This window comes from Flavobacterium artemisiae (assembly GCF_042678225.1).
Classification (GTDB): Bacteria; Bacteroidota; Bacteroidia; order Flavobacteriales; family Flavobacteriaceae; genus Flavobacterium; species Flavobacterium artemisiae.
On record NZ_JBHUDZ010000007.1, the window covers coordinates 632,671 to 690,341 of the forward strand.

At 34.1% G+C, this 57,671-nt stretch carries 43 protein-coding genes and 2 tRNA genes (2 of these 45 only partly in view); 23 read left to right on the forward strand and 22 right to left on the reverse strand.

The features are described from left to right. Positions 1-1,397, forward strand: partial view of a metallophosphoesterase gene (locus ACFSC2_RS08000; protein ID WP_379816876.1) — the 3' end only. Its footprint begins 2,335 nt before the window's first position; only the last 1,397 of its 3,732 coding nucleotides appear in the window; the start codon falls outside the window, past its left edge; it ends in the stop codon at positions 1,395-1,397. Between the two features lie 203 nt (positions 1,398-1,600). Here ACFSC2_RS08000 and ACFSC2_RS08005 read toward each other — a convergent pair whose 3' ends face one another. Beyond that, entirely contained in the window at positions 1,601-2,467 is an 867-nt protein-coding gene (locus tag ACFSC2_RS08005) for a hypothetical protein (RefSeq protein ID WP_379816877.1), read from the reverse strand. Positions 2,468-2,574: 107 nt separating this feature from the next. Beyond that, positions 2,575-3,627 (reverse strand): hypothetical protein, encoded by a 1,053-nt coding sequence (locus ACFSC2_RS08010; RefSeq protein ID WP_379816878.1) that lies wholly within the window; start codon positions 3,625-3,627, stop codon positions 2,575-2,577. Positions 3,628-3,733: 106 nt separating this feature from the next. On the opposite strand from ACFSC2_RS08010, the gene ACFSC2_RS08015 reads away from it, so the two are divergent. The 3 genes from ACFSC2_RS08015 (at position 3,734) to ACFSC2_RS08025 (ending at position 7,850) form a co-directional block, all read left to right on the forward strand. Then, positions 3,734-4,645 (forward strand): ABC transporter ATP-binding protein, encoded by a 912-nt coding sequence (locus tag ACFSC2_RS08015; protein WP_379816879.1) that lies wholly within the window; start codon positions 3,734-3,736, stop codon positions 4,643-4,645. Positions 4,646-4,648: 3 nt separating this feature from the next. Beyond that, complete coding sequence (locus tag ACFSC2_RS08020) at positions 4,649-5,485, forward strand: ABC transporter permease (protein WP_379816880.1); 837 nt, start codon at positions 4,649-4,651, stop codon at positions 5,483-5,485. Positions 5,486-5,552: 67 nt separating this feature from the next. Beyond that, on the forward strand, positions 5,553-7,850 hold the full coding sequence (locus tag ACFSC2_RS08025; RefSeq protein WP_379816881.1) for a T9SS type B sorting domain-containing protein: 2,298 nt from the start codon (positions 5,553-5,555) through the stop codon (positions 7,848-7,850). A gap of 130 nt (positions 7,851-7,980) precedes the next feature. Here the strand turns inward: ACFSC2_RS08025 and typA are convergent, their stop codons facing one another. Beyond that, complete coding sequence (typA, locus tag ACFSC2_RS08030) at positions 7,981-9,777, reverse strand: translational GTPase TypA (RefSeq protein WP_379816882.1); 1,797 nt, start codon at positions 9,775-9,777, stop codon at positions 7,981-7,983. A 167-nt stretch (positions 9,778-9,944) separates the two neighbouring features. Here typA and ACFSC2_RS08035 point away from each other — a divergent pair, with 167 nt between their 5' ends. Together ACFSC2_RS08035 and ACFSC2_RS08040 are read left to right on the forward strand one after the other, a co-directional pair. Further along, a complete protein-coding gene (locus ACFSC2_RS08035; RefSeq protein WP_379816883.1) occupies positions 9,945-11,654 on the forward strand; it encodes a PAS domain-containing sensor histidine kinase in 1,710 nt (569 codons plus the stop codon). A gap of 5 nt (positions 11,655-11,659) precedes the next feature. Continuing rightward, on the forward strand, positions 11,660-12,076 hold the full coding sequence (locus ACFSC2_RS08040) for a response regulator (RefSeq protein ID WP_379816884.1): 417 nt from the start codon (positions 11,660-11,662) through the stop codon (positions 12,074-12,076). 152 nt (positions 12,077-12,228) lie between these two features. Here ACFSC2_RS08040 and rpsT read toward each other — a convergent pair whose 3' ends face one another. The 4 genes from rpsT to proS form a co-directional block, all read right to left on the reverse strand. Next, positions 12,229-12,480, reverse strand: coding sequence for a 30S ribosomal protein S20 (gene rpsT, locus ACFSC2_RS08045; RefSeq protein ID WP_012026903.1), 252 nt, complete (start codon positions 12,478-12,480; stop codon positions 12,229-12,231). Positions 12,481-12,637: 157 nt separating this feature from the next. Beyond that, a tRNA-Glu gene (locus ACFSC2_RS08050) sits at positions 12,638-12,709 on the reverse strand. Between the two features lie 43 nt (positions 12,710-12,752). Further along, positions 12,753-12,824 (reverse strand) — tRNA-Glu (locus ACFSC2_RS08055). A gap of 78 nt (positions 12,825-12,902) precedes the next feature. Further along, positions 12,903-14,381, reverse strand: a complete 1,479-nt coding sequence (proS, locus tag ACFSC2_RS08060; RefSeq protein ID WP_379816885.1) for a proline--tRNA ligase — start codon at positions 14,379-14,381, stop codon at positions 12,903-12,905. A gap of 102 nt (positions 14,382-14,483) precedes the next feature. On the opposite strand from proS, the gene ACFSC2_RS08065 reads away from it, so the two are divergent. The 5 genes from ACFSC2_RS08065 to ACFSC2_RS08085 all read left to right on the forward strand — a co-directional run bounded on the left by ACFSC2_RS08065 (position 14,484) and on the right by ACFSC2_RS08085 (position 20,160). Next, positions 14,484-15,524: a hypothetical protein gene (locus ACFSC2_RS08065; RefSeq protein WP_379816886.1), complete on the forward strand. Its 1,041-nt coding sequence runs from the start codon at positions 14,484-14,486 to the stop codon at positions 15,522-15,524. A 46-nt stretch (positions 15,525-15,570) separates the two neighbouring features. Next, positions 15,571-17,103, forward strand: coding sequence for an OmpP1/FadL family transporter (locus tag ACFSC2_RS08070; protein ID WP_379816887.1), 1,533 nt, complete (start codon positions 15,571-15,573; stop codon positions 17,101-17,103). 201 nt (positions 17,104-17,304) lie between these two features. Then, positions 17,305-18,618 (forward strand): 30S ribosomal protein S12 methylthiotransferase RimO, encoded by a 1,314-nt coding sequence (gene rimO, locus ACFSC2_RS08075; protein ID WP_379816888.1) that lies wholly within the window; start codon positions 17,305-17,307, stop codon positions 18,616-18,618. Positions 18,619-18,656: 38 nt separating this feature from the next. Next, the gene (locus ACFSC2_RS08080) at positions 18,657-19,223 is read left to right on the forward strand and encodes a hypothetical protein (protein WP_379816889.1); all 567 of its coding nucleotides are present in this window, start codon (positions 18,657-18,659) and stop codon (positions 19,221-19,223) included. A gap of 31 nt (positions 19,224-19,254) precedes the next feature. After that, positions 19,255-20,160 carry an N-acetylmuramoyl-L-alanine amidase gene (locus ACFSC2_RS08085; RefSeq protein ID WP_379816890.1) on the forward strand — a complete coding sequence of 302 codons (906 nt, stop codon included), beginning with the start codon at positions 19,255-19,257 and terminating at the stop codon, positions 20,158-20,160. A gap of 328 nt (positions 20,161-20,488) precedes the next feature. Here ACFSC2_RS08085 and ACFSC2_RS08090 read toward each other — a convergent pair whose 3' ends face one another. From ACFSC2_RS08090 to ACFSC2_RS08125, 8 genes are all read right to left on the reverse strand, one after another. Beyond that, positions 20,489-21,559, reverse strand: a complete 1,071-nt coding sequence (locus ACFSC2_RS08090; protein WP_379816891.1) for an outer membrane beta-barrel protein — start codon at positions 21,557-21,559, stop codon at positions 20,489-20,491. A 607-nt stretch (positions 21,560-22,166) separates the two neighbouring features. Further along, positions 22,167-23,129 carry a glycoside hydrolase family 5 protein gene (locus ACFSC2_RS08095; protein WP_379816892.1) on the reverse strand — a complete coding sequence of 321 codons (963 nt, stop codon included), beginning with the start codon at positions 23,127-23,129 and terminating at the stop codon, positions 22,167-22,169. A gap of 9 nt (positions 23,130-23,138) precedes the next feature. Next, positions 23,139-24,374: a glycoside hydrolase family 27 protein gene (locus ACFSC2_RS08100; RefSeq protein ID WP_379816893.1), complete on the reverse strand. Its 1,236-nt coding sequence runs from the start codon at positions 24,372-24,374 to the stop codon at positions 23,139-23,141. A 147-nt stretch (positions 24,375-24,521) separates the two neighbouring features. After that, the gene (locus ACFSC2_RS08105; RefSeq protein WP_379816894.1) at positions 24,522-25,490 is read right to left on the reverse strand and encodes a T9SS type A sorting domain-containing protein; all 969 of its coding nucleotides are present in this window, start codon (positions 25,488-25,490) and stop codon (positions 24,522-24,524) included. A 189-nt stretch (positions 25,491-25,679) separates the two neighbouring features. Further along, a complete protein-coding gene (locus ACFSC2_RS08110; protein WP_379816895.1) occupies positions 25,680-26,768 on the reverse strand; it encodes a hypothetical protein in 1,089 nt (362 codons plus the stop codon). Between the two features lie 17 nt (positions 26,769-26,785). Further along, the gene (locus ACFSC2_RS08115; RefSeq protein ID WP_379816896.1) at positions 26,786-28,384 is read right to left on the reverse strand and encodes a RagB/SusD family nutrient uptake outer membrane protein; all 1,599 of its coding nucleotides are present in this window, start codon (positions 28,382-28,384) and stop codon (positions 26,786-26,788) included. 11 nt (positions 28,385-28,395) lie between these two features. Next, positions 28,396-31,593, reverse strand: coding sequence for a SusC/RagA family TonB-linked outer membrane protein (locus tag ACFSC2_RS08120; RefSeq protein ID WP_379816897.1), 3,198 nt, complete (start codon positions 31,591-31,593; stop codon positions 28,396-28,398). Between the two features lie 312 nt (positions 31,594-31,905). After that, entirely contained in the window at positions 31,906-32,784 is an 879-nt protein-coding gene (locus ACFSC2_RS08125; protein ID WP_379816898.1) for an AraC family transcriptional regulator, read from the reverse strand. A 304-nt stretch (positions 32,785-33,088) separates the two neighbouring features. Between ACFSC2_RS08125 and ACFSC2_RS08130 the strand changes: the two genes are divergently transcribed. The 8 genes from ACFSC2_RS08130 (at position 33,089) to ACFSC2_RS08165 (ending at position 43,740) form a co-directional block, all read left to right on the forward strand. After that, entirely contained in the window at positions 33,089-34,216 is a 1,128-nt protein-coding gene (locus ACFSC2_RS08130) for a glycoside hydrolase family 26 protein (RefSeq protein ID WP_379816899.1), read from the forward strand. A 317-nt stretch (positions 34,217-34,533) separates the two neighbouring features. Then, complete coding sequence (locus ACFSC2_RS08135; RefSeq protein WP_379816900.1) at positions 34,534-35,925, forward strand: MFS transporter; 1,392 nt, start codon at positions 34,534-34,536, stop codon at positions 35,923-35,925. A gap of 27 nt (positions 35,926-35,952) precedes the next feature. Then, on the forward strand, positions 35,953-37,143 hold the full coding sequence (locus ACFSC2_RS08140; protein ID WP_379816902.1) for a glycoside hydrolase family 130 protein: 1,191 nt from the start codon (positions 35,953-35,955) through the stop codon (positions 37,141-37,143). Positions 37,144-37,145: 2 nt separating this feature from the next. Beyond that, a complete protein-coding gene (locus ACFSC2_RS08145) occupies positions 37,146-38,336 on the forward strand; it encodes an AGE family epimerase/isomerase (protein ID WP_379816903.1) in 1,191 nt (396 codons plus the stop codon). 41 nt (positions 38,337-38,377) lie between these two features. Continuing rightward, complete coding sequence (locus ACFSC2_RS08150; RefSeq protein WP_379816904.1) at positions 38,378-38,926, forward strand: carbohydrate binding domain-containing protein; 549 nt, start codon at positions 38,378-38,380, stop codon at positions 38,924-38,926. An 8-nt stretch (positions 38,927-38,934) separates the two neighbouring features. Next, positions 38,935-40,179 (forward strand): glycoside hydrolase family 26 protein, encoded by a 1,245-nt coding sequence (locus ACFSC2_RS08155; RefSeq protein WP_379816905.1) that lies wholly within the window; start codon positions 38,935-38,937, stop codon positions 40,177-40,179. A 155-nt stretch (positions 40,180-40,334) separates the two neighbouring features. After that, the gene (locus ACFSC2_RS08160) at positions 40,335-41,621 is read left to right on the forward strand and encodes a glycoside hydrolase 5 family protein (RefSeq protein ID WP_379816906.1); all 1,287 of its coding nucleotides are present in this window, start codon (positions 40,335-40,337) and stop codon (positions 41,619-41,621) included. 127 nt (positions 41,622-41,748) lie between these two features. Beyond that, positions 41,749-43,740, forward strand: a complete 1,992-nt coding sequence (locus ACFSC2_RS08165) for a glycoside hydrolase family 97 protein (protein ID WP_379816907.1) — start codon at positions 41,749-41,751, stop codon at positions 43,738-43,740. Between the two features lie 65 nt (positions 43,741-43,805). Here ACFSC2_RS08165 and mgrA read toward each other — a convergent pair whose 3' ends face one another. The 4 genes from mgrA to ACFSC2_RS08185 all read right to left on the reverse strand — a co-directional run bounded on the left by mgrA (position 43,806) and on the right by ACFSC2_RS08185 (position 50,253). Next, positions 43,806-44,762: an L-glyceraldehyde 3-phosphate reductase gene (gene mgrA, locus ACFSC2_RS08170; protein ID WP_379816908.1), complete on the reverse strand. Its 957-nt coding sequence runs from the start codon at positions 44,760-44,762 to the stop codon at positions 43,806-43,808. A 398-nt stretch (positions 44,763-45,160) separates the two neighbouring features. Next, complete coding sequence (bglX, locus tag ACFSC2_RS08175) at positions 45,161-47,455, reverse strand: beta-glucosidase BglX (RefSeq protein WP_379816909.1); 2,295 nt, start codon at positions 47,453-47,455, stop codon at positions 45,161-45,163. A 325-nt stretch (positions 47,456-47,780) separates the two neighbouring features. Further along, positions 47,781-49,163, reverse strand: a complete 1,383-nt coding sequence (locus tag ACFSC2_RS08180; protein ID WP_379816910.1) for a sialate O-acetylesterase — start codon at positions 49,161-49,163, stop codon at positions 47,781-47,783. Next, positions 49,153-50,253 (reverse strand): SGNH/GDSL hydrolase family protein, encoded by a 1,101-nt coding sequence (locus ACFSC2_RS08185; RefSeq protein ID WP_379816911.1) that lies wholly within the window; start codon positions 50,251-50,253, stop codon positions 49,153-49,155. The genes ACFSC2_RS08180 and ACFSC2_RS08185 overlap by 11 nt, the downstream gene beginning before the upstream one ends. A 210-nt stretch (positions 50,254-50,463) precedes the next feature. Here ACFSC2_RS08185 and ACFSC2_RS08190 point away from each other — a divergent pair, with 210 nt between their 5' ends. Further along, positions 50,464-50,967 carry a C40 family peptidase gene (locus ACFSC2_RS08190; RefSeq protein WP_379816912.1) on the forward strand — a complete coding sequence of 168 codons (504 nt, stop codon included), beginning with the start codon at positions 50,464-50,466 and terminating at the stop codon, positions 50,965-50,967. A 303-nt stretch (positions 50,968-51,270) separates the two neighbouring features. Here the strand turns inward: ACFSC2_RS08190 and ACFSC2_RS08195 are convergent, their stop codons facing one another. Together ACFSC2_RS08195 and ACFSC2_RS08200 are read right to left on the reverse strand one after the other, a co-directional pair. Then, positions 51,271-52,851: a L,D-transpeptidase family protein gene (locus ACFSC2_RS08195; RefSeq protein WP_379816913.1), complete on the reverse strand. Its 1,581-nt coding sequence runs from the start codon at positions 52,849-52,851 to the stop codon at positions 51,271-51,273. A gap of 167 nt (positions 52,852-53,018) precedes the next feature. Continuing rightward, positions 53,019-53,432: a DUF1573 domain-containing protein gene (locus ACFSC2_RS08200; protein WP_379816914.1), complete on the reverse strand. Its 414-nt coding sequence runs from the start codon at positions 53,430-53,432 to the stop codon at positions 53,019-53,021. Positions 53,433-53,596: 164 nt separating this feature from the next. Between ACFSC2_RS08200 and ACFSC2_RS08205 the strand changes: the two genes are divergently transcribed. The 3 genes from ACFSC2_RS08205 (at position 53,597) to ACFSC2_RS08215 (ending at position 56,394) form a co-directional block, all read left to right on the forward strand. After that, positions 53,597-54,862, forward strand: coding sequence for a sensor histidine kinase (locus ACFSC2_RS08205; RefSeq protein WP_379816915.1), 1,266 nt, complete (start codon positions 53,597-53,599; stop codon positions 54,860-54,862). Further along, positions 54,859-55,545 carry a response regulator transcription factor gene (locus ACFSC2_RS08210; protein ID WP_379816917.1) on the forward strand — a complete coding sequence of 229 codons (687 nt, stop codon included), beginning with the start codon at positions 54,859-54,861 and terminating at the stop codon, positions 55,543-55,545. Before ACFSC2_RS08205 ends, ACFSC2_RS08210 begins: the two co-directional genes overlap by 4 nt. Positions 55,546-55,629: 84 nt before the next feature. Beyond that, positions 55,630-56,394: an MBL fold metallo-hydrolase gene (locus tag ACFSC2_RS08215; protein ID WP_379816918.1), complete on the forward strand. Its 765-nt coding sequence runs from the start codon at positions 55,630-55,632 to the stop codon at positions 56,392-56,394. On the opposite strand, the gene ACFSC2_RS08220 is transcribed toward ACFSC2_RS08215, so the two are convergent. Further along, positions 56,395-57,671, reverse strand: the 3' portion of a protein-coding gene (locus tag ACFSC2_RS08220; RefSeq protein ID WP_379816919.1) for a B12-binding domain-containing radical SAM protein. The gene runs 928 nt beyond the window's last position; only the last 1,277 of its 2,205 coding nucleotides appear in the window; the start codon falls outside the window, past its right edge; it ends in the stop codon at positions 56,395-56,397.

A 57,671-nucleotide genomic window follows, 5' to 3' on the forward strand; every position in this document is an offset into this window, starting at 1 on the left:
TAATTAATCATAATGCTAAAAAAAGCTTAGAAATTCAGGTTTTCAGAGTTAAAAAAGAAGGAGATGAATTGGTTTACACCAAAAACGTAACCGACGCCAAAACCAAAAACCTTTGGATTTACGGATTGGATGATAATGATATTTTTGAAGTGAATGGAAAGGAAAAATCGAAAATTAAAATTCGTTTAATCGGTGGTCAAAACAATGATACTTATAACATTGAAAACGGCAAAAAGGTTATTGTATACGATTTTAAATCAAAAGAAAACACCTATAATCTTGATTCTAAAACACAAACGCAGTTAACAGACGATTATGATGTTAATTTATACAATTACGAAAAACCAAAATACAATGTAATTTCTGGACTTCCGAATATTGGTTTTAATCCAGATGACGGTGTAAAAGTGGGAATTAATTTAAATTATACGGTAAATAATTTTAAACAAAATCCGTATACGCAACGACACATTTTTAACGCTTTCTACTATTTTGCAACTGGCGGTTTAGAGTTTAATTATGCGGCACATTTTCCTGGTTTATTGGGTAAATGGGTAATTGATGTGGAATCGCTTTATACGACTCCAAATTTTGCGATGAACTATTTTGGATACGGAAATGAAGCGCAATACGACGATGAAGTCAGCATGGATTACAATCGTGTGCGTATCAGAAAATTTAATGCTTCTGGAGCGATACGCCACGTTGGTCGATACGGAAGTGAATTTAGTATTTCACCTATCTTCCAAAGAATGACGGTTGAGCAAACTGAAAATCGTTTTATTGACATTCCAAATATTGTGAATCCGAATATATTTGACAGCCAAAATTTTGGAAGTTTAAAAGTAAAATATTTGTTTAAAAACTCTGACTTTGCTGCGAAACCAACTTTAGGAATCTACTTTATGGTTGCTGGAACTTGGACTACAAACTTAAACGAAACCAAACAAAATTTCCCAACATTAGAAAGTGTTTTAGGTTTTACTCATAAAATCGATCATAATGGTAAATTGATTTTTGCTACTTACTTTAAAGGGAAAGCAATTTTGAATAATAATTTCGAATTTTATCAAGGTGCTACTTTAGGCGGTGACACTGATTTACGTGGTTTTAGAAACGAGCGTTTCCTTGGTAATTCGTATTATTCGCAAAGTTCTGATCTGCGTTTAAGTCTTGGAAAAATCAGAAAAACTATTGCTCCATTCACATACGGAATTCTTGGTGGTTTTGACTATGGAAGAGTTTGGCTTGACGGCGAAGATTCTAAAAAATGGCACCACGATTATGGAGGCGGTCTTTGGCTGAATGCTATCAATATTCTAACAGCTAGAATTTCCTATTTTAAATCTCCAGACGAAATCGGAAGGGTTATTTTTGGAGCGGCATATAGCTTTTAGAAGATTCTAAGGCTCTGAGAAGCTAAGATTCTAAGTTTTTTTTGCTACGGAGACACTAAGGCACAAAGTTATTTTTAGAAATAAAGTTTTTTGTCACGAATTGCACAAATTTTCACTAATTTTTATTCTGAAAAAAATAAAATAGAATTCGTGAAAATTTGTGCAATTCGTGGCAAACTTTTTTTCCTTAGTATCTTAGAAACTTAGTTACTTAGAAGCTTAAATTCATATACATTCCCTCCTACTTTATTTGTTTTTTCGTCGGCGATGAGTAAGGTGTTATTGTCTTTGAAAACAACGGCTTCTTTTTGAGAAAAATGGTTTAGTTCAATTTGGGTTTGAGTGCCTTTGTGGAACAAATCTCCTTTGAAGTTTTTAAACAAAAGAATTTTATCGTGACTTAACAATGCTACTTTTTTTCCGTCTGGGCTTATTGTTGCACTTGTTAAAACGCAGTGATTGTAATTCCCGCAGGTTTTAAATTCACCTATTTTTTCGGCTTTTTGAGTTCCCTTTGCATTTTTAATTTTATAAATAAAAGCAGTTCCGTCAAAACCTTTACTTCTGTTTTTTGTAAAAAGATAAAAGTAACCTCCGTGCTCAAAGAAACCTTCTACATCGTAAAACATTTCTTTTTTCTTTGGCGGAAATTCGGTTTGCTCTGGATATGAAAACGAAACTTTATATTCGGCGGAAGCCAAATCTTTATTCAATTCAGATTTAGGCAATTTATAAATACATAAATCTCTTCGTTCGTTATCATTATTTCCAAAATCTCCAATATAGATATTTCCTTGTTTATCTTTCGTAATATCTTCCCAATCAACATTTTTGGCATTTCCAATTGTGATTGTTCTTTCTAATTTTCCTTTAGAATTTAAAGCATAAATAGCATTTTTATTGCCGCTGTCTTCCAAAGTATATAGTGTTTTTGTTTCAGGAAAATAGGCAATTCCAGAAACTTCTTTGAGCTTTTTCGGAAGCGAATAAAGTGTTTTTAAATCATTCTCAGATTGCTGCTGACAAGCTAATAAAGCGATTGAAATACCGAGTAAAAAAAACTTTTTCATATTTTGTGTTTTGTTTAAACCATATAAGTCGTATAAGAAAATTTAAGTAAGATTCTTTCTTAAAGATTTATTTAAATGAACTTATATTACTTATATGGTTCAAAAATTTATATCAAATTTGTGTTTTTAAAGTTACGCGTAATAAACTCAAATGCGGCATGCATAACGTGTCCCATTGATTTTGCGTTTTTAAATTTCATATCGTTTGTGTAACGGTACAATTCCATTTTTAACTGCAATAAATGTTCTTCGGTCGAAATGGTATCGTGGCACATTATATTGAGTAATTTTTTAATTCTGGTCTCGGCCGAATGAATACGTTTTGCCAAAATTGCCCTTTCTTCATCTTTATATTGAATGATCGAACGTTCTTCTAACTTTTCTTTAATCAATTGAATCATTGGAAAATTTTCTTTGAAAAACTGCGGGCGATAGACTTTAAAATTCCCTTCATAACATTGCTGGTCAAAATCGATCGGACGGATTTTATAGACAACCTGATCAAAATCGTGAATCGGAACAATTACATAATTGTACGCACGCATATCTCCCAAAAGCCGAATCATACAGCGTTCGTTAAACTTTACAAACTCTTTTGCAATTTGTGCTTTTTCCATTTCGGTACACGAATCGAGTAAAGTATCCATAAAAACATCACCGGGAATTCCGATAATATGTTCTTCGATCAAAGTGTCTTTATAAACCAAAAAGTTGATTTTATCCGGCGAAAGAATATCTTCTAATTCTAATCCGTAAATTCTCGAAGCATCGGCTTTTTTGATATAAAAATGAACGTAGTTGTCGTTGAGAATATTACGAACTTTTATTCTAAAAGGTTTCGAATTTCCGAACGTACAATAATCAATTGCATCGACATTTAGGTATTGTATAATTTCGCTGTTTCCGTCAGAATGCAGGAGTGAATAAATCTTTTTTAAGTTAAGATCAATTTCATTACGTTCAAATTCTCCATAATAAACGCGAATCCATAAAGTATCGGTATCATGTTTGTCATAAACATTAATAGAACCCGAAAACCGAAGCAAGTCATCATAAAACACAGAAACTTTAGAAATACGTTCGTATCGCTCCAAATAACTTAAAAGTGGCTGTATTAAAGGATAAGAAGGTTTTTTTAAAACCATTAAAGGCTCGCTCATTTTGAATATCTTTAATACAAATTTACGGGAATACGATTTAATGCAAGAACATTGAGTAACAAAATTCGAAATGATTCGTCATACTAAAAACTAAAACCAGAAAAATTTGGAAACCATTTTAACCATTGAAAATTTAAGCAAAAGATACGGCCGAATTCAGGCGCTTAAAAATGTATCTTTTGAAATACAAAAAGGCCGCGTTTACGGCATTCTTGGTCCTAACGGAAGCGGAAAATCGACCACTTTAGGAATTGTACTAAATGTTGTCAATAAATCGTCTGGAAACTATCGCTGGTTTGACGGCAATGTAGAAACACACGAAGCTTTAAAAAAAGTGGGCGCTATTATCGAAAGGCCTAACTTTTATCCTTATATGACTGCAGAACAAAACCTAAAGCTGGTCTGCAAAATCAAAAATATCAATTATTCTAAGGTTAATGAAAAGCTCGAACTAGTAGGTTTGAGTGAAAGAAAAGACAGCAAATTCAGTACTTTTTCTTTAGGTATGAAACAACGTCTGGCGATTGCATCGGCACTTTTGAATGATCCTGAAATTTTAATTCTAGATGAACCTACCAACGGATTGGATCCGCAGGGAATTCATCAAATTCGAGATATTATTAAAAAAATTGCTTCGCAGGGAACTACCATTTTATTGGCTTCGCATTTGTTAGATGAAGTTGAAAAAGTTTGCTCTGATGTAATTGTTTTACGCAAAGGCGAAATTTTATATTCAGGTTCTGTTGATGAAATGGCTTCAAACGAAGGCTTTTTTGAAGTTCAAGCAAATGACAATCAAACTCTAAAAACTGTTTTACAAGATCATGCAGCTATTGATAAAATTGTTGAAGAAGACGGAAAAGTTTTGGTTTACTTAAAATCAGAATTAGCTGCGGCTGAACTAAACTCTTATTTATTTTCCAAAAACATTGTTTTAAGTCATTTAGTAAAACGTAAAAACAGTTTAGAAGCACAATTTTTAGAATTAACCAAAAACGCCATCGCTCAAAAAAACTAAACCATGAAAAGACTTCTCTCTATAGAATTACAAAAAATCTGGCTGAACAAAGCCAGCAAAATATTGACACTGACTTATTTTATTCTACTTTCATTTATTGCTTTAATTGCTTCGATAAAATTTGATATCGGTCCTTTTAAATTTCACTTGGCCGAAATGGGAATTTTCAATTTTCCGTTTATCTGGCATTTTAATACTTATGTTGCTGCTTGGCTTAAATTCTTTTTGGCAATTGTGATTGTTTCTATGATGGCTAACGAATACAGTTACGGCACTTTAAAACAAAATTTAATTGATGGTTTAAGCAAAAAAGAATTCATATTATCTAAGTTTTTAACGGTAACATTATTTGCCTTATGCTCGACGGTTTTTGTTTTTATAATGAGTTTAATTTTAGGATTAATCTTTTCTTCCTACACAGAGCTTGACGTTATTGTAATGGATTTGGATTATTTACTGGCGTTTTTCATCAAATTGGCTGGTTTCTTTTCTTTCTGTTTGTTCTTGGGAATTTTAGTAAAACGTTCTGCTTTTGCGCTGGGTTTTTTATTGGTTTGGAGTATCATTGAAGCAATTATCAGAGGAACATTAGCTTTTCAAATTTTCCCAAACAGTGAAACTGACGAAAAAATAACGCAATTTCTCCCTCTTGAATCAATGTCTAATCTAATTGTAAATCCAGCACCGCGCCTTTCTGTTGTAAAAAGTATCGGCACACAAATAGGAATTGAAACTGACATGGATTATAGTGTAAGTTATTCTGCTGCTATTATTGTAGCAATCTGGACCTGCTTATTTATATATTTTTCGTACAAATTATTAAAAAATAGAGATTTGTAGTATATTTGCTAACATGAGCTGTTTTAGAGTTTTTTTTCTAACTTTTATCTTGTGTTCACTAACCACTATGATGAACGCTCAGAATATTAGTGTTGATCCTTCAAAAACTCCGACAGACTTAGTTCAAAACATCTTAATAAATAGTGCTTGTATTGATATTCAAAGTATCAATGCCTCTGGAGATCCGAGACCGGGTCAGACAAGTTATGGATCTTTTAACGCCTCTGGGACTAACTTTCCGTTTCCCAGTGGTGTTGTATTAACTACTTCGCCAAGCCTAAAAGCTCAAGGACCTTATGATGAAAGTACCTCCATTGGTGTTAAAGTCGTTACCTGGAATGGAGATCAAGACCTAAACAAAGCCATCGGAATAAATAACAGTACGCAAGCAACAGTATTGGAATTCGATTTTATTGCTTCAACTAACATGATTAGTTTTAATTATATTTTTGCATCCAATGAATATCAAAAGTTTTTTCCGTGTAACTTCAGCGACAGTTTTGCTTTTTTAATAAAAGAAGCAGGAAGTACAGAAGATTATAAAAATCTGGCGATTGTACCCAATACAACAATAGCAGTATCAGCAACAACTGTTCATCCAAAAATTAATCCATCTGTTATAGACGGAAATACACATAGCGGATGTGAAGCTGCAAACGAAAATTATTTTAACGGTTACAATACTGATTCAAGTCCGATTAATTATGCTGGTCAAACTAAAGTAATGACAGCACAAACCGAAGTTATCCCAGAAAGAAAATATCACCTAAAATTAGTCATAGCTGACGATGAAACCCGACAATACAATTCTGCAGTCTTTCTGGAAGCGGGCAGTTTTATTTCTAAAATAAACTTTGGCGAAGACAGAACAATTGCTAATAACAATCCAGTATGCTTTGGCGAAAATTATGTGTTGGACACCAAATTAAATCCTGCTTTATTTACTTTTTCATGGTTTAAAAAAGATAACACGAACAATTATGTGCAAATTCCGGGTGAATCTGGCGCTACATATACTGTTACTTCAAGTGGAAGTTACAGGGTGGAAGCCTACAGATCATCATTAAATTGTTCTGCAAACGGAGAAATCTCAGTAGAATTTACACCTGAAATTACAACAACAGACACTTCTCTTTTGCAGTGTGATGATAATAACGATGGAATTTCTATTTTCAACTTAACTAAAGTAAGTACAATTGTAAATAATAATTCGCAAAATACGACACAAGGTTATTATGAAACTTTGGCAGATGCTCAAGCCAAAACAAATGCTATTTTAAATCCAGAGAATTATGTCAATAAAACGTCAAATCAAATCGTTTTTGCCCGTATTCAAAATGGATCTGGGTGTTATGACACCGCACAAGTCACATTAGGAATTACTACAACAACAATTCCCGACCAAAATCCAATTGCTAAATGTGATGGCGATGATGTTCAAGATGGTCTTTATCAATTTGATTTATCTAATGATGTGACACCGCAAATCTTAACTGGATTACCTGCTAATTTAGTCGTTAATTATTTTCTTTCAGGAAATGATGCACTAACTATGACGAATCAGCTTCCAAATATTTTTAAAAATACCGTACCAAATAGCCAGACTATTTATGCTCGTGTTCAAAATGGAGCCGATTGTTATGATATTACTCCAATTGAGCTCCAAATAAACACTTTTAATCCTCCAAACTTTGGGGAGGAATCAGAATTTCTTTGCAAAGGCAAAGAAATTACTTTATCTGTTGCCACTGGTTTTAATAGTTACACATGGTCTACATCTGCCAGCGATACTTCAAACAGCATTCCTGTAAATACGCCTGGCGATTATTCTGTTACTGTAACTGACGCAAATGGCTGTCAGAAAACAAAAAAATTCAAAGTGATTTTATCGGAGCCTGCTACAATTACTGAAGCAATTGTAAAAGATTTTTCTGCAACTGATAACTCTATTTCAATACAATTTACCGGTGTTGGAGATTACGAATTTTCTATTGGATCAGATTTTCAGGATTCTCCGATATTTCAAAATGTCATTCCGGGAATTTATTACGCGAATGCACAAGACAAAAACGGCTGCGGTATTTCTAACACATTTAAAATCTATGTTTTAGATTATCCTCGTTTTTTCTCACCAAACGGAGACGGTCAAAATGATTTGTGGATTATCAAAAACATTGACCAGATGCCGGATTATACGATTTCAATATTTGACCGTTACGGAAAATTGATAAAACAGATGAATCAAAACAGTTCTGGCTGGAATGGAATTTTCAACAGCCAGCAGCTGCCTTCAGCTGATTATTGGTTTACCTTACTTTTTGTCGACGGAAAAACTGTAAAAGGACATTTTAGTCTGGTAAGATAAACTTTTAAAAAAATTGCAAATTCCAACTCGAAGCCCCAGACTTAAAACTTAAAATTCTAGTATACTCACAAAAAAAATCCCAAACTCCTTAATTGGAATTTGGGATTTTTAATATGAAATTTAAAACTAATTAGATTTTAAATCTTTTTCTATCTGTTTCAGTTAAGTAAATCTTTCTCAAACGAATAGATTTTGGAGTAACTTCTACATATTCATCTTTTTGAATGTATTCTAAAGCTTCTTCTAAAGAGAAAATGATTGGAGGAATGATTCTTGCTTTTTCATCAGCTCCAGAAGAACGTACGTTAGATTGTTTTTTCTCTTTCGTTACGTTTACACACATATCATCTGCACGAGAGTTTTCACCAATTACCTGACCTTCATAGATTTCAGTATTTGGTTCAACAAAAAACTTACCACGATCTTGTAATTTATCGATAGAATAAGGAATAGCTTTTCCTTTTTCCATAGAGATTAATGAACCTTTGTTACGTCCAGAAATTTCTCCTTTGTAAGGCTCATATCCGATAAAACGGTGTGACATGATAGCTTCACCAGCAGTAGCAGTAAGTAATTGATTTCTTAAACCAATAATTCCACGTGATGGAATATTGAATTTAATAATCATACGCTCACCTTTAGTTTCCATACTTAACATTTCACCTTTACGAATTGTTACGAACTCAACTGCTCTACCTGAAAGGTTTTCTGGCAAATCGATTGTTAATTCCTCAATTGGCTCACATTTTTTACCATCAATTTCTTTGATGATAACTTGTGGCTGACCAATTTGTAACTCATAACCTTCTCTTCTCATTGTTTCAATAAGAACAGATAAGTGAAGTACTCCACGTCCAAAAACCATGAATTTATCAGCAGAATCAGTTTCACCTAACTTCATCGCTAAGTTTTTCTCTAATTCTTTTGTCAATCTTTCTCTAATATGACGAGAAGTTACAAATTTACCTTCTTTACCAAAGAAAGGAGAGTCATTGATTGTAAACAACATACTCATTGTAGGCTCATCAATAGCAATAGAAGCTAATCCTTCAGGGTTCTCGTGATCAGAAATAGTATCACCAATTTCAAAACCTTCAATACCTACAACAGCACAAATATCACCAGCAATTACTTCAGTAACTTTTTTACGACCAAGACCTTCAAAAGTATGTAATTCTTTAATTCTTGATTTTGTTACAGAACCGTCTCTTTTTACCAAAGATATTGGCATACCTTCTTTCAAAATACCTCTTTCTAAACGACCAATAGCAATACGACCTGTAAATGCAGAGAAATCTAAAGAAGTAATCAACATTTGTGGTGTACCTTCAGAAACTTTAGGAGCTGGTACATTTTCAACAACCATATCCAATAATGCTTCAACATTATCAGTTACGTTTTCCCAATGATCAGACATCCAGTTGTTTTTAGCAGAACCATAAACTGTTGGAAAATCCAACTGCCATTCTTCAGCACCTAATTCAAACATTAAGTCAAAAACTTTTTCGTGAACTTCCTCAGGAGTACAGTTTTCTTTATCAACTTTATTGATAACTACACATGGCTTAAGACCTAAGTCAATAGCTTTTTGCAATACAAAACGCGTTTGTGGCATTGGACCTTCAAAAGCATCCACTAGCAAACACACTCCATCGGCCATGTTCAATACACGTTCTACTTCACCTCCAAAATCCGCGTGGCCAGGAGTATCGATAATATTGATTTTTGTTCCTTTATATTGAACAGAAACGTTTTTAGAAGTAATAGTAATACCTCTCTCACGCTCCAAATCGTTATTATCTAGGATTAAATCACCTGTGTTCTCGTTTTCACGAAATAATTGACAGTGATACATAATTTTATCAACCAAAGTGGTTTTACCGTGATCGACGTGGGCAATAATTGCAATGTTTCTAATAGATTCCATCTGTGATTTTTAATGGCTGCAAAGGTACACTTTATTTTCTAAAAAAAAACGTTTCTCGTATAGTTTGCGTATATACAATCAATTAGTTAATACAAAATCGAGGAAACAGTCTTCAAATTGGACTTCACATATCAATTACTTATAGTTAAATTAACTATATTTGGGTAATGAAAAGCAAAAGTCTACAAATTATACTAACCTACATTGTGGTATCGCTTATTTTGGCGGTAACCTTTTATAAATTGCTTATTTCATTAAACCCTGATACAGAAAACAACTATATATTCCTTGCAAAAGATATCTTTTGTATTCTAGCAACAGGAGTACTTTTTTATTATATCTCATCAAAAAACGAAAAGAACAACATTACTTTTTTTGAAAAATTAAACGAAACAAATGAGGTAATAAAAGAATCTAACGAAAAATATGATATTGTAGCCAAAGCAACAAGTGACACAATTTGGGATTGGAAAATTCAAGAAGACAGCATTAATTGGAACAAAGGAATCGAAAGTGTTTTTGGATATAATCCATCTGAAGTTGGAAAAACTTCAAAATGGTGGTTTGACAAAATACACCCCGAAGACAGTATCCGAATGTCTATCAAACTTTATTCTTTTATAGAACAAAAAACTGAAAAATGGCAGGATCAATATCGCTTTAGATGCGCTGACGGAACCTACAAATACGTATTAGACAGAGGTTTTTTATTGAAAGATGAAAACGGCAAAGCGATCAGAATGATTGGAGCAATCCAAGATATTACCAAACAAAAAGAAGAAGAACAGCGTTTAAAACTTTTAGAAACCGTAATTACACAATCTAAAGATTCTATTTTAATTACAGAGGCTAATTCATCTGAAGGCAAAATACCAAAAATCGTGTATGTTAATCCAGCCTTTTCTCTTATGTCTGGTTATTTATCAACAGAAATCATAGGTAAATCTCCTAATATTTTTAAAGGACCAAAATCTGATTCTGAAGAATTAAAAAAACTATTGCGTGCGATAAAAAATGAAGAAGAATGCTTAATCGAAACCATAACTTATACTAAAACCAAAGAAGAATATTGGGTGCGTTTTTCTATGATTCCGATTTTTAACAACGAAGGCATTATCTCTCACTGGATTTCAATTCAAAGAGATATAACCGACGAGAAAAAATTAGAGACAGAAAAAGAACACTTAATTAGAGAATTAACTCAAAACAATAAAGACTTAAAACAATTCTCTTATATAACTTCACACAATCTTCGTGCGCCATTATCCAACTTAATTGGTCTTTTAAATTTAATTGAAGATATTCCTATTGAAAATGAAGAATTAGAAGAAATTCTTTCCGGCTTTACCAAATCGACTCATTTATTAAACGAAACAATCAATGATCTGGTAAAAGTTATTATCATTAAAGACAATCCTTCTATGCAAAAAGAAGAAACATCTTTAAAAGAAGTATTCGAAAATGTATTCAGCCAGCTTTCTTTTCAGATTGAAATGCACAAACCTATTATTAAATTAAAATTTGAAAAGGTTCCATTATTAATTACCAACAAAGCTTATCTTGAAAGTATTTTACTTAACTTGCTGACCAACTCAATCAAATATAAATCAGAAAATAGAAAGTTAAAAATCTCTATTATCGCCGAACAAATAGACAATAAAACGATACTAACTTTTAAAGACAACGGAATCGGAATTGATCTTGAACGCAATCGCGATAAAGTTTTTGGACTTTATCAAAGATTTCACAACTATCCTGACAGCAAAGGTTTAGGTTTATATCTTGTAAAGTCGCAGGTAGAAACTATGGGAGGTACAATCAGTATTGACAGCGAAGTCAATAAAGGCACTACATTTACAATAACATTTAAAAATTAATTATTATGCTTGAGCAGATTTTATGCATTGATGACGACCCAATCACATTAATGTTATGCAAAAAAGTAATTTCGAAATCTTCATTCTCACACGAAATTATTACAGCTCAAAACGGAGAAGAAGCTTTACACCATTTTAATAATTTAAAATACACCAATAATAAAAACAATGTCAATAAAAAACCCGAATTAATCTTTTTAGATTTAAACATGCCTATCATGGGAGGCTGGGAATTTTTAGACCATTTTACTTCTCCTGATTACGCAGAATTCAATACTGCGAGTGTTATTGTATTATCTTCAACTATTGATCCAGAAGATTTACTAAAAGCAAAAAAATATCCAATCATTATAGATTTCCTTTCAAAACCTATCACACAACCCATGCTTGAATATCTAAAAAAGAAAATGGGATTATTATAAAAACAAAAATATCAAAAAGATAAAAATCCAAATTCCAATATTAAAGCATAAATTGGAATTTGGATTTTATTTTTTTTTATTCTAATATAAATTTTAAACAAAAAAAGTCCTCTAAAAGAGGACTTTTTATATGTTTAGTAAATGTAATTTAATTACAATTTAGCAACGTGTTTAGTTAATTTAGACTTCAAGTTAGAAGCTTTATTATCATGAATGATGTTCTTTTTAGCTAATTTATCAATCATAGAGATAACAGTTGATAATTTCGCAGCTGCATCAGATTTATCAGTAGCTAATCTTAACGCTTTGATAGCATTACGAGTAGTTTTATGCTGATATCTATTAAGAACTCTTCTTTTTTCGTTACTTCTGATTCTTTTTAATGCTGACTTATGATTTGCCATTTCTTTTAATTTTAGATGTAATAATTATTATAAATACTAGTTAAAAAAGAAAAACCTCCCACAATTATAAAAAACAATCACTTTGGTTTTAACTAATAAAATAAAAACCGAGACACCAATTTTTATTTTACAAAACTTATTTACAACTAATTTATTGTAGTCCGTAGGGGAATCGAACCCCTGTTACCAGGATGAAAACCTGGCGTCCTAACCCCTAGACGAACGGACCTGATTCTCCTAAGTTGGAAATTTTCAATATGTAATATAACTTGTAGTCCGTGGGGGAATCGAACCCCCCTTACCAGGATGAAAACCTGGCGTCCTAACCGATAGACGAACGGACCGTGCTTCTCTAATGCGGATGCAAAGATACATCTATTTTTTAGTTGCACAATAGTTGATGCGAAAAAAAATATATTTTTTTAATAAGCCTTCGCAAACAGCACTCTTTTAGTAGACGGATTACCAGTAAATACACAGGTTCCCATCTCTTCAACAGCATCCAAAGGAATACAACGAATAGTCGCTTTTGTCAAATCTTTTATTTTTTCTTCAGTTGCAGCAGTACCATCCCAATGTGCAGAAATAAAACCGCCTTTACCTTCTAAAACCTCTTTAAATTCTTCAAAATTATTTACTTGCGTAATGTGTGTATCACGATAATTTAAAGCTTTACCAAATAAATCATTTTGAATCTGCTCTAAAAGATCATTTACATAATTCACAATTCCGTCTGCAGCAACCACTTCTTTTGTCAAAGTATCTCTTCTTGCAACTTCAAAAGTTCCATTTTCAAGATCTTTTGGACCAACTGCAATTCGAACCGGAACTCCTTTTAATTCCCATTCTGCAAATTTAAATCCTGGTTTTTGCGTCGTTCTATCATCAAACTTAACAGTGATTTTTAATTTTCTCAATTTCGCCGTTAATTCATTAACGGCTTCTGTAATTTGAGCCAATTGTTCATCTGTTTTATATATAGGAACAATAACGACTTGTATTGGAGCCAAATTTGGAGGAAGTACCAATCCTTGATCATCAGAATGCGTCATAATCAACGCTCCCATTAAACGAGTAGAAACTCCCCATGAAGTTCCCCAAACATGTTCTTGTTTTCCTTCGGCATTCGCAAACTTCACATCAAAAGCTTTTGCAAAGTTTTGACCTAAAAAGTGCGAGGTTCCTGCCTGAAGCGCTTTTCCATCCTGCATCAATGCCTCAATACAATACGTCTCATCAGCACCAGCAAAACGCTCTGACTCTGTTTTAAAACCTCTGACAACAGGTATCGCCATAAAGTTTTGAGCAAAATCCGCGTAAACATTCATCATTTTTTCTGATTCTTCCAACGCTTCTGCTTTTGTAGCATGAGCTGTATGCCCTTCCTGCCATAAAAATTCTGCAGTCCTTAAAAATAAACGCGTACGCATTTCCCATCTAACTACGTTTGCCCATTGATTAATAAGCAAAGGTAAATCTCTATAAGATTGCACCCAGCCTTTATATGTAGACCAAATAATTGCCTCACTGGTCGGACGTACAATAAGCTCTTCCTCCAATTTAGCATTTGGATCAACCATTAATTTCCCAGGTCTATCCTCATCATTCTTTAATCTATAATGTGTTACAACAGCACATTCTTTTGCAAATCCTTCAGCATTTTTCTCTTCAGCTTCAAACATACTCTTAGGCACGAACAAAGGAAAATAAGCATTTTGGTGTCCTGTCTCTTTAAACATTCGATCTAACTCAGCCTGCATTTTTTCCCATATTGCATACCCGTATGGTTTGATTACCATACATCCTCTAACTCCTGAATTTTCGGCTAAATCTGCTTTGACAACCAGTTCATTATACCATTTAGAATAATCTTCTGATCTCGTAGTAAGGTTCTTACTCATATTATATAGTTTGGCACAAATTTTGTTTTAAATATTTTTAACTAAATAGTTTGACAAAACTAACTATTTTTGTAATGTGCAACAATAAAAAACACCACAGATATGAAAACTTCCATTTCTCTTCGCCAAAACTCAACTCATTTTTACATAGTAGGATTATTGAGTTTTCTACTAGCGTCGTGTGGTTCTTACCAAAACAGCTCGTACAGTGACAACGACGGCGTTTATGGTAACTCCCGAAACACTTATGCGCAGAACAATTCTGCAGCCAATAATCAATACAAAGATTATTTTAGATCTTTACAAGATGACAATCAGCCGACTGAAATCTTTACAGATGTAGACAATTACACTAATTACCAAGAAGGTGACAGCACGCAAACTGCTTCTGTCGGATATCCTGCTTGGGGAAGCAGCAACTCTGAAGTATCTGTAAATGTTTATTCTGACCCGATGTGGTCATATGGATTTGGATTCGGATCTCCTTACTACGGATGGGGTTATGGTTCATGGGGTTACGGATATGGATACCTAGGCGGCTGGGGAGCATGGGGTGGCTGGGGCTATCCAGGTTACTGGGGACCATCTTGGGGATATTACCCAGGTTATTGGGGAGGCGGCTACGCTTATAACAACTATAATTACGCTTACGGAAGAAGAGGAGGATCTGCTTATTATGGAAACAGAGGCTATAATAACTACAACCGAAACTACACTTCTAACAGAGGTTACACAACTAGCAGAGGTTATACAAGCAACCGAAACTACACAACAAACAGAAGCAGTTTCACAACAAACAGAAACTATACAACCAATAGATCTAACAGCTATACTGACTACAGAAGAAGTTCTAACGTAAACAGAACTAGTCCAACTTTTACAAACAGAAGCTATAACAATGCTAATTCTGCCAATAATGGCAATTACAGCAACAGAAGATCTTATAACAATTACAACAATAACAATAGCGCAACTACAACTAACAGAAGCTATAATTACAACAATAACAGCAACAGTAGTCCATCAAGAAGCTACTCTCCTAGCCCATCTCGCTCAACTAATAGCAGCGGTGGAAGCATGAGATCGTCAGGCGGCGGTGGCGGTGGCGGCGGAATGAGATCTGGTGGAGGAGGAAGAAGATAATCTTCCCTCCTTCTTCAATCAAAAATTCACCTAAAAATTTATCCTAATGAAAAAAATACTTTTCCTACTAGCGGCAGGACTAACTTTCAGCGTCTCACATTCTCAACAAGTTCCCGATGCAGTTCGTTATGCACAAGACAACATAACCGGAACTGCCAGATTTAGAGCTATGAGTGGTGCTTTTGGTGCCGTTGGAGGCGATTTGTCAGCTATAACAGTCAATCCTGCAGGTTCTGCCATTTTTAACAATAATCAAGTCGGCATAACATTAAGCAATCAAAACCTTGTTAATGATTCTCAATATTTTGGAGGCAATACAACCACAAACAAACAGAATTCTTTCACACTAAATCAAGCAGGAGGTGTTTTTGTTTTTAAAGACAGGAACTCAAACAAAGGATGGAACAAAATTACAATTGGAGCAAGCTATGAAAATACCAATAACTTCAACAGTAATACTTTCTCAATGGGATCTAACCCATACAATTCTGTAGCAAATTACTTTCTAGCGTATGCAAATGGTGACCCTGGAAGGAATAACGGCATACCCTTAGGCGACATAAGAAACATTGATTACAGAGATCAATTTTACAACGAACAGCAAGCTTATTTTGGATATAACGGCTACGTTATCAATCCTGCAACGACTGCTAACAACAATACCACATATACACCTAATGTACCTGCTTTAACTTCAGGAAATGGATATTATCAAGAAAACAATATTAGCGAAAGAGGCTACAACAGCAAATTAAGTTTTAACATTGCAACATCTTACAATGATCGTCTCTACTTTGGAGCAAATTTAAATGTACACATTACAGATTATAGAAGAACAAGCAGTTTTTACGAATTCAATAATGAACCTCTTACATCAGATGCAACCATTTCTTCATTAACTTTCAATAATGACCTATATACTTACGGAAACGGTTTCTCTTTCCAATTGGGTGCAATAGGTAAAGTTACAGAAGCTTTCAGACTTGGATTAGCATACGAATCAAATACTTGGTACGAATTATACGATGAACTTTCTCAAAGTTTATACACTACGACACAAAATACGGGAGGAACATTTAATAATTCTGTAAACCCAAATATTGTTAACGTTTACGAAAGATACACTTTACAAACTCCTGGAAAGGTAACTTTTAGCGCCGCTTATGTTTTCGGAAAAAATGGTTTAATCAGTGTTGATTATGCTATAAAAGATTACGCAAATAGCAAATTTAAACCGACTGATGATCCAGATTTCATAGATCGCAATCGAGATATCAGCAATCAATTAACTAATAATGGAGAATTGAGAGTTGGTGCTGAATACAAAATAAACAGATTAAGTTTAAGAGGCGGTTACCGATACGAAGGAAGTCCATACAAAGACAAAACTACAATTGGAGACACAAACAGTTTTTCTGGCGGTTTGGGTTATAATTTTGGAGGCACAAAACTAGACTTAGCGTATTCTTATTTAGAAAGAAAATCAAACCAAGGCTTTTTCAACAAAGGCTTTACAGATGGAGCAAACATTACTTCAAAACTAAATAATGTTTCTTTAACCTTATTATTTGAATTGTAATTAGAATTTAATAGCTATAAATCTAAATTTCCGTCAGGTTTTTCTTGACGGATTTTTTTATGCCAATAAAAATAAAATCTTTTTAAAACAGTAAACACAAGTAAATACAGGGATTAGCTTCATAAAAAACAGCTAAAACCAATTAAAACTAGTGCTGTTTGAATAAAAAAAGTGTAATTTTGCACTCCAATTTATAAAAGTATGAGAACCAAGTCTTTAAAAAAGAATAAAATCAACGTAATCACTCTTGGGTGTTCAAAAAATGTTTATGACAGTGAAGTGCTTATGGGACAGCTTCGCGCTAACGGAAAAGAGGTTGAACACGAAGCTCCGGCTGAAAAAGAAGGAAACATTATTGTAATTAACACTTGTGGTTTTATCGATAATGCCAAAGCTGAATCTGTTAACATGATTCTGGAATACGCTGACAAAAAAGATAAAGGTTTAGTAGATAAAGTTTTTGTAACAGGATGTTTGTCTGAGCGCTACAGACCTGATTTAGAAAAAGAAATTCCGAATGTAGATCAATATTTCGGAACTACTGAATTACCTCAATTATTAAAAGCATTAGGTGCGGATTATAAACATGAATTGTTAGGCGAACGTTTAACTACTACTCCTAAAAACTATGCTTATTTGAAAATTGCTGAAGGATGTGATCGTCCTTGCAGTTTCTGTGCAATTCCGTTAATGAGAGGATCACATGTTTCACAGCCAATTGAAAAATTAGTAAAAGAAGCTCAAGGTCTAGCTAAAAACGGTGTAAAAGAATTAATCTTAATCGCACAAGACTTAACTTATTATGGTCTTGATTTATACAAAAAGAGAAATCTTGGCGAACTTTTAGAAGCTTTGGTAAAAGTTGAAGGAATCGAATGGATTCGTTTACACTATGCGTTCCCAACAGGATTCCCAATGGATGTTTTGGAAATCATGAAACGTGAGCCAAAAATTTGCAATTATATTGATATTCCGTTACAGCATATTTCAGATTCAATCTTAAAATCAATGCGTCGCGGTACTACTCAGGCAAAAACTACGCAGTTATTAAAAGATTTTAGAGCATCTGTTCCTGGAATGGCAATTAGAACTACTTTAATCGTTGGATATCCTGGAGAAACTCAAGAAGATTTTGAAATCCTAAAAGATTTTGTTCAGGAAATGAAATTTGACAGAATGGGATGTTTTGCTTATTCTCACGAAGAAAACACTCACGCTTATCTTCTTGAAGACAATGTTCCAGATGATGTAAAACAAGCAAGAGCTAATGAAATTATGGAATTACAATCTCAAATTTCATGGGATTTGAACCAAGAAAAAGTAGGCAAAACGTTTAAATGTATTATTGATAGAAAAGAAGGTGCTCATTTTGTTGGAAGAACAGAATTTGACAGCCCGGATGTTGATAATGAAGTTTTAATTGACGCTTCTAAACATTATGTAAAAACTGGAGATTTTGTTAATATAAAAATAATTGAAGCAACAGAATTTGATTTATACGGAGAACCTGCTTAAATTTACACTGAACAATAACTATTGCTAAAAATACTTTTATGAAACCAATTCAGACTTTATTTATCATAGCTTTTGGCTTTTTCTGTTTCAATACAGCATCAGCACAATATGGAAACGGCTATAACAATGGTTACGGTGGCGGCTATGGCGGCGGTTACGGAAGAGGTGGCGGAATGGGCATGGACAGAAGTATGATGCAGGGACCTCAACAAAATACGAGCAAACCGAAAGAAGTTCCGGTGGAAGAAACGGCAGCACAATTAGTTGAACAAATGAAACCTGAAGTTAATCTTGATGAACTTCAAGCAATTGCTATTACAAACGTATTAGCAGACAGCATGAGAGAACAAGGTGTTTTATTAAAAAATGAAAGCAGCAGTCAGGATGAAAAAATTGAACAGATAAAAGCGTTGAGAGAAAGCACAAATAAAAAAATTACTGCTTTCCTAACTCCTGATCAAGTGGTAAAATACACTGCTTTTATGGATAACTTCAAAGAAATCAAAAAACCTAAATCTAAAAAGAAAAAAGACAAAGACAAGGATAAAGATTCTAAAGAATCGAAGGAAACAAAAGAAATCACAGATACGAAAACAGAACAATAACCGTTTTTAAATGTATCTTAAATACTTAATTATGACAAAAAAGATTTTTTGTTACCTGATCTTGGCCGTAATTGTATGCTCATGTTCTACAAATCCGTATAAAACGACTGAAAAAGTATACGATCAACAGCTTAAAACTTTAGAAAATCAAATTACAAGCAAAGATCCACAGCAGATTCCTGGAGTAAATCCTCTTGTAATTGACACTTCTTATGCACAACAGCTTGGAATAATAAAAGACACCCTATCTAAAACCGGTTCGACTTCTTTAATTAATGGAATCAGTACGGAATGGGTTGGAACTGTTAATTTTAATCTGAGAAAACCAAGTTTTGTGATTATTCATCATACTGCTCAGGATTCTTTACAGCAAACGATTAGTACTTTCACAAAAACGAAAACTCAGGTAAGTGCTCATTATGTAATTTCTGAAAACGGAAAAGTGGTTCAGATGCTTAATGACTATTTGAGAGCTTGGCATGCAGGAAATTCTACTTGGGGAAAAACCACTGATTTAAATTCTTGCTCTATCGGAATTGAATTAGACAATAATGGTTTTAAGCCTTTTACAGAAGCACAGATAGGAAGTTTAGTCGCTCTTTTAACAAAACTTAAAAAAGACTACAATATTCCGACACAGAACTTTTTAGGACATGCCGATATTGCTCCTGGACGAAAACAAGATCCAAGCGCTTTGTTTCCTTGGAAAATATTAGCAGAAAAAGGATTTGGAATCTGGCCAGACGAAGTTTTAGAACCTGCTCCATTTGATTTTAAAATTGAACCAGCACTTCGAATTATAGGTTATAATACCAAAAATTTAACTGCTGCAATTCAAGCTTTTAAACTGCATTATATTCAAACAGATGCAACATCAACTTTAGATCGAAAAACAATAGATACTATTTATTCTATTTTCAAAAAACAAGTTCAATAAAGGTTTATCTGCAAGAAAGCAAAGATTTACACAAAGTTCGCAAGGCATTTTTTTCAAGGCTTTGCGAACTTTGTGTTTTTATTCTTATTCAAACTACAATCTAGACATTATAAAACATTGAACATCAATAATTCATCCACTTTATAAACTCTCAAATAAATACTACATAGCTTCTATTCTTTACAACAAAGACTACCCCTCACACTCACACTCATAGCTTATAACTTATAACTCTCAACAACCATTAACCTAAAAAAATAAAAAAGCTGCCAAAACATTAATATGTTTCGACAGCTCCAAAAAAAAAAAAAAATATCAATCTTTATCTCTAGAAAGAGTATGTTGTAGCAATTAATCCGAAGAAGCTTCCTCCTGTTGGCGCAGCATCTTTATCTAAGAAAATATCATTTGATGCAGCATCATATCTTAACTCCGGAATTATTGTTAGTTTTCCCACTTTGTAATTTAAAGAAACAGTGTTTGCAAATACATTTGATCCTGCCAATGTTCCCAAACTTAATGCCGCATCTTTAGCATCAAAATATTCCAATCTATAAGCCAAAAGCAATGATGGACTGAATGAGTAATTAGCGTATCCTACTAATGAAAACCAATCTCCATCTAAAGAGCTGTCAAAATCATTTTTAGTTTTAGCATACGTTGCATTAAATCCTAAAGCAAAAGCATCTGTTATTGTTTTTGAAGCCACGAAATCAATTTGCGTTTTATTTTCGTCAGATGCAGGGTTGCTGCTTCCTGAAGTAAAATTCAAGTAAGCACTTCCTGTTTCTCCAATATAGCCCACTTGTCCGATATAAGTCTTTTGAGACGAACCTGCATCCATCGCTGATTTAAAATCGGTTGGGTTTGTAACTCCAACCATAGCCGTAAATTTACCTGATGTATACTGTGCTTTCACCCCAGTATTAAAGAAAGGTCCGTATGAGAAAGCATAAGACATACTGTAGTTTTTATTATCTACGGCATCTAATACTTCATATCCGATGTGAGTTCCAAAACTACCCACTACCACTTTAAATTTCTCAGTTAAATTATAAGTAAAGAACAATTGTTTAATTAAAAATTTTGCATTAATATCTTTATCAGTTGTTTCATTATATGAAAACTCTCCTGCTCTTTTTCCGAAACCTAAGTCTACAAAAACAGAAGCTTTTCCAAAAGTGTGCCCCGCTTCTATAGAGGCCATCCCTAGCTCGAATGAATCTTGTGAGTTGGTAAAGCTCGTCAATCCATTCATTTGTTTAGAAAAATCATATTTATAGTACGCATCTGCAGATCCTCCCCAAGTGGTTGCCGGCGGAGCCGAGGTTTCTTCCTCTTGAGCAAAAGCAAACGAACTTGTTAACATTGCGGCTAAAATGTGAAATACTTTTTTCATGGTTTTAAATTGGTTTTTAGTTATTAATTGATTCTGGTTAGTTAATCTTTTATATATCTATTTAATAGTATAAGTCATTTCTAAAACCTTTTTATGCGCCTCTAAACATCTTCATTTTCATTAGCGAATTTATTAACTTTTGTATCAGTAGAACAATCCAGAAGTACTTTTTTGACGTTTTATACGAAGAATTACGGATTACAAAAATTAATGTTCCAATAATCATTATTTGATATTATTCGATATTTATTTTTGAAAATTCAACAACTAAAAAACCTCATATAAACACAAATAAATAGGGTTTTAAAAAATAACACACATAAAAAATAGACTAAAACTTACTTTTTTAATAACCAAAAAATAAACAACCCCTAAAATTTTAGGGGTCATATAAAAATAAATAGAAAAAGAATAATTTTCACACCTGAATAAATGGATAATATATAGAAATTTTACAATGCCAATAATTCTTACAAAAATACACATGAGAAGTTTGTTCATTTATAAATACTTTCAGGTTTAATTTTGGATAAAAAAATTAAAAAGGACATAAAAAAACCTGTTCAAATTTTGAACAGGTTTAGAATATTAATTCTGAATTCTCTATTTATTCACGATTATACTTTCTCAAATACTCTCGAATTTTTAATCCTGATTCTTTCAAATCTTCATCTTTCCACTTTCCTTCCGATTTGGCTGATTTTTTTAAAATAGAACACGTTTCGTCTTTATCAGACACAGACCATGTAATCCAGCTCAATTTACGAGCTTCCATCCATTCGATATATTCTTCCCAGGCTTTAATATTTAAAGGTCCGTCTCCAGACGCCTCCATTCCTGCCGATTCAGAAATAAAAACTGGCAGACCGCTTTTGATTGCGTTGTCTGTACGATCGCGAAGTTCTTTACCATGCGTTGCGGCGTAAAAATGCATGGTATACATTATATTATTATAATCCATTATCGGATCGGAAGCCGGCAGATCTATATCCTGATCCCAATGCGGACATCCGACCAATATTATATTATTAGGATCATTTTGGCGAATTTCTTGAATAACTTCTTCTGCATAACTTTTAACTTCCCACCAGGTTTCATAATCTGGCTCATTAAATACTTCATATATAATGTTAGGATACTTTCCGTACTTTTTTGATATTTCAGCAAAAAAGGCTTTTGCTTCTTTTAAATTGACATTGTGACTGTGCCAATCTATAATTACATAAATATCTGATTTTATTGCACCTTCGATTACAGCTTCTATTTTCTCTTTAGAAAACTGCGGATTCTTTTGATATGAAAATTCGCCAAGCTCAATTCCCATGGCAGCACGAACTACATTACAGCTAAAATCTTTTTTAAGCCAGCTGACTGCTTTTTCATTATAAAATCTTGGCCACATACTATGCCAGCCAAAACTCAAACCACGAAGTACTATTGGATTATTATTTTTGTCTACAAGCTGTATTCCTTGCACACTCAATTGTCCGTGCGTTTTTACAAATTGCGCGTTTAGATTAAAAGACAAAGACAGGAAACAAAAAACCAAAAGAGAAAATTTCAATTTCATACCTATATATTAAGGAGTTAGTTTAAGCGTAATTACATCATGAGATGCTATTTCTGAAATAAATATCTTTTTTGTGGATCCAGCTTCTTTATTTTTCCATAGGTCTTTTAATTTAAAAGTCGTTTTAGAAAAATCTGTTTCGAAACCAAAATCTGAATCCTTAAAGTTATTCTTTTTCCAATCAAAATTTATTTTTTTCAGGCTGTCTGTTCTATTTAAAAAAGACACCGCCCAAGCCCCATCTGACAAAGGCTTTACCCAAACCTCAACACCATCAATAACTTTATACTTAAAACCTTGAATTCCTAATTTATCTTGATTGATGGCCAACAACTCTTTGTTAGTTAAAATAGCCAATGTTTCTTTAGACATTTTTCTATAATCATTTCCAGTAAATAATGGAGAAGCTACCATACACCACATCGCAAAATGAGATTTATCTTCGGTATCGTTCATTTCGTTTCCAACTTCCATCATATCAAAATCATTCCAATGATCGGGACCAGAATATTTACGGATATTTTTTCTCATGTCTATGATTTTCATGAATCCCCAAGATGACCAGTTTTCTGGGTGTTTAAATTCGCAGTCAAAACACGGATAAATATCTCCAGAAATTCTCCAAAGATTCCCGATTGGCTTTCCCCATTCCCAAGGCTGGTTATCACCCCATTCGCAAAGACTAAAAACAATTGGTCTTCCGGCAGTTTTAAGCGCATTGCTCATTGTTTTGTATGCTTCTTTTGCCGTAATTCCTTCTGTATTACACCAATCGTATTTTAAAAAATCAATTCCGAGTCGGGCGTAAAAACGAGCGTCTTGATATTCATAACCTCTTGTTCCTGGATAACCCGCACAAGTTTTTGTTCCCGCACAATTATATAGTCCGAATTTAAGACCTTTACTATGTACATACTCTATCAGCGCTTTCATTCCGCTTGGAAATTTTTGCGGATCTGGAACCAAATCTCCATTTGCATCGCGTTCATGCGTCATCCATCCATCATCTAATACAATATAATTATAACCGGCCGCCGCTAAACCTGACGAAACCATGATGTCGGCAGTTTCTTTAACCAATTTTTCGTCGATATTGGTTGCGAAAGTATTCCAAGAATTCCACCCCATTGGCGGTGTCATTGCTAAACCTTCAAATTTTCCGCCTTCCTGTTTATGAGTATTTCCTTGGCCGAAACCAAAACTTGTTATACTCAAGGCAATCAATACTAGTAATGCATTTTTCATTTTATTATATTTTGTACTATTTATTTAATCTGTTATCGTCTCAATTATTTACTATGAATTTATTATAAAATCTAATCATTTCGTTATGTAAAAAACTCCATAACGATCATCTCGAAATGGAGTTGTTTGTTTTATGAAGTATCTGTATTAAATTACAACCAGATTTTTTGTTTTTACAACTCCATTTGAATAAGTTACCTGAACAACGTACATTCCAGCTGTCAGTGCTGCTCCTACACTCGATTTAAGTGCAAATGCCGCACTCGAATTTGTCAATGAAAAAGTAGCAACCAAAACTCCTGAATTATTATATACTCTGCACGTTCCCGGCGATGCCTGCGTAACTTGCGGAGCCACTATTGTAATATATCCGTTACTGTAAGGATTTGGCGCAACGCTGATTTCATAATTTACTGACGGAGTGCCGTTGTTTGCACAGTTTGTTAAATTTAAAGATACCGAATTACTATATGATGTTACTGTAACCGAATTAGACAAACAGCCTGCAGAAGAAGTTCTAGAAGTTAAGTCATATAAAAAATACGGCTGACCGTTTAAAGGCAATTTTAATTCGAATACGTTTTTAGAGGTTTCTGTAATAATTATAGAAGCATCTGGCACACGAGGCGCAATGGTATAGCTGGTATTTGGACTCGGATTTGGATTTGTTGTTACCGTAAGATTAATGATATGATATTGCGGCGTGCAATAATCAGTTGTTTTTGTTACTAAATAACTTGGTGGAGTTGGCGGCGTCGCTGTCACAAAGTTAAAATCAGGTGTTGTATAGACAATATTTCCTGCTAGATAAAATGTCGCTTTAATTGAAGTCGGGCTGTTAATTATATTCCCAGATTTGATTACAACTCTGCTGGTAGCATCGAAGGGATTTCCTGAAAATGTGATTCCAGAATCGTTAGAAGACCAAACTATAGTATCATAAGTTACTGCAGACGCATTTACAATAGTATACGATGGATTGCTGGAAATACAATACGGATTCAAACCGCTGATATATTGCGCTTGTATTCCAAAAATCATTAAAAAGAAAAAAACACTGGTTAGAAGAATTTTTCTTTTTAAGGAACTAACATTTAAAAAGTAATTGTTTTTCATAATTAGATTTTTTTAGTGTTAAAATAATTGACTTCTGTAAATTTAGATATCGATTTTATATCAATTCAATACTATTTCATTAAAAAACAATACTATATAATCATTTTAAAAAGAATTTTCTTTAATAAAAAAACTCCATTTCGATAAGTCGAAATGGAGTTTTTACAAATACTAACATTAAAAACTTATTTACTCCGCTTTAACCGTAAAACCGATATTATCAAAGTAGAATGTATTTTCGATACCGTCTCCTTTATCTGTTGTTGTTCTGTTTTGGAATGTGATATTCTGAACGCGATCTGTATTGGTTAACACTGACCACGGAAGATAGAATGTTTTCCATTCTGTTGTTACATCCAAAATAGGAGGATTATTATCCCAATTTCCATTAAACACAAATCCAAGTTTTCCTGGAACTTTTGCTTTTATCGCTACACGTAATCCAGAATATGGCGTAAGCTGATCGTACCAGCCCCAGTTTCCTTGAATATTACCCCAAGCATCCATTTTTTTGGAAATATAAGTTAAACCTTGTTCTGCAGTTCCGTCTGATACGTAAGTATAGTTATTCCAAGAAGGAAAATCTAATCCGTAATAGGATATGTCATCAAATATTGCTGTTCCCACTGCGTAAGAAGCGTTTGTTTCTCCAGACATATTAGCTACCGCAAGATATCTTGTATCTGCTCCTGCCGGTAGTTTTACTACTATTTTTTCTAATGTAGACGAAACTACGGTTACCGGAACAGCTTCTTTTGATTTCGTTTTGGCAAGTGTAACAATTGGGTTTAAGAAATATTTACCCACGATAGTTACTTCTTGACCTTCAGTAGCATTTATTGGATAAAATCCTGCAATTGTCGGCACAGGAGGCGCAATTACAAAATCGAATACAGCAGTACCTTTTTGTGTTTCTACTCTTAATTGATTAGAAGAATTCGCGTAAGGTGTATTTTCATCTATTTGAATAACGATATCTGTATCCGTTACAAAAGTTGGTCTGAAATAACTGCTGAAATCATTAAAAGTAACTTTTGTCGCTGTCAAAAATCCTTTACCATGAATTACATAATAGTTTTTTGGATATCCAACAGTAACTGGATCAAATGGTTTTATAGTCCCATTTGTCTCATAACCAGTTGGCGATACAGACTCAATAACTGGTGCGCCTCCGGTAGAACCAGAAGCATTATCATCATTTGAACATGAAGCAAAAAGTAGTAAAGATAATACCCATGTCATACATGCTGTTAACGAAATAATTTTTATATTTTTCATCTCTTTCTCTTTAATAATTATTTAAATGTATACGGCACAACATCGCTCAACCTAGGATTTTTAACCAAATCATCTGCCGGATAAGGCAATAAAAGATTGGTTGCCGAAATTGAAATATGTTTTTCAACCTCTCTGTTTCCTCTGTTCTGAGCTTCCAATATTGCCTTAGCCTTACTAAATGGCAAACGTCCTAAATCAAAATAATAATCTCCTTCGCATGCAAGTTCTGCACGTCTTTCTTTAAATATATCATCAAAAGAAATTGAAGCTTTTTCTGGAACTCCTGCTCTTCTTCTTACGGCATTAAATGAAGCCAGCGCTGCAGGATCTGATGTGCTTCCTGTCTGCGTAGCTAAAACAGCTTCGGCATGAATTAATAATAATTCTGCATAACGCATCATATAACTGTTCATACTGCTTTCTCCATTAAACGGCGGGTTAAAAGGTCCTGTTATTGGCAAATTCTCTTTTCCGATTACGTATTTTTTCAATCCCGCACCCGATTTTTGTGCTTCGTATTGTATATTAAAAGTATATCCCAAGATCTTTTTCGCATCTACTTCAAGAGTTTCTGCATAGGTTAAATTCGGATAATAATCCCCTGGAAGCATAAAAGTCTCTATCCTTCTTTTGTCATTCATTTCATATACATTTTTGATCAAATCCTGAGATGGTGCAATTTGTCCAGAATAAGTAGTTTCTACCAATCTGTTTTCTGGCGCAAACAAAGTATTCGAAAAATTTCCGTCAAAGTATGTTCCAGCACCATTCCATTGCCAAGAAAAGATAGATTCTTCGTTATTATTATTTTTCTGAAGCCACAAATCAGCAAAGGATTTTGTTGGTAATGCATCTCCACCTAATAATTTAAATTCACCGCTGTCAATAACTTCTTTAGACAATGCTCTTGCTAAATCGTATTTTTTCTGATATAAATATACTTTAGCCAAAAGCGCTTTTGCAGATCCACTAGATACGTGAGCATTTGCAGCATAATCAGAACCTCTGTTTTTAGTTCTTAAATTAGCAATCGCAAATTTCAAATCATTTTCAATAAATTTATAAACATCTTCAGTAGGGTTACTTGGAATAACAAAATTTAAAGAATAAGCACTATTATCCTCAATAATAGGCACATTTCCCCATAATCTAACCAAGAAAAAATAAGAGAAAGCTCTAATAAAATGCGATTCTCCAAGTGCATTATTCAACGCTTCTTTACTCACATTTGGACCAACACTTTGCGGTAAACTATTAATGTAAGCGTTAGAATTTGCAATTGCCCCAAAACAAGATCTCCAAGCATCTGAAATAAAAGCCTGAGAATTTGTAAAACTTAAATCTGTAAATTTTCCAAAGTCGTTATAAACATCTGCATACATATTTCCAGAGATCACGTCTGTAATTCCGTAAAAAGCAGATTTATTCATATTAAACCAAACAAGACCATACAAACCATTTGTTGCATTATCAAGCTTAACATCAGAATCGTAATAATTTCCAATTGTAGGTGTAGCTTCCGCAGGAACATCTAAGAAATCCTGAGAACAAGACGATGAGATCAACAATAAAATTGCCAAACCAAAAACACCGCTTCTATTTAGTATATTTTTCATAGTAATTCGTATTAAAATTCAACATTAAAACCAAAAGTGATTTGTCGCGGAACCGGGTAACGACCGTTATCTACACCAGATAACAAGGCATCTTGGTTGTAAGCTCCTACTTCTGGATCATAACCTTTATACTTCGTGAAAGTAAATAGGTTTTGACCTGAAGCATAAATTCTCAATCTTGATAATTTAATTTTTGAAATAATGTCTGATGGTAAAGAATACCCTAAAGTCACGTTTTGAATTCTTAAATAAGAACCGTCTTCGATAATGCGAGTTGAAACTGCATTATTAATATGATCATAAGTTGAAGGTCTTGGCAAGCTTCCGTCAGTGTTTGAAGCGGAATAAAAATCAGACGCTTCTGTCAAATAATTTGTTCCCAAGTTACTGTTCAATGTTCCAGACAAACGAGTTAAGTTCATTAACTTATTTCCAGCTGTCCCTTGAAGAAAGATAGACAAATCGACATTTTTGTATCTAAAGTTGTTTGTAAATCCGTAAGTGAATTTTGGATTTGGATTTCCAATTGGCTTCAAATCCTTCTGATCAATAACCCCATCATTATTTTGATCTTTATAAATAACATCTCCTTTTTGGAAATCTGGCTTCAATGAGTTTGTTCCATCTTTCAAAATCACTCTACTGCCATTTGTGTCTGTGTGGCCGTAAGTTGTCAAATCTTCATCAGTTCTGTAAATTCCCAAAGCTTCATATCCAACAAATGAACCAATTGGCAAACCTTCTACCGTTCTAGAAACTGTTACCGTATTGTAAGCAAGAGTTCCCATTGTTTTTACGATATTTAATCCTGCCATATTACTAACCTCATTTTCATATTTAGTAAAATTCAGACTTCCATTCCATGTAAAATTTTCTGAGAATTTCTCTGTATAACCTACCGTAATCTCAATACCTTTATTTTTCATGCTTCCAAGGTTAAAGTACGGTGGATTTACACCCCCCTCATAATCACCACCTCCAGAAAGAAAGTTTGGCAATGGTACTTGGTACAAGAAATTTTTTGATACTTTTTGATACAAATCTACCGAAGCTGTAAGTTTAGCTTTAAACATATTAAAATCTAAACCTAAGTTCGTCTGATCCTGAGTTTCCCATTTCAATTTTTGATTCGCTGTATTTGATGGTAAATAAGAAGTTCCCATCGAGCTGTTAACCACATGAAGATTAGACTCGTACAAGTTATTACCAATTTGATTATTACCCGTCTGCCCCCAGCCTGCTCTTATTTTAATACCGTCAACATATTTTTTAGTTCCTTCCATAAAAGCTTCATTAGAAAGTTTCCAAGAACCGCTTACAGAACTAAAAACACCCCATTTATTTCCTGTGTAAAATTTTGAAGAACCATCTGTTCTTATCGATGCAGCAACTCCGTATTTATCTGCATAATCATACACAACCCTTCCTAAATAAGAAGCCAAAGTCTGTGTTCCAGAATATACGCCGCTTGTAACTGCTTTTGGCAAATCAGATGCAGCAAGTGTTTTGTTGTTATTATCGGTATACCCACTGGCCATTATAGAATAGCCTTCCCAGTGTGCTCTATTAGATTCTTGTACCGCCAAAAGCGTAAAATTATGTTTACCAAAAGTATTTCTATAAGTAAGCATGTTTTTTAAGTTCCAAGAATTTCCGCTTGACGGATTATAATATAAGTTGGCATAACTTTTTACTGCATTACCCAAAGAATACATCGGATCAAATCGCTGTCCTAAATTATCGTAAATATATCCACCTGCTTCAAAACGATATTCCAAACCTTTTAAAATATCTACCTGAGTATAAAAATTACCCGAATAGTTTTTTCTAACTAAAGTATTTGAACCTAACAATGAAGTTGCTACCGGATTTACAAATGAAGTATTTCCTCCTGAAGGCGGTCCAGAAAACGCACCCGACAATTCTCTTACGGCAACATCTGGAGTTGCTAATAAAGAAGTTGCAACAACACCATTAAATTGTCCGTTCAATGTCAATTTTTCATCTGTAATAGCACCGCTTACGTTAACACCAACTTTGATAAAGCTGTTTACTTTTGCATCAATATTAGATCTGAAGTTATATCTTTTGAATCCAGATTCGATTACAATACCTTCTTGGTTTAAAACTCCTCCAGAGATATAATAATTAATTCCTTCTTTACCTCCTGAAAATGACAATTGATTAGATGACATTAAACCTGTTTCGTAAATAGCATCCTGCCAATCTGTACCTTTTCCTAAAACTTCTGGATGAGCAAATTCTGGTCGTTTTGATAACGGATCATAAACATCTGCTAACGCATTTTGATGTATTGCATATTCCTGCAAATTCATAGAATGCAATTTTTTCGGAAGGTTACTTATTGAATAAGAACTCTCAAATGACAATTTACCTGTTCCTTTTTTACCCGATTTTGTAGTTACAATGATAACTCCATTTGCACCGCGAGAACCATAAATTGCCGTTGCCGAAGCATCTTTTAAAATATCAATAGATTCAATATCATTCGGATTAATCAAAGCCAGTGGACTCTGAGTAATATTACCATTATTAGAAAAGTTAGAATTTCCCTGCGCATTTCTTCCAGATGTAGAAGAGTTTCTTGCATCTCCCGAAATTGGCACACCATCAATTACATACAAAGGTTCGTTTGTCCCTGTTAAAGAAGAAACCCCGCGGATTCTAACCGAAACGTTACTTCCTGGTTCTCCGGAGTTACTATTTACGACTACCCCCGCCGCTTTACCCTGCATCATTTGATCGAATGAGGCAACTTTTAAATTTTCAATATCTTTAGAACTAATACTTGAAATTGCGCTGTTAACGTCTTTTCTCTTTTGAGTTCCGTACCCAATTACCACAACATCTTTTAGGTCTTCTGTATTTGATTTCAGAATTACATTAATAGTTGTTTTAGTACCCACGGCTATTTTTTGGGTAGTAAAACCAATAAAAGAGAACGATAAAGTTGCATTTGCAGGGACATCAATCGAGAATTTCCCATCAAAATCTGTTGAAGAAGTAATTTTTGTACCGACAACTGAGATATTCGCTCCCGGAATCGACAATCCTTTTTCATCCGAAACAGTTCCCGAAACCTTTACCTGCGCTGTAATAAAATTACTGGTCAGTAACAAAAATAAGATCAAAGGAACGGCTCTGTGGTTAGCTTTCCAATGAATGAAGTTAGTCATTAGTTTTTTCATAATAAGTGTTTGGTTAGTTTAATTGTAATCCTTAGAATTTAAGGCATAAGTAAGTGGTTAATTATTCTCTTAAATTATTTAACAAATCTATAACAGAAGAAAATATCAAATCGATAATATTATATCATTTAATGATAATATTTTTACTATACGCGTTTAAAAAAACATATATCAAAATAAAACCCATTAAAAATTACATTATCCGCAAAACACAAGCTAAATCTGCCTTAACTTATAAAAAAAAGTTAACGAAATCGTAAAAATCAAACGTTTTCGTTAAAAATAATATACATGCATGAAAAAAAAGTATCACTAAAGAATTCTTTTCAGACCTGAAAATTCTTCACGATATTGACTAGGAGTACAATTTTTCGTCGACTTAAAACTGCGGTTGAAGTTCGCAATATTATTAAAGCCAGATTTAAATGCGACCTCAGAAACACTCATGTCTTTTTCTACAAGCCATCGCGCTGCGTAACCAATTCGGATGTCATTTATATAATTGACAAAGGTTTTTCCAGTGCGTTTTTTTATAAATCGATTAAAAGAAATGATCGACATGCTGGCTACATTTGCTGCATCTTCTAAAGTTATTTTGTCAGCAAAATTTTTCTGCACATATTCGTAAACCAATTTCATTTTATCATAATCATCAAACGTGTCATAATCTACCGTATAAGTAGAAAGCAATCGCTGATTTCTGGAATTGGCAAGATCATATAATAAAGAAGTAATTTCTAAAAAATAGTCCATACCATCAAGTTTAGACAGCCTGACAAGCCTTGGCGTTAATTCTTCCGCCGTTTTTTTAGAAAAAAGAATTCCGTGAATTGAGCGGTTAAACATATCTCGAATCGGATTCATAATACGTCTCGAAAGCAAAGATTCATGAAATAAATCATTATGAAATTGAATTGTAATCTCGTGTATTTTTTTACTCGTACATTTATTCAGTTCCCAGCCGTGATATAAATTTGGACCGATCAAAACCAATTCGACATTATCGATTTCTTCAATATTATCACCTACAACTCGCTTTACTCCTTTTCCGTTTAGAATAAAATTGATTTCAAATTCAGGATGGTAATGAACAGGAAAATCAAAACTATCTTTGACACGATCAAAAACCAAAAAACTGTCTCCCGCCGAAAGCGGCGCAATTTCTCTATAAAAATTTTTCGTATTACTCATCTTAAAAATATTGGTTAGGTAGTGGTGTAAGTTATTTCTTGACTGCAATAATATGATATATAATTGATAAAATAATATTAATTATACGAATAACATCCATTTATCTTTGAAAAATAGAATTATCAATTTTATAAAAAGCAGAGAATTATTAAACATTAATCATTTTTTATCATTTATCTTTTTATAGTTTTAATAATTTTAGCCTAAAAATGATGTTATATTTTCGAAACAAAAAACAATTGTTTTTGATTTCATTACAAATCATCATTTTAAGGTTATCGAACTGAAAAACAAGTATATCAAAATGAAAAAACAGCTTCTAACGTTTTTAACCGCCATATTTATTGGAACCTCATGTTCTTCTGCAGCAATTTGCAGTGATACTAATTTGTCACTTTCAGATAAAAAAGCTACAAAAGAAACCAATGCACTTTATCAAAAACTAAATACTCTTACAAAAAAAGGATTTCTATTCGGACATCAGGATGATTTAGCATATGGTGTAAATTGGAAGTACGAAAACGGGAGAAGCGACGTAAAAGAAGTTACGGGAGATTATCCGGCTGTGTATGGCTGGGATATTGCAGGTTTAGAAAATGACAGCCCGAATAATATAGATGGTGTTCCCTTTGAAAAAATGAAACAATATATTATTGATGCAAATTCTCGAGGCGGGATTTCTACAATAAGCTGGCATTTTGATAATCCTGCTGGAAAAAACGCTTGGGATAATACACCAAATTCTCTTAAAACCATTTTACCAGGAGCAGAGAATCATCAAAAATATATTTCTTGGTTAGACAAAGCAGCCAATTTCTTTTTATCATTAAAAGACAAAAAAGGAAAAAATATTCCGATTCTCTTTAGACCTTTTCACGAACTTACCGGAGGCTGGTTTTGGTGGGGAAAAGGAAATTGCACGCCAGACGAATTTAAATCGGCATGGAAATTTACATTTGAATATCTCCAGAAAAAAGGCGTTCACAATTTAATCTATGTTTACAATACCGGAAGTTTTAAAACCGAAACTGATTATTTGCAAAACTATCCCGGCGATGATTACGCAGATATTTTGAGTTTTGACAGTTATCAAAATAACTCAGATTCGTCTGGAGAAAAATTCGTTTCGGAAGTGCAGCAGCAATTCAAAATTTTAAACGAAATTGCTGTAAAAAAACAAAAACCAATTGCTTTGGCCGAGGCAGGCTACGAAGCCGTTCCAGACCCAAAATGGTGGACAGGAACTTTATTGAAAGCAATCGGAGATTATAAAATTACTTATGTGTTATTATGGAGAAATCACGGCTGGCAGGAAAAAGAACAAAAAATGCATTATTACGCTCCGTTTTCAGGTCAAATAAGCGAGAAAGATTTTGTAGATTTTTATAAGCTTGATAAAACTTTGTTTGAAAAGGACATTAATAAAAAATGATTGTTGAAAGTGATTATTAAACACATAGAGACATAGATTTTTAATCACAAAAAAAGGAAAAGAAACAAATCTAGATTTGAACAGATAGCAAATCTTGGTTTAAAAATAAAAGAATTATTAACACATAGAAACATAGGTTAAATCAATAAAGAAAAAGGAAGAAAAACAAATCCAGATTTGCACACATAGCTATGATTGTTTAAATAAATGAAATGCCTTTTAACGCAAAACAAACTATGATTCTATGTGTTAAATTAAAAATTACAACTCAATATAAATAACCCCAAACTTAACCACAACCATTAACAAAAAAACGAATGCACGAAAAAATCAGTTTAAAAGAAAAAATAGGTTACGGCCTTGGTGACGCAGCTTCTTCAATGTTTTGGAAAATCTTCAGCATGTATCTGCTGTTTTTCTATACAGATGTTTTCGGACTTGCGCCTGCGGTAGTTGGAACCATGTTTTTGATTACACGAATCTGGGATTCCTGCTTTGATCCTATTGTTGGAATTTTAGCCGATAGAACCCGCAGTAAATGGGGGAAATTTAGACCTTATCTGCTTTGGGTTGCCATTCCGTTTGCGATTATAGGTGTCTTAACTTTTTACACACCCGATTTCGATGAAAAAGGGAGAATAATATATGCTTATGTAACTTATTCGTTGATGATGATGATTTATTCGTTAATCAACGTGCCTTACGCTTCACTTCTTGGCGTAATGTCTTCGGATCGAAAAGAACGAAACACCCTTTCGTCCTATCGTATGGTTTTTGCTTTTGGAGGAAGTTTATTAGCACTTTGGCTTATCGAGCCTTTGGTAAATTATTTTGGAGGAAACTTAAATTCTAAAACCGGCTGGCTGGCAACAATTGCCGTTTTCGGATTAATCACTACTATTTTCTTCTGGGCTTGTTTTCTCTTCACGAAAGAAAGAATAAAGCCAATTGGAGACGAACAAAACAACTTAAAAGAAGACCTAAAAGACCTTTGGAAAAACAAACCTTGGTGGATTTTACTTGGAGCCGGAATCGGAGCTTTGGTCTTCAATTCTATTCGTGACGGTGCTGCAGTTTACTATTTCAAATATTATGTAAGCAGCAATGTGAATTTTGGTTTTTCACTTTTTGGAACCGATTTTCACATGACGCCAACCTCTATTTATCTCGTTTTAGGACAAGCGGCAAATATCATCGGAGTTATCATTGCCACACCAATCGCCAATAGAATTGGAAAAAAGAAAACCTTTTTTGGAGCAATGGCTTTAGCCGCTGTTTTAAGTCTTATTTTCTATTTATTCGGAAAAGAAGATGTTTTCTTAATCATGAGTTTTCAGGTTTTAATCAGTATTTGCGCGGGTTGTGTTTTTCCTCTAATCTGGTCAATGTACGCAGACAGCGCCGACTATTCGGAATGGAAACAAGGACGACGCGCAACCGGATTGGTTTTCTCTGCTTCATCAATGTCGCAAAAATTTGGCTGGACAATTGGCGGCGCAGGTGCAGGATGGCTTTTAGCTTATTTCGGATTTCAAGCCAATGTGGAGCAGACCGCTTTTACCCAAAATGGAATTCAATTAATGCTGAGTATTCTTCCGGCAATTGCAGCCGTGATATCCGTTTTATTCATTCTATTTTATCCATTATCAGAAGAAAAACTGCAGCTTATTGAGCAGGATTTAAACTCAAAAAGAGACCAAAACAATTAAAATATATAGATTCAGAAATAAAATCATATGACAACAATAACATCTTCGGCCACTTTTCTAGATAGAAAAAAGGCATTAGAAAAAGAACATAAATCGCTGATCGAACAAAAAAACGAACCGTTGCAAATTGCTGGAAACGGTATTTACGAACGTTATAAAAATCCTGTCGTAACAGCAGCACATACTCCGTTAAACTGGCGTTTTGATTTTAACGAAACTACAAATCCTTTTTTACAAGAACGTATTGGCGTAAATGCTGCTTTTAATGCCGGAGCCATGAAATGGAACGGAAAATATTTACTAGCCGTTCGTGTAGAAGGAATTGACAGAAAATCATTTTTCGCTATCGCTGAAAGTCCAAACGGAATCGATAATTTCCAATTCTGGGAAAAACCATGCGTAATTCCGCAAACCGAAGATCCAGACACCAACGTTTACGATATGCGTCTGATTCATCATGAAGACGGTTGGGTTTACGGAATCTTTTGTACCGAAAGAAAAGATCCAAAAGCACCAAAAGGAGACACCAGTTCGGCTGTAGCCAATGCAGGAATTGTTCGTTCTAAAGATTTAATAAACTGGGAAAGACTTCCAGATTTAATTTCGAATACCGGACAACAGCGAAATGTAGTATTACATCCAGAATTCGTAAACGGAAAATACGCCTTATATACACGCCCGCAAGATGGATTTATTGATGTAGGTTCAGGCGGTGGAATTGGTTTAGGTTATGTTGAAGACATGACAAATCCAGTGGTAAAAGAAGAAAAAATTATTTTCGGAAAACAATATCATACGATCTACGAATTAAAAAACGGACTTGGGCCTGCGCCGATAAAAACTCCAAAAGGCTGGTTACATCTTGCGCATGGCGTTCGTAATACCGCAGCTGGATTGCGCTATACATTGTACATGTTTATGACTGATTTGAATGATATTTCGAAAGTAACTCATGTTCCGGCTGGACATTTTATGGGGCCAGAAGGCATTGAAAGAGTCGGAGACGTTTCTAATGTATTGTTCTCTAATGGATGGATTGAAGACGAAAATGGAACCGTTTACATCTATTACGCTTCTTCTGACACCAGAATGCATGTTGCCGTTTCTTCTGTAGAAAAGCTGATCGATTATGTAACGCATACACCGACAGATACATTTATATCTGCAGGTTCTGTAGAAACGATTATTAATCAAATCGAAAAAAATAACGCCATTTAATCGTGTCATTAAAATTAAGCCTTTTAAAATCGGAACTGACGGCAGAACTTGATGCGATCTTAAAATATTGGTCGCAGCATACTGTTGACCAACAAAATGGCGGTTTTGTCGGACAGATTGATTTTGAAGATCATATTATTGCAAATTCAGAAAAGGGTTCGGTTCTAAATGCCCGAATTCTTTGGACGTTCTCTGCCAGTTATAAAACCACAAAAAACGAAAACCACAAAAAACTGGCAAAAAGAGCGTTTGAATTTCTAGCTGCTCATTTTTATGACAGCACTTTTGGAGGTCTTTTTTGGAGTATAAATGAGGATAAAACTCCAAAAGACACCAAAAATCAAATTTATGCTTTGGCTTTTGCCATCTATGGATTGTCTGAATATTATTCGATTTCAGAAGATCAAAAAGCATTGGAAATGGCCATCAATTTATATTCAAAAATTCAAGAATATAGTTATGATCCTGCAAACAAAGGCTATTTAGAAGCTTTTACCAGAGATTGGAAACCGATCGATGATCTTCGTTTAAGCGAAAAAGATGCCAACGAAAAAAAGACCATGAATACGCATCTTCATATTATTGAAGCGTATGCTAATTTATTTAAGGTTTGGAAAGACAAGACGCTTCAAAACACTATGTTTGAGCTTCTTGAAACAATAGAAAAGTATTTTATTAATACAGAAACGGGGCATCTTCGTTTATTTTTTGATGAAAACTGGAACGAAAAACCAGACGTGATTTCGTACGGACATGATATTGAAGCAGCGTGGCTTTTACTACAATGTGCCGAAATTTCGGAAAATAAAAAATTGACAGCAAATTATAAAAAATACGCCATTCAGATTGCAGAAGCAACAAAAGAAGGTTTTGATTCCGACGGTGGGTTATGGTATGAATTTGATCCCAAAAGAAAAGAGCTTATTACCGAAAAACACTGGTGGCCTCAGGCAGAAGCACTGATAGGTTTTTACAACGCTTATCAATTAACTGGAAACGAAAATTATCTAACGATTGTTTACGATAACTGGAAATTTATTAAAAAACATATCCTTAACAAACAAAATGGAGAATGGTTTTGGGGAATCTACAGTGATTATTCGAAAATAAAAAAAGACAAAGCAGGCTTTTGGAAATGCCCGTATCACAACGCTCGCGCCTGTCTGGAATTAATAGAACGCATTCAAGATTAATTAAGTGTTTTTTTGAATCTTTGTAATTAAAAATAACAATTATGAAACAGCTTCTTTTTTTAAGTTTATTATTTCTAACTACAATTACCAACGCACAAACGAACCTAATTAAAAATGGTGGTTTTGAATCTGATTTTGTGGATTGGCGCGGTGAAGAAAATGCGATGACTTCTCCTTACGACAAAAAATCAGGAAAAAACAGCGCCAATATTAATCAGTTTGTAGGTGCAGAATGGAAAGCACTTGATCAAATTGTTTCGATTCCGAAAAACACTTTTGCCGTAGAATGCAGTGTTTGGATGAAAGCCGACGAAATCGAAGAACAAAAAGAACTTTACAAAGCCGGAGCAGTAATTTTAGAATTTACCGATGCCGGCGAAAAACAAATCAGCACAGAGAATATTGCACAAGCACAAGGCTCGACAGAATGGATCAATTATAAAAAAGCGATAAAAGTTCCTGCCGATGCCAAAAACATAAGAATTATGCTCGCTTTAGCACAAACAAACGGCACCGTCTTTTTTGACGATATCAAGTTAATTGTACTTAGTGAAGCGGAATACTTAAAACTAACTACCGAAACTAAATAAACCACAAAATGAAAAAGCATCTTTTTAAAATAATCTATCTGAGTTTCTCAGTAGTCTTTCTTATTGGCTGTTCTTCAGACAATGATTCAAAAGACGAAGTAATTGTAGATCCTCCAACACAGGAAGATCCTTTGACAACCACAAATGCTGCAACTTATATGGTTGACGCGAGTGCTACAAAAGAAACTGTTGCTTTATTTTATAATTTAAAAAGACTAGGAAAGACTAAAACCGCCATTGGTCAGCAAGATGCTTTTAATAGTTTTTATCAAGATGCAGGCGGAGAATCTGACATTAAAAAAAATACGGGTTTCGATCCTGCCGTTTTGGGTTCAGACTTTATGTTTATCACCGATAAAAACAATAACGAACAAAGCAGCAACTGGTTTTATCAGCAGGAACAAAAAATCATTGCCGATACAAAAGCAGCTTACGCGAAAGGAATGATCAACACTTTCAGCTGGCATTTGAGAGAACCCAATAAAGAAGAGTCTTTCTATGCTTCAGACATGACGGCTCAACAAAAAGCAACTGCTTTTAAAAGTATTTTACCAAGCGGCGCCAATCATGAATGGTACAAGAAAAAACTCGACAAAGTAGCCAGCGTTATTTCTAATTTAAAAGGTTCAAACGGCGAATTGATTCCGATTATTTTTAGACCTTTTCATGAATTTGATGGAAGCTGGTTTTGGTGGGGCGCTGATTACTGTACTGCCGAGGAATACAAAAAAGCGTATCAATTTACGGTTGATTATCTCAAAAACACCAAAGGAATTCACAACATTTTATATGCTTATTCTCCTGATAATTCGTATTCAACACTTGAAGGTTATTTAACTCGATATCCAGGTGATAAATATGTTGATGTTTTAGGAATGGACAATTATGGCGATTTGAATAATGGAAGTGATGGATATAATAGCGCTAACGCAAAACTAAAAATGTTATCTATTGCTGCCAGTACTAGAGTAAAAATCGCAGCTTTGACTGAGACAGGATATCAGGTTACAGCCACAACACCGCCAATAAATAATTGGTTTTCTACCACTTTATACAATGTTTTACATGACAATAGAGTATTTGATCTTCAATTTAACACGATAAGTTATGTCATGTTTTGGAATAATTCTAAAGACGGCTATTATGTTCCAAATGGTACTGTGTCAAATGCAAGTGATTTTAAAACATTTGCCGAAAAACCACGATCGGCATTATTAAATTCATTGCCGAAAATGTACGAAATGCCGAAATAGATTTTTTGTTTAAGGTTTAAAGTTTCAAGTTGAAATCAGAACGTCTTAAATAACGTATAGCCCTAGCCCTGATAGAAGCGGCATCCTTTTGTTTTTTTCTTTAAAAAACAAAAGATACAGCGGATAGCAGGAACCAGCTCCTAAAAAATAGTATTATGATAAACAGATTTTTAAAAACTCTTTCATTTGTATTAATTCTTTCTGCAATTGCTTGTAATGCGCAGGAAAAAATCACGGTAAAAGGAAACCAATTTTATAAAGGCGATAAACCGTATGCTTACATTGGAACCAATTATTGGTACGGAAGTATGCTGGCGTCTAAAAAAATTGGCGACCGAAAAAGACTTTTGCGTGAATTGGATTTAATGAAGAAAAACGGAATCGATAATTTGCGAATTTTGGTGGGTGCCGATGGCGGAAAATATGATTTTACTGTTCGTCCAGCCTTGCAATATCAACAGGGAAAATACGACGAAGATTTATTGGACGGTTTGGATTTTTTAATTTCTGAAATGCAAAAACGTAATATGTACGCAGTTTTGTACTTGACCAATAACTGGGAATGGTCTGGCGGTATGTCGCAGTATTTAGAATGGAATGGCAAAGGTCCTGTTCCTGTACCGAATATTCCGCCGAATACTTGGCCTCAGTTTATGTCGTATACGGAACAATTTCACAGCTGCGAACCTTGTATAGAAGCATTGAATAATCATGTGAAGTTTATTATTGGAAGAACAAATGCTTATTCTAAAAAGAAATACAACGAAGACAATACGATTATGGCGTGGCAGGTCGGAAATGAACCGAGACTTTTTACGGTAGAAAACGAAGTTAAATTCACAAATTGGCTCAACAATATTGTAGATTTAATTGACAGTTTAGACAAAAATCATTTGGTATCTACAGGTTCTGAAGGAAAAAACAGTTCGAACGACAGCATGGAAATTTTTGAAAGAACACATCAAAATCCAAATATTGATTATTTGACAATGCACATCTGGCCGAAAAACTGGAACTGGTTTAAAGCTGACAATGCCGAAGCTACAATGCCAAAAACAATCGAAAATGCCGGAAAATATATTGACGATCATATCAAAGTGGCCAACAACCTAAAAAGACCCATTATTATTGAAGAATTTGGATTACCAAGAGAAAATGAAAATCTAAATGCAGGCGCACCTTCTGTTTACCGCGATCAGTTTTACAATTACATTTTCGGAAGAGTTTTAGAAAGCCATAAAAACGGCGGTCCGTTACAAGCAGCCAATTTCTGGGGTTATGGCGGCGAAGGAAAAGCGATTCATCCTGACGGAAAATGGAATCCAGGAGAACCTTTCACGACAGATCCTCCGCAAGAACCGCAAGGCTTAAACTCGGTTTTTAACGGAGACAAATCGACCTTGGAAATTGTAAAAAAATACAATTTAGAATTGAAGAAATAAAAATATTCATCCCTGTTTTTTGTAGAGACGCACTGCAGTGCGTCTTATGCGTAACGAATATGTGCGACGTAACTGGACGTAGACGCACTGCTGTGCGTCTCTACAGAATAACCAAAATCAAAACTTCATGAAAAATATATTTGTTCTTTTTTGTTTTCTATTTCTAAACTTTTGTTTCTCCCAGAAAAAACAGGATTTCATTGTATTTTCTCCCGATGGAAAAATTGAAGTTAAAATTGCTGTTGACACTAAAATTTCATGGACGATTTCGCATGAAAAAGATTTAATTCTGGCATCCTCAGAAATGTCTTTGACTTTGGGCGAAAATCAGGTTTTAGGAAAAAATCCTGTTGTTTTAAACTCCAAAAAAGAAAGTGTAAATACTTCTTTCGAAACGCCTTTATACAAAAAGAAATCGGTTCAAAATCAGTATAATCAGCTTACAATAAACTTCAAAAATGATTTCAGCATTGAATATCGCGTTTTTGATGACGGTGCTGCATATCGATTTATTACAAAAAAGAAAAAAGACATTACCGTTAAATGGGAAAATGTCAGCTTAAATTTTGATCACGATTATGCAACTTTAATGCCTTATGTTCGCGATTTAAGAAATCCGAAAGACCCTTATATTTCTTCTTTTGAAGCACATTACGAAAACAAAAAAATCAGCGAATTTGCTAAAGATACTTTGGCATTTCTTCCGTTTTTAATTGATTATAAAAACCATAAAAAAGCCGTTTTCTTAGAAGCAAATCTGGAAGATTATCCAGGTTTATTTGTAACAAACAACAAAGATAAATCGGGTTTTGAATCTCGTTTTTCTAAATATCCGACGAAAGAAACCAACGGCGGATTCAATAATATTAATAGATTAATTTCTGAAAGAGCGGATTATTTAGTTAAAACTAAAGGAACCAGAAATTTCCCTTGGAGAGCAATTGTTATTGCAGAAAGCGATGCCGCTTTAGCGAATAATGATATGGTTCAGAAATTATCGGAACCGTCAAAAATAAAAGATATTTCGTGGATAAAACCAGGTAAAGTGGCTTGGGATTGGTGGAACGACTGGAACATTTACAACATCGATTTTAAAGCCGGAATCAACACACAGACGTATAAATATTATATTGATTTTGCGTCTAAAAATAAAGTTGAATATGTGGTTTTGGATGAAGGCTGGAGTTTGGAAGAAGACATCATGAAACATAATCCGAATGTAGATTTGGAAGCTTTGATTGCTTACGGAAAAGAAAAAAATGTCGGTCTTATTTTATGGAGCTCTTGGATGGCCCTGACTAAAAACACAGATGGGATTTTAAAAAATTATGCAGATTTAGGAATCAAAGGTTTTAAAGTAGATTTCTTAGATCGTGACGATGCTAAAATGGTAAACTCAGTTTATGACATTTCACAAAAAGCCGCCAATCATAAATTGATTTTAGATTTCCACGGAATGTACAAACCAACTGGAATTCAGAGAACTTTTCCGAATATTTTAAATTTTGAAGGCGTAAAAGGTTTAGAAAACAATAAATGGACACCAAATGATGATGTGCCTCTTTATGATACCACAATTCCGTTTATCAGAATGATGGCTGGCCCAATGGATTATACGCCGGGCGCGATGCGAAATGCAACCAAAAGCGAATTCAAACCAAGTCATTCGTCTCCAATGAGTCAGGGAACTAGATGTCATCAATTGGCGCTTTATACGATTTTTGAAGCGCCGTTGCAAATGATGGCGGATAGTCCGACTGCTTTTATGAAGGAACAAGAAAGCACTGACTTTATTGCTAAAGTTCCAACCACTTTTGATGAAACTGCAGCATTAGACGGTGAAGTTGGAAAGTTCGTTTCGATTGCTCGCAAAAAAGGAAACACTTGGTATTTAGGAGCGATAACAAATTGGGATTCTAGAGATATTACAATTGATTTTTCTTTCCTTGAAAAAGGGAAAAAATTCCAAGCTGAAATTTTCTCTGATGGTCTAAATGCCGACAAAGCCGCAAAAGATTATAAAAAAGAAATTATTACCGTTGATTCGACAACGAAATTAAAATATAGATTGGCAAGCGGTGGTGGTTTGGCGATGATTATAAAGGAAAAAAATCTATAATTTATAAATTTTAAACCCGACAGCTTTTAAAAATCTGTCGGGTTTAAATCGAAACGTTATAAATATTACGCCAATATCTTCTCAATCGCATTCAATTCATCATGCGAAAACTCCGTATTTTCTAAACAATCAATATTATTACACAATTGTTTTACAGAACTTGCACCAATCAAAACTGACGTAATTCGTTTGTCTTTTTGAAGCCAAGCCAAAGCCATTTGTGCCAAAGACTGATTTCGATTCTGAGCAATTTCATTCAATTGAATTAATTTTTGAATACGTTCCTGCGTTACCTCATCTTCTTTTAAATGCCCATTCGGGTTATGAGCACGAGAATTTTCAGGAATTCCGTTTAAATATTTGTCGGTTAAAAGTCCTTGTGCCAAAGGCGAAAACGCAATACAGCCTACTCCTTTTTCTTCTAAAACATCTAGTAAACCATTTTCAACCCAACGTTCCAACATTGAATATTTAGCCTGATGAATCAGACAAGGCGTTCCTAACTGTTTCAAAACATCAACAGCAACTCTGGTTTGCTCAGCCGAATAATTACTGATTCCAACATACAAAGCTTTTCCGCTTCTTACAGCATGATCCAGCGCCATCATCGTTTCTTCAATCGGAGTTTCAGGATCTGGACGGTGCGAATAGAAAATATCAACATAATCGATACTCATTCGTTTCAAACTTTGATCTAAACTTGACAGTAAATATTTTCTAGAACCCCAATCCCCGTAAGGTCCGTCCCACATGGTGTAGCCGGCTTTTGTAGAAATCACGATTTCATCACGCAGATTTCCCTGAAAATTATGCCACAATATCTTTCCGAAATTCTCTTCAGCAGAACCTGGAACCGGCCCGTAATTATTTGCTAAATCAAAGTGAGTGATTCCTTTATCAAAAGCTTCTTTAGCGATACTTTCTGCATTATCAAAATTGTCTACCGAACCGAAGTTATGCCATAATCCTAAGGAAATTTCAGGTAATAACAAACCGCTTCTGCCACATCTGTTGTATTTCATTTTTTTGATTTAAAGGTTGGAGTTTTAATAGTTTTTAAAAATACAAAAATCTCTCGCAGATTTGGCAGATTTAGGAGATTTAAAAAATCCATTTGATCTGCTAAATCTGCGAGAGAAAATTTTTCTCTAATAAATTAATCTCGCAAAGACGCGAAGTCGCAAAGTTTAATTTATTAAGATTCAATTGCGTCCAGCTTTAGCTGGATGTGAAAAACAAGTGCCAAAAAAGGCTTTAGCCAAACCAGGGACAGTTTGGCTAAAGCCTTTTCTTATTCAAATCTTTCCCCTAGCTGAAGCTAGGGGCTATTCAAAAAATCTTGGCGACTCTGCGTCTTTGCGAGATTAAAAAACTTTGAACCTTTGTTACTTTGTTACTTTGAAACTTTGAAACTTTGAACTTAAAGAATCTCAAAACCACCCTGCAACCCTTTATCAGAACTTCCTCCAACCATGATTTTAAAAGTTCCCGGTTCAACTAAGTAGTTCCCTTCATTATCATAAAAACCAAGTTCTTTCTCAGTTAAAGTAAAGTTTACTGTTTTTGTTTCTCCTTTTTTCAAATTTACCAATTCAAAACCTTTCAATTCTTTTATTGGGCGAATGATACTTGCAAATTCATCATGAATGTACAATTGCACCACTTCCTTTCCGTCATAATTTCCAGAGTTTGTAACCTCAACAGAAACCTGTACTTTTTCGCCTTTTGCAAAAGACGTTTTATTTAATTTCAGGTTCTTATAATCGAAAGTCGTATAACTCAACCCAAAACCAAATGGGAATTGCGGTGTTTTCTCCACATCCATATAATGCGACCAAAAAACATTTTTATCACTGTCTGTTGGTCTTCCTGTACTGTATTTGTTATAATAAATGGGCACCTGACCCACATTTCTAGGAAACGACATTGGCAGTTTCCCACTCGGATTATAATCTCCGTATAAAACCTGCGCAACCGCATTTCCTGCCTGCGTTCCCAAATGCCATGCTTCCACAATTGCTGGAACATTTTCTGCAGCCCAAGGAATACTCAACGGACGACCGTTATTTAAAACCAAAACTACGTTTGGATTTACTTTGTAGATTTCTTCTAATAATTCCTGCTGTAAACCAGGCAAGTTTAAATCGGTACGACTTCTTCCTTCTCCGCTTTGAAAACCGTATTCGCCTAAAACCATTATAACAACATCAGCATTTTTTGCGGCTTTTTTTGCTGCTTCAAAACCGCTTTTATCTGTCGTGTTAAAAACCGTTTCAGTTAAAAAATTTGCTTTTTGTTTTAGTAAATCAGCACCTTTTTCAAAAGTCAGCTGATTGTCTTTATATTGCTGCATTCCTTCTAAAACCGAAACAGCAGTATCATCAGAAGCGGCAATTCTCCAGCTTCCCAACGGACTATTTTTATCATTTGCCAAAGCTCCAATCAAAGCAATTTTTTGTCCGGATTTCTTTAGTGGCAATAAATTTTTATCATTCTTCAACAAAACAATCGATTTTTTCGCCATATCCAAAACGCCTTCATTATTGGCTTTGCTTCCAACAACTTCTTTCTCCCGTTTTTCATCGCAATATCTATACGGATCATCAAATAAACCTAATTCAAATTTTACGCGAAGAATTCTGCGAACGGCATCATCAACCAATGCTTCTTTTACTTTTCCCGATTTTACCAAATCAACTAATTTTGCAACATACAAATACGATTCCATATCCATATCAGAACCAGCAATAACGGCTTTTGCTGTTGCATCAGCTTCGTCTTTTGCATAACCGTGCGCAATCATTTCGCGGATTGAAGCATAATCCGAAATTACAAATCCGTCAAACTTCCATTTTCCTTTTAAAATATCTCTTTGCAAAAAGGCATTTCCAGTGGCAGGAACACCATTCAAAGTATTAAACGAATTCATAAACGTACGAACTCCAGCTTCAACCGTCGCTTCAAAAGGAGGCAAAACCGAATTGTACAATTTAGAATTACTTATATCCACAATATTATATTCCAAACCAGCTTCAACATACCCATACGCCGCAAAATGTTTTGCACAAGCCGCTATTGTATTCACTTTAGCTAAATCGGCAATCGTTTCTCCTTGAAAACCTTTTACACGGGCATACCCCACTTTACTTCCCAAATACGGATCTTCTCCTGCGCCTTCCATCACACGTCCCCAGCGTGCATCATTTGCCACATCGACATTCGGTCCAAAAGTCCAGTTGATTCCAGATGCCGAAGCTTCATCTGCCGCAATCGCTGCCGATTTTTTTATCGCTTCTAAATCCCAACTCGCCGCTTCTGCCAACGGAATCGGGCTTAACGTTTTATAGCCATGTATTACGTCAAAACCAATAATTAACGGAATTCCCAATCTTGTTTCTTCAACCGCAATTTTCTGCACAGCACGAACTTCTTTTACACCGCGAACCGTCAGCATTGAACCAACCAGTCCTTTTCTTAAATGTTCGTATTTTAATTCAGCGGTTCCGCCTTTTGGAGCTGGTCCTGTAACATCCCAAAAACCGTTGTATTGATTCATCTGTCCGACTTTTTCTTCTAAAGTCATTAACGGCAAAAGCAAATCTATACGCTGTTCAATAGTTTTATTTTTATCTAAATACGGTTTCTTCTGTGCATTCATATTTCCAACAGTAAACAGGGACAAAACCCCAATAATTATTATTTTTTTATTTTTCATTTTTTTAAGGTACTAAGGTTCTGAGATACTAAGTTTGCTATTTTGGGCGTGTCCCGCCGAAAAAGGCGGGTCGGGCTATCCGTTTCAAGTCCTCGCACTTCCTTCGTCAGGCTGTGGGCTTTCCACTTCTATCCCTCACGCAGACGAGTTTAACAGATTATTTCGTTATTAACATTAATATTCCACAATGTTGTCATCCTGAGGAGCGAAGGATTTTCACGAGTAGCCCCACAATGCAAATCGCCAATCTTTGTCGAGTCTCTTATGAAGATCCTTCGTTCCTCAATAATCTAAAATCTAAAATCTACATTCTAAAATCTAAACTCTAAAACTCAGAAGTAAAACAAGAAGCCGGCAAATTTGCTTTATTAAACAAATCCGATTGTATTGTATTCCCCCATGCAAACCTCACTTTTTCAGGTTTCGGAACTTTTTTGCTTGTTAAAACAATTTCATTGTTTTTGATTAGAGCTTCTGCAGGAAAGAAAGCTCCATCAACACCAGCAATTTCAAACTGATTCGATTTTTTATCTTTAAAATACAATCCGTCACCATAGTCAAAAGAAACGGTTACTTTATTTTTATCGATTTTAATGGATTTAAAGAGCGGTCCATTAACTAAATTCGAGTTGGTTTTATAGGTTTCAGCCAAAGCTAAATTCGCTAAACGAATTCCAACTGATTTTTTATTTTTTGGATGAATGTCAATTGTATCTGAAATATCGCTGGTCACGACCATTCCGACATTATTAATTTCTTTTAATAATTTTCGCTGTGAATTTCTCACCGTTACATTGGAGAAATTATTACTTCCTGTTTTAAACGGCGCAATCTGAACGTAATAAAAAGGAAAATCGTCTTTCCATTCTTTTCTCCAAGACGTAATTAAAGCACCTAATGTTTTATCATAAACCAAAGAGCCAACATTTGATTCACCTTGATACCAAAGCGTTCCTGCAATTTTGAAACCTACAATAGGATAAATCATCGCATTATATGCACGTCCAGGTTGTCTTGGTCCGTATTCTTGTTCGTTGAGTTTTTTGGCATTTTCTAATAAAAGTGCATCGCTGTTTACCACTTCTTCCGGCATCCAGATTTCTGCTGGAGTTCCGCCCCAATTGGAAGAAATTAATCCGATTGGTACATTTTTTAAATCTTCGCGAAGGCGTTTAGCAAAAAAATAGCCAATCGCACTGAAATACTTCATCGTTTCTGGAGTCGATTCTGTCCAGTTTCCTAATAAGTTATTCTGTGGCGTTGAAGCGGTTAATTTGGGAACGGTAAAAAAACGAATATTTGGATTTGAAGCGTTTTTCATTTCTTCCTCGCCATCATCAATTCCCCAGCTTGCAGACATTTCCATATTTGATTGTCCCGAACAAAGCCAGACTTCGCCGATTAAGATGTTTTTTAAAACCACTTCATTATAGCCTTTTATTGAAATTGTAAAAGGACCGCCGGCTTCGGGAGTTTTAATCGTTAATTCCCATTTTGCCTGATTGTTGGTTACGGTTTTATATTCCTGATTGTTCCAGCTCGAAACCAATTTGATTTCTTCTTGCGGATTTCCCCAGCCCCAAATTTTCACTTCAGAGTTGCGCTGTAAAACCATATTATCACCGAAAATATTCGGAAGAGCCACGTTTGCCATCATAGTACTGGAAATCAATAGAAAGAAAACAAACTTAAAAATATTATTTTTCATTTAGCAGCTTTTTTAAGAATGGTGCGTATTGATCTGCCATAACTTTTTGATCTTTCACATCTGGATGTCCTAAACAACCTTTTGGTGTCATGGATTTAAATTTGAAAATCTGAATTGCTTTATGTGTTTTGTCATTCGCGAAAGCATCCTTAATTTTATTCAAACAATCTTCGAAAACAACACCACGTTCTCCGCCTACCATCGGGCTGTTTGTAATTACGATCTGTACTTTCGGATTATGCTCGTAAAGCATTTTTATAAAATTGATGTAATTCGAAATATACTTTTCAGGATTAAAAGGAAGACGTTCTTTCTTTCCATTTCCGCCAGAAAAATCATTTGTTCCCAAAGCAATGCTGATAATATCGGGTTGAAAAGCAAAATCATATTTTGCTTTTGAAGCATCTTTTGTCAGATATAGATTCTGATAAACATCGGGCATTATCGCTTCGTCTTTGTTTTCGTCGTTCCAATTGCGGTACATTCCGATTCCAGAAACACAGCTCATTAAATAATCTGTTCCAATTTGTCTCGCGATTCTTGGTCCGTATGCATAATAACCGTTATGATGATCCATATATTCTCCTTGATCACAAGGAATATCAGACGGATCGCTCGCTGCGCCGCAGGTAATTGAATCTCCGATAAATTCGATTTTCTTTTTCTTTTTAAATGAAATTGAAGTCAGTTTTGCAGTTGTTCCCGCAAATAAAATATTACCACTTTGTGCTTCGGTATTTTTGTAGATTTCTAAATGATGCTCTTTTTTGCTTGAAGTAATTTTAATTGGAAAAGATTGAACAGTACCTTTTTCAACTCTGATCTTTCCGATATATTTTCCATCTAAAACCAACTGAACATAATTGTGATGCTCATAAGAATCAACGCTTTGTAGTGAAATCGAACATTCATTTCCTGTAAAATTAAAAGAGACTGAAGCCGCAGTTCCAATCAAAATGACATTATCATGCTGCAGTTTTTCAATTCTTCCTTGGTATAAAAAAGTTTTAGTATCATTTTGAGTTTGTGATATCGAAACAACCGAAATCAGCAAAAACAGAATTAAAAGCGCATATTTTTTGAGAAACATAATTTATTTGTTAAAATATAAATAAGATTCACAAATATATTTGAAATCAATTACAGAGAAAGATACTAAAATGTCAAAATGCAATAAAAAAACACCACATAAACACATCACTCGAACTTTAAAGAAAGTTAATTCTTTCAAAATTAAAAGATGTCTATTTTGAAATTGCCGAACAACGGTCTATCTTTAGCCATTCAACTTTTTATTATAATGAAATCAACAATCTCCATAGTACTTTTAGCTGTTTTGCTTTTGTCTTTTGCTACACCACAAGAAAAAGATTCATTCAAATCTATTTCTGTTTCACAATCAGAAATTAACCGTGATTCTATAATAGAATATGCTAAAAAGTATTTAGGAACACCTTATGTATATGCGAGTAGCAATCCCCAGAAAGGCTTTGATTGTTCTGGATTTGTAAGTTATGTTTTTAAAAACTTTGGATTAACGCTTCCTCGAAGTTCAAGTGGTTATAAAAATTTAGGAAAGGCTTTAAAACCGGAAGATTTTAAAGTAGGTGATGTTTTAGTCTTTTATGGATACAAAGACAGAACCGTTGTCGGGCATTTGGGAATTATCTGCGAAGCCAATGGAATGCAGTCCAAATTTATTCACGCTTCTTCTGGAAAAGCGCAACAAGTTACTATTACTGCACTTGATACCGAACATTATACCAAACGCTTTTATAAGTGTATTGATGTTTTGTCGGAATAGTTTTTTTGTTGGCCACGAATTCACGAATTTGTCTTTTAGCCACAGATTAAAAAAATTGACACAGATTTTATTATAATCATTTTAATCTTTTAATCTTTGGCTTTATTTTTTTTGCCGCGAGTTGCACTAATTTTCGCGAATTTACTTTTTTAGCCACAGATTAAAAGGATTAACGCAGATTTTTATAATCATTTTAATCTTTTAATCTGTGGCTTTATTTTTTAAACCACAAATTGCACAAATTAGCACAAATTAAAAATTGTAATTCGTGGTAATTCGTGCAATTCGTGGCAAACTTTAAATCTATTCGTCTGTCAGTAATTTGATCAAACTTTCGTCTCTGTTATAAATATCTTTATAGAAATTTAAATTTCCTTCGCGATCTACCCAAGCAGTAAAATAACCGATATAAACCGGAACTTTTTTCTTTAAAGTGTACCAGCTTTCTTTTCCAGCATGCATTGCTTTATCAATTCTTGCAGGATTCCATGCCGGATCTGTTTTTAATAACTCAATTGCCAATTCTCTTGGTTTTGCTACACGTACACAACCGTGGCTAAAAGCCCTGCTTTCTCTTTCGAACAAACTTTTTGAAGGTGTATCATGAAGATAAATATTACTAGAATTTGGAAACAGAAACTTTACTAATCCTAACGAATTATTTTTTCCAGGTAATTGACGAACTGAGCCGTTATTCCATTCAAGATTTTTCTTTTGCAAATAGTTCTTGTCTTTTGCCATTCCCGGTTTTATCTCTGCTTTAATAATACTCGGAGGCACATTCCAATAGGGACTAAAAACGATATTATTCATCATACCGCTGAAAATAACGGTTTTGTTCATCGTTTTACCAACAACTACCGCCGATGTAAAAGCAATTTTACCGTCTTCAATTATATACAATTTAAACTCCGGAATATTAACTTCTATATATTTCTGTCCTTTTTCCAATTCAGGATCAATCCATCTGCAACGTTCCATATTAGCGATAATGGTCTTGATACGCTCAGAAACTGGAATATTTAAATCGGCGATATGTTCTTTTAAAATTATATTTTTTGGAATATAACCGTGACGAACTTCATAGTTTTTAATGGCTTTTATAAAAGTGGTGTCGCAAATACCATTTTTATCATTTTCCTTTAAATCTTTGGTTATAAAAAGTCTTTCTTTAATCTGAGATACAACACTTGACGAATCCCCTAATTTTATGCTTTTATAATCTTCCCCTATCTCAATAGTTTTCCAACCGCCGTTTTTCTCAATTTCTCTGTATTCTTTAAGAGCGTCGCGCAATTTGTAATATTGGCTGAACATCTTTTTCTTTTTATCATCGCGAATGGTCGATTTTTTAAAAATAGAATCAGACAAGACTTGATAGTTTAGCTTTTTTCTTGGTAAAAGCCATTCTAACGAAATACTTGTTTTTTCGTCAAAACCAGCATATACTTTTTCAGCGTAATAATAGTAGAGATTTGAAATCAATAAATCGGTGTCTTCTTTGGATAATTTGACAGCGGTATTATTTTCAAAAACCGAACTCAATTGTTCTTTATAAGGATAATTAGCTTTTAATCCTTCTTGGTCTAAATTTTTGTATTGATTGAATAAAGTGTTACCAAATTCGACAACTCCTTTATTATCCTGCCATAATTGAGTTGATTTATTTTTTTGATATAATGAAGTTACATCGTTTTTAAACTTGGCAAGTTTTGGATAATTCTCATAAAATGAAGCAATACGAACACTGTCGATTGTGAGTTTTAATTCAGGGATTTCTTCAACTGTTTTAATCGAATTTTCGTCTTTTTTGTCTGCTTTCGAATTACACGAAAAAACGGCAAAAAATACAATTGCAATAAGAGGCGAATACCAAATTTTCATAGCTTATAATTTTCGATAAAAGTAAAAAAAATTCTATTAAAACAAAATTCAGCAAAAATATTTTGAACTGGCTTTTTTGCTGGTTTTAAGGACGTTTTAGTAAAATAAAAAACTCCAGACAATTTCTTGTCCAGAGTTTTCGCCATATAACCAACCTATTAAAATTTTTAGATAACCGTACCTTTTAAAGTAAGGATTTTTGGTGTTGTTTCTGCACTTGTTGTAACAGTAACTGTTTTTGTAAAAGCACCTTTGTTTGCTGCATTGTAAGTTGCTGTAACTTTTGCAGATTTACCTGGCTGAATTGGTTCTTTTGTGTAGTCTGTTGCAGTACATCCGCATGAACCTTGCACCTGAGTAATTACTACTGCAGTTTTTCCAGTATTTTTAAATTCGTAAACAATTGCTTTTGGAGTTCCCTGCGGAATTTGTCCAACATCAATTGTTTCTGCTTTCCAAACAATTGTAGAAGCAGTTTCTCCAATTTCTGTTTCAGAAACTAAAGATTGTACCGGCGCAATTGCCGAAAAAGACATAAGGCCTAAAGCCAATGCTAACATCGAAATTTTAATCATTTTCATAATGGTATATTTAAAATGGTTTATAGTTCAAATTTTATATTACAAAGGTAATTCAGACAAATTGATGTCGCTGTTAAGTGGTTTCAAATGTTTGTTAACGACTTGTTAACCGCTTATTTTCAGCATAAAATTGATTAATATTACACTTTCAAAATACATTTTCATTGAAAATTAATAAACTCAACAGCATCATTATTTTAGGACTAGTTGCTATTATCAGCATATTGGTCGCGCAATTGCTTTGGACAAAAGAAGCTTTTACTATCGAACAGAAAAAGCTGAGTCAGAAAGCGCACATCGCTTTATTAGAAGTTGCCAAAAAATTATACGAAGGAACCAATCACGAACTGCCGGTTCAAAATCCTGTGCAGAAAATTGCAAACGATTATTATATCGTAAATGTGGACAACGAATTTGAACCCGAAATTTTAGAATTTTATCTAAAAACGGAATTCAAAAAAATGAATATTACGACAGATTTCGAATACGCCATGTATAATTGTCAAAGCGACGAAATGATTTATGGTGATTATATTTCGCTCTCTAAGAAAAAAGCCGAATGCAAAAAAAGCGTTTACTTTCCAAAACATAAAAATCTGGTTTATTATTTCGCAGTTCGTTTTCCAAATGAAACTACCTATTTATTCAGTTCCATGCGATTTTGGTTTGTACTTTCAATGTCATTAATTTTTATTCTGCTAATTTATGTGTATTCTATTTTTAAGCTTTTACAGCAAAAAAAATATTCAGAATTACAGCGTGATTTTATTAATAATATGACACATGAATTTAAAACGCCTTTGGCTTCCATTCTTATTGCGTCTAAATATTTAATTGAACAAAAACCTATTAAAGAAGACAAAAAACTTTTTACCTACACTGATATTATTATCAATCAGGGAAATAAACTTAATGGTCATATTGAGAAAATCTTAAATATTGCGAAGTCTGATTATAAGCCTTTAGAATTAAAAAAAGAAAGTGTCCTGATAGTTCCGATAATTGATGAAGCAATAGAAAACATCAAATTAAAATATCCAGAAGCTTCTATTAAAATTGAAAGTTCGTCTTGCGAATATTTATTAGAAACAGACGTATTTCATTTTGCTAATTTGGTTTATAATTTATTGGATAATGCGGTAAAATACTGCAATGAAAAACCTGAAATCAGCATTAAAATCACAGAAGAAAATAACTGTTTAAAACTAGAGTTTATAGATAACGGAATTGGAATTGCCACTAAAAAGATTTCTTATATCTTTGATAAGTTTTACCGCGTACAGAATGAAAAAAGTAATGAGGTTAACGGTTTTGGCCTCGGATTATATTATGTAAAAGAAATCTGCAGTCTTCAGAACTGGAAAATCAAAGCCGAAAATAATGTCGAAAAAGGGGTTACAATAACCTTATCAATTCCTTATAAAAAATGAGTAATTTCAAAATACTTTATGCCGAAGATGATGAAACTCTTGCGTTTCTAACCAAAGATAATTTGGAACAAAACAACTATGAAGTAATTCATTGTTCTGACGGAAAATCGGCTTTTGAAACTTTTCAAAATAAGGATTTTGATATTTGCATTTTCGACATCATGATGCCTAAAATGGATGGTTTTGAATTGGCTGAAGCGATCCGAAAAATTGATCTTGATATTCCGATTATTTTTCTTTCGGCTAAAACTTTAAAAGAAGATCGTATAAAAGGTCTGCGTCTGGGCGCCGACGATTATTTAGTGAAACCTTTCAGTATTGAAGAATTATTGCTGAAAATTGAAATTTTCTTAAAACGTTCGCAGAAAAATATTCCAGTTGCAAAAACAATTTATGAGGTTGGAAAATACCAATTTGACACCAAAAATTTTATTCTTTATAATGATGAAGAAAAAGTCGGCCTTACACAGCGAGAAGCCGAATTATTGAAATTATTTCTCGATCATAAAAATTCTGTTTTAAAAAGAGAACAAATCTTAACTTCTCTTTGGGGAACTGACGACTATTTTATGGGAAGAAGTTTAGACGTTTTTATTTCGCGTCTGCGTAAAATTCTTGCCGACGAAAAAGGGATTTCGATAGAAAACCTTCATGGAATTGGATTTAGATTTTCGATTGGGTAATCACAATTCTACTAAAAATATCAAAAAAACTGTAAATAATTTCTCGAAAAAACTTTGTATTTTTAATATCTAATTTTCCTCGATATGAAATTACATCATTTGCGAAATGCCACTTTGGTGATTGAAACAGAAAAGCATGTCATTTTAGTTGACCCAATGTTAGGCAAACGAAAAACGATTCCGCCATTTACAATTTTTAGATACAAGCCAAAACGAAACCCGTTAGTAGCATTGCCAAAGAACAGTCGAGAAATTCTGACGAATGTAACGCATTGTTTAATTACGCATTTACATCCTGATCATATTGACAAGGCTGGTGAAGTATATCTAAGAAGAAAAGGTATTCCTGTAATCTGCAGCTCTAAAGACGAAAAAGAATTGACCAAAAGAGGTCTTAATGTTATTCAAACTTTGGAATATTGGGAACCGCAAAAATTTTTAGACGGGAAAATAACTGGAATTCCTGCCATTCACGGTTACGGATTTATTTCCAAATTAATGGGAAATGTAATGGGTTTTCATATCGAATTAGCCAATCAAAAATCGGTTTATGTGAGTTCTGATACCATTTTTACAGAACATGTAGAAAAAGTTTTAACCGAACTAAAACCAGATATCGCTACGGTTGCCTGCGGAACAACAAGATTAGATATTGGACAGCCTTTATTAATGCGAATGGACGACATTATAAAATTTACCACTCTTGCGCCGGGAAAAGTTTTTGCGAATCATTTAGAAGCTTTAAATCATTGTCCGACAACAAGAGCCCAATTAAAAGCAGCACTTTCTGATAATGGTCTTTTAAATAAAACTTCAATTCCGAATGATGGGGAATGTGTAGAATATTGATTATAAAACTAATAATCCAAACTCTCGTAAAGTATTTATTGGTTTTGAATACCAAAACAATTCAAAATCTTCAAGTGAAGTTTCGAAATCATTTTTGATTTCTTGAAAAGTAGCGTTTTTAGGATTTGAAATGGATATTTTATTCAAAATCGAAATCAGCCACTCGCCTTCTTCTTTACTGGTTTGAATGTCAAAACTTTCTTTTTTATCATGAAATGTTAACGACATCATTTCCCAGCTTCTGCCTTTTTTTGATTTTGTGAAAGATGATGCTGTTGGTTTTCCGCCAAGCCAAACCACTTTTGCATTTGGTTTGGTATTGAAATCGTTTTGTTCTTCTAAAGCATTAAAAATAAAATCGGGATCAATTTTGGTTCTCGGAATTTTAAAATCAAACCAATCTTGAAGCTCATAATCAAAACAGATTCCGTGCATGAAATTAAAGAGCGATTTCTTTAATCCAAAACTAAATTTATCATGATTGATACCTGTCGAATCTATGTATTCAATGTCATTATTTGCAAAAGTTCCTATCGCTTCTGTTTTCTTAGTCACACCAAATTGTTCGGGATATAAACCAACAGGACTGTGAGCCGTAAGCGCAAACTGATGCCAGAAACCGGACTGTAAAACTCCCGCTTCGAACAACTGACGAACCATTTCGAGACTATCAACTGTTTCTTGAATTGTCTGGGTTGGATATCCGTACATTAAATACGCATGAACCATAATTCCAGCTTCGGTAAAATTTCGGGTTACTTTTGCCACTTGTTCTACCGTAACGCCTTTGTCAATTAATTTTAATAGTCGATCTGAAGCAACTTCAAGTCCGCCAGAAACGGCGATACAACCAGAAGCTTTTAATAACAAACACAAATCTTTCGAAAAGCTTTTTTCGAATCGAATGTTTGTCCACCAAGTTACTGCCAATTTTCGCTTTAAGATTTCGAGTGCCAAAGCGCGCATTAAAGCTGGCGGCGCAGCTTCATCCACAAAATGAAATCCGTTTTGACCTGTCTTTTCGATTAATTCTTCAATTCGATCACAAAGCAAACTTGCTGCAACGGGTTCGTAGACTTTTATATAATCCAAAGAAATGTCACAAAAAGTACATTTTCCCCAATAACAGCCGTGCGCCATTGTAAGTTTGTTCCAACGACCGTCACTCCACATTCTGTGCATCGGATTTACGATTTCGATTACCGAAATATATTTATCCAAAGGCAGATCGGAGTAATCTGGTGTTCCTACATAAGCTTGTTTGTAATCGTGTTTAA

Excerpts from the sequence above, each read along its gene's own strand:
- ACFSC2_RS08035 (WP_379816883.1), top strand. The coding sequence starts at position 9,945 with ATGAAAAGCAAAAGTCTACAAATTATACTAACCTACATTGTGGTATCG.
- ACFSC2_RS08215 (WP_379816918.1), top strand. The coding sequence starts at position 55,630 with ATGAAATTACATCATTTGCGAAATGCCACTTTGGTGATTGAAACAGAA.
- ACFSC2_RS08180 (WP_379816910.1), bottom strand. The coding sequence starts at position 49,163 with ATGAAAAATAATATTTTTAAGTTTGTTTTCTTTCTATTGATTTCCAGT.
- ACFSC2_RS08130 (WP_379816899.1), top strand. The coding sequence starts at position 33,089 with ATGAAAAAACAGCTTCTAACGTTTTTAACCGCCATATTTATTGGAACC.
- bglX (WP_379816909.1), bottom strand. The coding sequence starts at position 47,455 with ATGAAAAATAAAAAAATAATAATTATTGGGGTTTTGTCCCTGTTTACT.
- ACFSC2_RS08115 (WP_379816896.1), bottom strand. The coding sequence starts at position 28,384 with ATGAAAAATATACTAAATAGAAGCGGTGTTTTTGGTTTGGCAATTTTA.
- ACFSC2_RS08140 (WP_379816902.1), top strand. The coding sequence starts at position 35,953 with ATGACAACAATAACATCTTCGGCCACTTTTCTAGATAGAAAAAAGGCA.
- rpsT (WP_012026903.1), bottom strand. The coding sequence starts at position 12,480 with ATGGCAAATCATAAGTCAGCATTAAAAAGAATCAGAAGTAACGAAAAA.
- ACFSC2_RS08010 (WP_379816878.1), bottom strand. The coding sequence starts at position 3,627 with ATGAGCGAGCCTTTAATGGTTTTAAAAAAACCTTCTTATCCTTTAATA.
- ACFSC2_RS08080 (WP_379816889.1), top strand. The coding sequence starts at position 18,657 with ATGAAACCAATTCAGACTTTATTTATCATAGCTTTTGGCTTTTTCTGT.
- ACFSC2_RS08160 (WP_379816906.1), top strand. The coding sequence starts at position 40,335 with ATGATAAACAGATTTTTAAAAACTCTTTCATTTGTATTAATTCTTTCT.
- ACFSC2_RS08095 (WP_379816892.1), bottom strand. The coding sequence starts at position 23,129 with ATGAAATTGAAATTTTCTCTTTTGGTTTTTTGTTTCCTGTCTTTGTCT.
- ACFSC2_RS08090 (WP_379816891.1), bottom strand. The coding sequence starts at position 21,559 with ATGAAAAAAGTATTTCACATTTTAGCCGCAATGTTAACAAGTTCGTTT.
- proS (WP_379816885.1), bottom strand. The coding sequence starts at position 14,381 with ATGAGTAAGAACCTTACTACGAGATCAGAAGATTATTCTAAATGGTAT.
- ACFSC2_RS08190 (WP_379816912.1), top strand. The coding sequence starts at position 50,464 with ATGAAATCAACAATCTCCATAGTACTTTTAGCTGTTTTGCTTTTGTCT.
- ACFSC2_RS08120 (WP_379816897.1), bottom strand. The coding sequence starts at position 31,593 with ATGAAAAAACTAATGACTAACTTCATTCATTGGAAAGCTAACCACAGA.
- ACFSC2_RS08200 (WP_379816914.1), bottom strand. The coding sequence starts at position 53,432 with ATGAAAATGATTAAAATTTCGATGTTAGCATTGGCTTTAGGCCTTATG.
- ACFSC2_RS08025 (WP_379816881.1), top strand. The coding sequence starts at position 5,553 with ATGATGAACGCTCAGAATATTAGTGTTGATCCTTCAAAAACTCCGACA.
- ACFSC2_RS08155 (WP_379816905.1), top strand. The coding sequence starts at position 38,935 with ATGAAAAAGCATCTTTTTAAAATAATCTATCTGAGTTTCTCAGTAGTC.
- ACFSC2_RS08135 (WP_379816900.1), top strand. The coding sequence starts at position 34,534 with ATGCACGAAAAAATCAGTTTAAAAGAAAAAATAGGTTACGGCCTTGGT.
- ACFSC2_RS08040 (WP_379816884.1), top strand. The coding sequence starts at position 11,660 with ATGCTTGAGCAGATTTTATGCATTGATGACGACCCAATCACATTAATG.
- ACFSC2_RS08150 (WP_379816904.1), top strand. The coding sequence starts at position 38,378 with ATGAAACAGCTTCTTTTTTTAAGTTTATTATTTCTAACTACAATTACC.
- ACFSC2_RS08210 (WP_379816917.1), top strand. The coding sequence starts at position 54,859 with ATGAGTAATTTCAAAATACTTTATGCCGAAGATGATGAAACTCTTGCG.
- ACFSC2_RS08085 (WP_379816890.1), top strand. The coding sequence starts at position 19,255 with ATGACAAAAAAGATTTTTTGTTACCTGATCTTGGCCGTAATTGTATGC.
- typA (WP_379816882.1), bottom strand. The coding sequence starts at position 9,777 with ATGGAATCTATTAGAAACATTGCAATTATTGCCCACGTCGATCACGGT.
- ACFSC2_RS08005 (WP_379816877.1), bottom strand. The coding sequence starts at position 2,467 with ATGAAAAAGTTTTTTTTACTCGGTATTTCAATCGCTTTATTAGCTTGT.
- ACFSC2_RS08070 (WP_379816887.1), top strand. The coding sequence starts at position 15,571 with ATGAAAAAAATACTTTTCCTACTAGCGGCAGGACTAACTTTCAGCGTC.
- rimO (WP_379816888.1), top strand. The coding sequence starts at position 17,305 with ATGAGAACCAAGTCTTTAAAAAAGAATAAAATCAACGTAATCACTCTT.
- ACFSC2_RS08185 (WP_379816911.1), bottom strand. The coding sequence starts at position 50,253 with ATGTTTCTCAAAAAATATGCGCTTTTAATTCTGTTTTTGCTGATTTCG.
- ACFSC2_RS08065 (WP_379816886.1), top strand. The coding sequence starts at position 14,484 with ATGAAAACTTCCATTTCTCTTCGCCAAAACTCAACTCATTTTTACATA.
- ACFSC2_RS08110 (WP_379816895.1), bottom strand. The coding sequence starts at position 26,768 with ATGAAAAATATAAAAATTATTTCGTTAACAGCATGTATGACATGGGTA.
- ACFSC2_RS08165 (WP_379816907.1), top strand. The coding sequence starts at position 41,749 with ATGAAAAATATATTTGTTCTTTTTTGTTTTCTATTTCTAAACTTTTGT.
- ACFSC2_RS08020 (WP_379816880.1), top strand. The coding sequence starts at position 4,649 with ATGAAAAGACTTCTCTCTATAGAATTACAAAAAATCTGGCTGAACAAA.
- ACFSC2_RS08125 (WP_379816898.1), bottom strand. The coding sequence starts at position 32,784 with ATGAGTAATACGAAAAATTTTTATAGAGAAATTGCGCCGCTTTCGGCG.
- ACFSC2_RS08195 (WP_379816913.1), bottom strand. The coding sequence starts at position 52,851 with ATGAAAATTTGGTATTCGCCTCTTATTGCAATTGTATTTTTTGCCGTT.
- mgrA (WP_379816908.1), bottom strand. The coding sequence starts at position 44,762 with ATGAAATACAACAGATGTGGCAGAAGCGGTTTGTTATTACCTGAAATT.
- ACFSC2_RS08100 (WP_379816893.1), bottom strand. The coding sequence starts at position 24,374 with ATGAAAAATGCATTACTAGTATTGATTGCCTTGAGTATAACAAGTTTT.
- ACFSC2_RS08105 (WP_379816894.1), bottom strand. The coding sequence starts at position 25,490 with ATGAAAAACAATTACTTTTTAAATGTTAGTTCCTTAAAAAGAAAAATT.